Raw genomic sequence first — 57,671 nt, 5'->3', positions numbered from 1 at the left:
CAAGCAGAATAACTGATTTATAACCCAAACCTTTTGCTATTTTATGTCCGTATAAAATAAGTTTAGAACCAATTCCTTTTCCTTGAAATTCGGGCAAAACTGAGACTGGAGCCAATGCTAAAGATTCAAAAGAATTAGAATCATTTAGAACCTTTAATTTGGTAAATAAAATATGTCCAACAATTTTATTATCATTTTCGGCGACTATAGACAATTCTGGAATAAAAGCTTTAGAATTCCGTAGTCTTTCTACCAAAAACTGTTCTTTATGATCGCCGTATTCTTCTTTTTCAAAAGCTTTTTCTATTAGTTGAAAAATACTTTCAAAATCATTTTCATTTTCTTGACGTAATTTAATTTCCATTTTATAAAATTAAAAAAAACAGCCACGAATTCACGAATCTACTCCAAAAAATTCATGAGTTCATGGCTGAAAAAAAAAGGCACATTCATGTAAAATGTTTTTGTGCCTAGGTATCTTTATGGCAAAGATTTCTTAAAAATCAAATTTATAATTTGCACCTCCTAAAATCTGGAATCCTTGTACAGGATAATTCAGCCATTTTTGGTACGCTTGATTTCCAATATTGTTCGCTTTTAAGAAAAACGTTAAACGCTCACTGAATTTATACCCAACGTGAGCATTGGCGTCAAAATAGCTTTTTAAAGTAATCGGTGTAGTATCAATTCCTAAAGAAGTATTTGCCTGCATATCTTTTCTTTCGCCCACGTAAAATACATTCAATCCTGCATACCACTGCTTAGTAATAGTAACGTCTAAAGTTGAACTTAATTTCATTGTTGGCAAATTCCATGCTTCAACAACATTATCAGTATTATAACTATTAAAAGTTCCGTTAATTCCGAAAGTTACATTTTGCGAGAAATCAGCTTTTAATTCTGCATAAAAACGTAACGTTCTAATGTCTTCATAAACCACTCCAAAAGAGTTTCCAAAAGCATAATCTTCATTTGTAACCACTTCTGTATAATCATTAGCCTTAAATAATGCTTTGTCTTTTTCATTTAAGTACGAACCTGTCAAATTATAGTTTACATTGTTTGCCAATTTACCTTTTAAACCAGCAAAAACATTATATTGGGTACTTGACGGACGCATGTTTAAGGTTGGTGATATAAACGGATTTTCGGTTACAAAATCGGCGTAAGAATTCTGCTTTAAACCTCCATCTACCCCTGTATAAAAAATCATTAAATCTCCAACCAGTTTATAAGAAGCGTTTACCTTTGGATACAAATAAAATTTATTTCCACTATTTTCCGTATCTCCACTGTAGAAAACTCCTGCTCCTAATTCTAAAGTCCAATCGTTTTCATGAATCACAAAACTTGGCTCGATTCCTACATTGGTAAAACCATATTTTACAGCTTCTGTATTGTTTTGCAAATAATTATTTTTAAAAGAACCACTTACGTGATCTACAATTACATTGGTTTTAATTTCCTGATCCATTACATCAACTGTAAAAGTTGGCTTTACAAAAAATCTGTTTTCTGATGAAGAATAACTATCTGAAAAATGCGTGAATTTTGCAGCAAGATTACTAAAAATGCTTTCTGTAAATTCGGCATTTCCGCCCAACCAAATCGTATTATAAGAATGATCCGGATTGATGCTGTTTACTAAATCATAACGCTGATCTGGAATTGTCGAACCAAAGTCAGCTGGAAGTCCGTACCAATTGTAAATCTGGTTTTGATATCCTAAATCTACATTCCAGTTGTTATCTCTATTATTCTGACCGTAACCTACATTAATTGCCGTATCGTAAAATTCATCATTCAATTCCACATCTTTAATACCTCCCTGAGAAGAATGATGACGAAACATTCCAGCCACATAATCGTTATTTCCTAAATCCTGATTTACAAATAATTCTGCATTTAAAGTGCTGTAATTTCCAACACCCAAAGTTGCGTAGTTATTAAACAATCTTTCTTTTTTAGCTTTCTCAACCCCTTCCGCTTTTCCTTTTGAAGGAGTAAAAGTCGATGCCACAGGAACAGACAAAATACTGTATTTAATAACTTCTTTCGGCTGATTGCCGCTATCGTCAAGCGAAGGCGTTTCTTTTACTTTAAAAGCATCTGAAATAGTTGGCGAATAAGGTTTTACTACGTTTACAGTTTCCGTTCCTATACTTTCATTTTTCTTCTGTGCAAACGAAAATTGACCTACAAACAATACGAGTAAAACGATAATTTTATACTGGCAATTTAATTTCATATTTATATTATTGTGTAAAATGTTGTTTGTAAAATGTAAAATGTGCTTTCAATCCTTATTCTTTTTTTCACATTTACATCTGTCTTTTCACATCTCACTTTTTACATTATCTAATTTTCTAATTATCTCAATTATCTAATTCTAAGCTTCCCAATCACCTTTAGCCACAAACTGAGCTTTACCTCCTATTCTAATATCAAACAAATCTCCATTTAGTTTTCCGTTAAAATAAATTTCAGATGGACGTCCAATGTAATCTCCTTGATGATTTGTCAATTCAAATTCAGGTTTATGATATTTTAGCAAAAAGGCTTGTAAACAAGTACTGGCACTTCCTGTCGCAGCATCTTCTACCAACTGATTATGCTCTACACACAACATTCGGCTAAACAGTTTTTCTCCTTCTAAATAATAAAAGTATAAACCTCTATGATCTGTTTTGCAGTGCTGTTTCATCCATTCATCCGCTTTATCTTTATCCAGAACCAAATTTTCTAAAGCCCTTTTACTGCTTAATCCAACCATAACAAAAGCGCTTCCAGTTGTAACTTCCTGAATTGGAAATTGATTTTCGAAATCACTCACTTGCAGATTACTGAAAAATGTAAAGTCTATTTTAGAAAAAGTATCCCAAAACTTTGGTTGTGCCGCTTTCAACCAAATCAAATCCTCTGATTTATTGATTGCGATTGGCCCAATCGGAACTTCTAATTTTATTTCATTAGGCGAATTTTCAAAGATCTTATTCATCAGAACCCAAGAAGTTCCAATGATCGGATGACCTGCAAACTGCATTTCGTGCGCAGGAGTAAATATTCTAATTTCTGCTTTATTATTGGTTTTATCCAGTTTGGTTACAAATGTGCTTTCCGCAAAATTAATTTCGCGAGCCATCTGCTGCATTTGTTCTGTGCTTAGATTTTCTGCATCCATAAAAACCGCCAGCTGATTTCCAGCATATTTTTTATCAGCAAAAACATCAACTATATAAAAAGGTAAACTCATTTCTTTCTTTTTTTTTTAGAGAAAAGATCCAAGAAGAAAGATAAAAGACTTTTCAATCTTGCTTCTTGTCTCTTTTCTCTATTTTTCTCTTTCTTACTTATTAATCGACGAATTTGTTTTAGACTCTTCTACTTTTATAGCTCCTAATTCTTTTTTAGCTTCTTCGACAACATCTGGATAATCTGTAAAGTTGTTGATTACGTTATCTAAAATGTATGTCGCTTGATAACTGTCTTTTAATCCGTAGAAGTTTTTTGCCATTAATACTAAACCTTTTGCTCCGTAATATTTATAAGCTGAATAACTTTTTGCTAATTTTTGAACTGCAGTATTAGAAGCATCATATTTTCCTTCTTTTGTTTTAAAGTATGCATCATAATACAAAGCTTCTGCAGCTAATTCCCCTTTTGAAGTAGTCAATAATTTAGCATAAGCTGTTTTTGCTTTATCTTCATTTCCAGTTTGAATCGCTGCACGTGCTACAATAATCTGCGCGTCGGCTTTTACTCCAGCATCAGATTTTGCATTTTCTAAAACTTTTTCAGCTGCAATAACTGAGTTATCATAATCTTTTTTGTCATAATAACATTTCATCAAGTTTGCTTGCGCGAAAGTTTTGTTCTGCGGATAATCTGCTTCGTTTTCTAAACGTTTTAAAACCGGAATAGATTTGTCACAATCTTTTGCTTTCAAATATATCTGAGCCAATCTGTTTAATGCCTGCTCTGTAAATTCATTTCTAGGCTGATCGATTACATATTGATAATTCGATGTCGATTTTGTTTCAGAACCTTCAGCATAGTAAAGTTGCGCTAGATAGAAATTAGCTTCTAAAGCGTGTAATCCTGCTGGAAATTTGTTCACATAACCACCAAAACCTGTAATCGCAGCTTTGCTATTGTTTTGACTGTATTGCTTAAAAGCAGCATCGTAAGTATCATTGTCTAATTCAGCATCCGAAACTTCGACAAAATCTAAAGTACGAACCCAAGTTGCATATTCGTCTACTTTTCCTGAATCTACATAGATTAATCTTGCTGTCGCCACTGCCTCTAAAGCTTCTGGCGTTTTTGGGAATTCTGCAGCAACTTTCTTAAATTTCGTCAAAGCCTGTTGATCACGATCTGAATTATAATAAATCAAACCTTGTTTTAAGATTGCTTTTGAAGTAAAAGACCCGTTTTGAAATTCTGAAATCAGTTGATCATAAGTTTTGATTGCCTGATCGTTTTTCTTTTCTGCAACATAAGTATTTCCTAATTCAAATAACGCATCATCACGGTAAGATGATTTTTTGTACATCTGGATAAAGTTGTTCAATTCGTCTACCTTCTTTGCATTATTTGACATAAATCCATAAGAAAGTGCTTTTTGGAACTGCGCATAATCTGCGTCTACGCCTTTGGCTGCAATTGCTTTTGCATAAGCCTCATTTGCTGCACTATATTTTGAAGTTACAAAACGACAATCTCCCAAACGCAAATAAGAATCATTTAAACGATTTTTATCTGAAGGCGAATTATCAATCTGAGCTTGAAAAGAATTTGCTGCTTGGTCGTATTCTTTTAGTTTAAAATACGTGTAACCAATATTATAGTTGATATTTTTATATTCATCTGTAGATTTAGCCGCGGCCATTCCTGCAAACTGTTTGTAAGTCAGTAAAGCATTTTGCATATCATCATTCAGATATTCTGTTTCTGCTTTCCAGAATGTAGCGCGAGCTGTAAATTCAGGCGTTTTTTGCTCGCTGATGGCACTTTTAAACATTTTGCCTGCTTCTTGATAATTAGATTCATTGTACAATTCTAGTCCGCGGTAAAAAAGCACTTTTTGGTAAGCCGCTTTGTTTTCAGCAGTTCTATTTTTTTCTAATAAAGTCAAAGCTTCTTTGTAGTTTTTAGAAGAAATATAAGAATCAACCAAAAGTTTTTCTACTTCTGCACGGCTTGAATTATTTGGATATTTTTTAAGGAAATCCAACAAAATACCTGGAACAGCTTGATAAGCGTTTCCGATATCATAACTCAATTTAGCATAATTTAAAGCTGCGTCTTCCTGAATTTGAGCATTAAAATCCATTTCAGAAGCATTCTTAAAAGCGTTTAAAGCTTCTTGCTTTTTACCTGTATTTAAATAGCTTAAACCTAAATGATAATAGGCATTCTGGGCCACAAAATCTTTTCCTTCAATAATTTTGTTGAACTGAGAAATCGCTTTTTCGTACTCTTTCTGCTCATAATACGCATAACCTAATTGATAGAAATCGGTATTGTTCCATTTTCCTTTTTTACCCGCATATTGTTCTAAATACGGAATTGCTTTTCCGTATTGCTTCAAGTTGAAATAACTTTCTCCAATAATTTTATTCAGTTCTGATTTTTCAATGTCGTTCGATTTGTTCATGGCTACCAATCCTAAATCAATCGCTTTTTGGAAATTTCCTAACTTGAAATTCATATCAGCTTGATAATACGAAAGCTTTTCTTTGTATTTTTCTTCACCCGAAACCTCATCAAAATACTTCGTTGCTTCTTTGTAATCGTCACCCTCATAAGCCATAAATCCTAAATAATATTTGGCTTGAGAACCATATTCTTTAGAATTTACCACTTTATTAAAATAGTTAGTTGCTTCTTTTTTCTTTTTAGCATTAAAATAGCTGTAACCTTTCATGAAGTTAAACTTATCCGATTCTGTTTTACTCATGTAGCTTTCGTCTACTTTATCAAACCATTGCAAAGCTTTTGGATAATTTCCTTGTTCGAAGAAAAATTGCGCGGCGTCAATATAAGCTTGATTTTGTTTGGTGCTTGTTGGATAATCATTCACAAATTGTTCTACCAGAGCATCGGCATTTGCTTTATTGGTTCTTATGGCAGAATTTGCAATATAGTAAGCACAGTCAGACTGCACTTCTTCATTTGTAGTATTGTTTTTTACTTTTTCAAAAATCAATTGTGCCGAAGCATATTGTTTGTCGTTATATAAAGCCAGTGCTTTGTCAAAATCCTTTAACTCATACGTATAAATCGCCGATTTTTGTGCCGAAGCTATAGTCGAAGCAAGGAAAATTTGGAATAAAAAGAACCTGGAAAGTTTACGCATTTTAATAATATTTAGTATTCAAATGTATCATTTTATAAGGGTTATAACGAAACGTTTTGAGGTTTTATTATGAACAAATTATGAAACTGCTACTATTTTACGCTCTGTAAAACTTCAAATTATTGGTTCTCAAACTTTCTTAAACAAATAATTTTAAACCATATAAGCTCTCTTAAGTTATTATAAGCAGGAACCGTTATATAGATGCTGTTAAAATGCACTTCTATAGCAATTTTATTCAGAATTCAGCGAAATTTATTTTGAATACAACCGTTATCTTATTACTTTTACCATTCAAACCAATTTATTATGTCACAAACCGTACTATCTCTTAAAGAAGTCACTATATATCAAGAAGGAAGAAAAATTATATCTCATATTAACCTAGACGTTAATCATGGTGAGTTCATTTACATTATCGGAAAAACTGGTTCTGGAAAAAGTAGTTTTCTAAAAACTTTATATGCTGATTTACCGTTAGTTGAAGGCGAAGGACATATTGTTGAATTTGATTTGGCAACATTAAAAGAAAACGACATTCCGTATTTAAGACGTAAAATCGGAATCGTGTTTCAAGATTTTAAACTACTTCCAGACCGTTCAATAAAAGACAATATGCTTTTTGTTTTACGAGCTACAGGATGGGTCGAAAAAGAAGCCATGCAACACAAAATTGATGAAGTTTTGGATAAAGTTGGCATGAAAGATTTTGTAAACAAAATGCCTCATCAGCTTTCTGGTGGAGAACAGCAGCGTGTTGCGATTGCAAGAGCGCTTTTAAACGATCCAGAATTTATCTTGGCCGACGAACCAACAGGAAACCTTGACCCTCAGACTAGTTCTGAAGTTTTAGAAGTTTTAAAAGCAATTAATGCTGCAGGCAAAACCATCATTATGGCCACTCATGATTATGCTTTATTGATGAAATTCCCATCTAAAACCCTAAAATGCGAAGATGAAAGAATCTTCGAAGTGGTACAAAGAAGCGTATAATGCTTTCCGTTTTAATTCCGGTTTATAATTACAATGTTTTACCGCTTGCTAGCGAACTCGTAAAGCAGTGCAATTCGTGTGGAATTACTTTTGAGATTATTTTTTTAGACGATGCTTCTCAAAAGTTTGCAATTGAAAACGAAAGAATTAATCTATTTGAAAACGCCTCTTATTCTATTTTAGAAAAAAATATCGGACGAAGTGCCATTAGGAATTTATTGGCTGAAAAAGCAGTTTACGAAAATTTACTTTTTCTAGACGCCGATACTTTTCCTGCCAATGCAGATTTTATTTCTATCTATATTTCTCAAATCAACAATACTGAAAAGATAGTTTATGGAGGAATTTTGTATGAAAGTTCTAAACCTCCAAAAAAGGAACTTTTAAGATGGATTTACGGAAAGGAAAGAGAAGCTTTATCAGTTTCCGAACGTATAAAAAATCCGCATCTTTCTTTTCTGACTTTAAACTTTCTCATAAAAAAAAACATTTTTTCTAAAGTCAGATTTAACAAAAATATTCCAAATCTAAGACACGAAGACACCTTGTTTTCATTTGAGTTAAAGCAAAATCAAATTGAGGTTCTTCATATTGACAATCCTGTTTTTCATCTTGGTTTAGAAGACAGTAAAATATTTTTGCAAAAATCTGAAGAAGCCGTTTTGGGTTTGAAAAATTTAATCGATTCGAATTTAATTTCTCCGGATTACGTTAAACTGGCACATTATTTTCAACTCATTAAAAAATATCATCTTGTCTCTTTAACCGCTTTTGGTTTTAGGATTTTTAAACCTTTATTTAAAAAACAGTTATTAAGCGCAAAACCTTCGCTTTTTCTTTTTGATATTTATAGATTGGGTTATTATTGCATTATAAAATAAACTGAAATGGCTTTTTTTTCCATAATAATTCCGTTGTACAACAAAGAAAATTTTATCGAAAACACGATACAAAGTGTCTTGAGCCAGACCTTTCAGGATTTTGAAATTATTATAGTAAATGACGGATCAACAGATAAAAGTGAAGAAAAAGTTTTACAGTTTAAAGACGATAGAATTCGATATTTGATTAAAAAAAATGAGGGTGTATCAACTGCAAGAAACTACGGCATTGAAAAATCTTCTGCAGATTTTATCACTTTTCTAGATGCAGATGATTATTGGTATCCAACGTTTTTAGAAACCATGTTTACTAACATTTCGAAACTATCTGATCAAAAAGTATTTTCTGCAGCGGTTGAATTTGATACTTCAAAAAAAGTAATCCTGGCGCAGTATTCTATTTTCAAAACAAATGAAGATTTAGAAATTGTAAATTACTTTAAAGCAAGTAAAAAAGAATCCGTACTATGGGCGTCATGTGCCGTTTTTCATAAATCTGTTTTCGAAAAAACAGGAAGCTTTGATACCAAAATCAAAAGCGGTGAAGATACTGACTTATGGATTCGAATTGGACTTATTTATCCAGTTGTATTTTCATGGAAAATCTTGGCACGTTATGTTTACGATTCTAAAAGTCTATCAAAAAATAACAAATTAATTATAGATAATTTAGATCTTTCGAAATTTAAAGAGGCCGAAAAAACAAATCCAGACTTAAAATATTTTTTAGACTTAAATCGTTTTTCGCTTGCTATAAAAAGTAAATTAGTCGGAGAAAAATCGCTTTTTTATAAATACTACAATCCCATTGATTTAAAGAAAATAGGCTGGAAGAAAAGAACTTTGTTGCTTTTTCCAGCATTCGCTTTACGTTTTTTAATTTCTTTTAAAACCTTTTTAGCAAATTTAGGAATAGGATCATCTGTCTTTAAATAATCGGAATTTTTTGTATTCTCGAATATAATCTTCTTCACTAAATTCGCCAGAAGACAAAACCAGACAAACACTTCCCGATGAGAAATTTTTAAGTTCGCGCCAAATGCCAGAAACAATAAGCAAACCAACATTAGGCTTATTTAACGTAATTGTTTTTATGTTTTTACCGTCCTTTAAAACCACATCAAAGCTACCGCTTAAAGCGATTAAAAGTTCCTGCTGTTCAATATGCGCATGCCCTCCTCTTTTGCTTCCGCTGGGTACATCGTACAAGTAATAAATTCTTTTAGAAACAAAAGGAATTATGTCGCCTTCAACAACTGAAAGATTTCCTCTTCGATCCTGAATTTTAGGAATTTCTATCAATTGATTGTCTGAAATATTTGTCATTATTAAGTGTTTAGAAGATTTTTCCATTGATCCGAAATGTGTTCTAAAGATAAATGGTTTACGCTTTTCGTAGCATTCTGTCTGCAAAAATGATACAATTCAGCATCATCTACAAATCGATTCATTGCCAGCGCAAGAGTTTTTATATTATGATTTTCAACCAGCAAACCATTAAACTCATTCTGAATAATTTCTCGAGGGCCAGAATAGCAGTCAACAGCAACAACAGGTGTTCCTAAAGCTAGTGATTCTATAATCGACAACGGAAAACCTTCATAATTACTTGTCAAAATCGTAAACTTTGCTTCTCGAACCTCATTAAAGGGATTTTGTTTAAAGGGAAGAATTTTCACATAATCATTTAAATTCAAATCTTTAATTTTCTGCCAAATAAAATCTTCGTCATCTCCAGATCCCATCAAATGCAAATGATATTCTTTTTCATATATTTTTGATTGTAAAAAAGCCTCTAGCATCAATGTGAAATTTTTCACTTTCTCTTCAAATCGTCCAAAAAACAAGATTACTTTTTGAGGTTCTAAAACTGTTTTTTTCAATTCTTCTTCGGCAATAAAAAAAGGATTATAAATCGTAAGTGTATTTTTAAAATCATACCACTTCCTTACTTTTTCTTCGATCGCTTTTGAAACGCAAACCAAATTTTTTACATCCTTATAAAGTATTCTAGACCAAAATTTTGAAGAAGGAAAATAATCCTTAAAATTAAAGCTGTGAACGATGTAATAGACTTTCGAATTTCGGTAAATAAATTTGGTAATTAATTCGCGTAAGAAGACATTTTTTGGCCTGCTGTCAATAACAATATCAATGTTATTTTCAATCAAATAGCCTCTCAATAATCTTCCTTTTTTTAATTTTTTAAAAACAGAAAACGAGCCAGCACTTTCTTTTTCTAAATTGAATAGGTTTCCTGTATAATCGTAATCTACGTCGTCATTAACAATAATAGAATAAACTTCAAAACCAGAACTTTCTAACATAAAAGTAAGCAAAGCTGCAAAACGTTCTGCGCCTCCTTTTCCTAAGGAAATCGAAACAATAGCAACTTTCTTTTTATTCATGTTTTTTAATCGAAAAAGTAAATATATTTGTCAAATATACATATAAATGAAAGTTTTACTAGTAGGCGAATACAGCCATTTGCACAATTCTTTAAAAGATGGTTTAAAGGCTTTAGGGCATGAAGTTTTTATTATTGGTCACAATGACGGTTTTAAAAATTTTCCTGTTGATTTTACTATCCAAAAAAAATGGGATTCTGGCTTTCTGAAAAAAATAAAAATTGCGGTTTATAAAATTTCTGGATTTGATATTAGTTCATACTTGACTTTTAGGCAATTTTTAAAATTCAAAAAACAATGTTCTGGTTTTGATGTTGTACAATTGATTAACGAAAACAGCTTTTATTGCACTTCTTATTTTGAAAAAAAAATCATTTCAAGTTTTCTAAAAAACAACCAAAAATTTTTCCTTTTAAGCACAGGTTATGATTATTTGAATGTGAAATATTGTTTTGAAAATCCTGACTTTAAATCTATAATTCCGTTATATCTTAACCATAAAATTGATAAAAAATCTTTTGGAAATATTTTAAAATTCCGCGAAAAAGCATTTTTAGAACTGCATCAGTTTATTTATAAAAACATAAACGGAATTATCGCTACAGATTTAGATTACCATATTCCATTACAAGGAAATGAAAAATATTTAGGAATGATTCCGAATCCAATTAATATTGAAAAGCTTTTATTTCAGCCATTAAACATCACTGATAAAATTGTCATTTTTCACGGAATCAATAATGAGAATTATCTAAAAAAAGGAAATGATTATTTTGAAAAAGCATTAGAAATAATCGAGCAAAAATATGCTTCAAAAGTTGAAGTAGTAACGGTTCGCAGTGTTCCTTATGCTCAGTATATTAATTTATACAATAGCTGCCATATTTTACTGGATCAAATTTATGCCTACGATCAGGGCTATAATGCCCTAGAGGCAATGGCAAAAGGAAAAGTGGTTTTTACAGGCGCTGAAAAAGAATTTACTGAGAGATATAATCTCTCGGAAAAAGTATGCATAAACGCCATTCCAGACGTCGATTATCTAGTCAAAGAATTGTCTTTTTTAATTGAAAATCCAGATAAAATTATTGCGATTGGAAAACGTGCGAGAGCTTTTATAGAAAAGCATCATCATTACAAAAAAATTGCAGAAAAGTATATTTTGAAGTGGAATGAAAATTAGAATAGAATTTTTCTAAAATAAACCACCAAAACCAGTAGATAAACCAAATTATCAAAAGCATAAGCGATTACAACACCTTCAATTTGAAAGATTTTTATAAAATACAAACAGACAAAATATAAAACCGAAAACGAAAATAATTCGGTAATGATAAAGGCCGAGGTCATCTTTTTAGCAAAAAACTGAAAACCCAAAATCAGAGCACAAACTTTGAAAACATCGCCTAAAAGCTGCCAAAAAAACAAATTGACTACGGGCAAAAATTCTTCTGAAAAAAGAAGTTTTACTACAAAAAACCTCGCTAAGTAAAGCACAACTAAAACTAAAACAAAAACAGGAAGAATGAATTTGTAATACTGCCAAAAAATGCTTTTGGTTTCCTCATTTGAAGATGCTTTAGATAATTTTGGAAGAAAATAAACACTCAAAATCGTACTAACAAACATTAAATAATAGGTCGAAATTCTAGTCATTGATTCCCAATATCCTGCTTGTTCGATTCCTAAATTATGAATAATATGATTTCGAATTGCAAGAAATACAAAAGGCCCAAAAACAGAAGAAACAAGCGCCATTAAAGAATAAGAAGAAAGGTTTTTTAAAATTTTAATATCGAAAAAACTGAATTTTATCATTTGAAAAAACTGAATTTCCTTCTGAATCATATAAAAGGTAACCAAAAACAATAACGCTGGTGCAATTACAATCGACATCAAAGCTCCAATGGTTTTAAACTGCATAATCAGAAAAACCGAAGTCAACAAACCAATGATATTTCCGATAATATTAATCCAAATTACTTTTTTAAATTTACCCAAACCATTAATTACAGCTATAAAAAAAATGGAAAATCCGTAAGTTGGCAAAACCAATGCTAAGACTTTAAAAACAGCCCAATATTCGGTGTTATTTCCAAAAATACTCTGGTTCCAATAAGAAGCTGTAAAAAATAAAATTCCGCTTAACAGAAGCGCAACAAATAATAAACTGATAAAAACCGTAGAAACTATTTTTTGAAGTTCGCTTTTAGATTTCTCATCTTCAGACGCATATTTTACGATTCCGTTTTGAAAACCTAAAGTAGAAATATTTTCTAATGAAGTTAAAAAATTACGAAGATTTCCAACCAAAGCCATTCCGCTTGGACCAACGAAAATGGCTAATATTTTCGAAGTAATTAATCCGATTCCAATTTTTAAAGCAACGCTCAAGCTGTTTAAAGACGTAATCTTAAACAAATTGGTTTTAATTATTTTTCTATAGAAATTCAAATTAATATTGATTTAGAATTTCTATAATAAAATCAACCTCAACTTCGGTTAAAACTGGACTCATTGGCAGACTCAGAACTTCATTATGAATTTTCTCTGTAATTGGAAATGACAGATTATTCCATTCTGGAAAAACTTTTTGCTGATGTGGCGGAATTGGATAATGAATAACCGTTTGAATATTATTTTGAGTTAAATATTCTTGTAAGTCCTTTCTATTTTCTGTTCGAATAACAAACAAATGAAAAACATGATTATTTGAAAAATCCCAAAACGGCAACGCTATTTTTTTGTTCTTAATTTCGGATAAATATCGTTTTGCAACTGTTCTTCTTTTCTCATTATCTGAATCCAAATGGGGTAATTTTAGATTTAAAAAACCCGCCTGTAATTCATCTAATCGCGAATTCAAACCAATGTATTCGTTATAATATTTTTTCTCTGAACCATAATTTCGAAGCGAAAAAAGCACTTTTGCCAAATCCGAATCATTTGTAGTAATCGCTCCGCCATCGCCCAAACATCCTAAATTTTTTCCTGGATAAAAACTATAAGCAATTGCTGATTTTATATTGTTGCTTTTAGATTTTAGTTTTTCAGCTCCGTGAGATTGTGCTGCATCTTCAACGACAATTAAATTATGTTTTGCTGCAATTTCATTTATTTTCTCCATTTCGGCTATTTGTCCGTATAAATGAACAGCTAAAATAGCTTTGGTTTTTGGAGTTATTTTCTCGTGAATTAAATCTGGATTTATATTGTACGTTTCTAATCTTGGCTCGACCAAAACAGGAACTAAATCGGCTTGTAGAATGGCCAAGATACTGGCAATGTAAGTATTTGCAGGAACTATAACCTCATCTCCTTTTTTAAGTTTTCCGAGTTCGATATACCCCTTAAAAACAAGAACTAAAGCGTCAAAACCATTTCCCACTCCGATACAATATTTTGACTGGCAATTTTCGGCAAAAGCTTTTTCAAATGCTTCCACTTCTTTTCCTAAAATATACCAGCCGTTTTCTAAAACCAATTTCAGTTTTTCCTGAAAGGCAGTTTCATACGGTTCGTTTATTTTTTTTAGGTCTAAAAATGGTATCACTTTATTGCTATTTTATAAAAATCCTGATTGTAAACTGTACAGCCTAATTCTTCTTTCTGTTTTAAAAGCCCAGAATTATAACCTGATTCATTTTCGTCGTCTACAATTCCCATATCAAAAAAATGCTTTCCTTTTCTTTTGTATTTATGAATCAGATTAATGAATAAAAAATCTAGTGCTCTAAATTCTTCTCCAGTTTTTGAAGTCGCACCATATTGCGATTTTACAACATTTTTGGTTTCAAAAATAGTTATTCCGGCAATTATCTCGTCATTCCTGTAAGCAGAATATTGCCTGATATTTTTCGGAAATTTAGATTTTAAAAGCGAGATTTCTTCTTTTGAATGCACTGGTTTTGCGTTAAATTTTTCTGTTAATCTCGGTTCTAGAATTTTTTCCCAAAACGGATCGAAATTCTCTTCTTCAAAAATATCTAAATCTAGATTTTCAATTCTTCTAAAATGCTTCATTTTGCTTTTAGAAATTTTTAGCGGAACCGTCAGATTAATGGCCAGATTCATTTCTTTTCGTTCTAGAACGGCTCCTCTTTTCAATAAAAAAAAATCAATTTCTTTGTTTCCTTCAGAAAAATAAAAATCTGGAACAGGCTTATAATAAAAACTATCAACCTTATTTTCTTTCAAAAAAAGCAAAATTTCATCTAAAATCGATTCTACCTTTTCTGCTTTTAGTTTTGACAAATAAACCAATCCGCCGTAAGTAAGTCCTTGGTGCGAATAAACAGCATTTTCTTTTTTATTGGCAGGAAGAATAGCAAGTAACTTTTTATCTTCAAAAACCAAAAGCGAAAAATCTTCAAAGCGATCTTTGTGGTATTCCATAAAATCGCGATGAAACAAAAAAGTTGCATTTTTAGCCTGAGCGACAAAATCGTTCCAAACCGAATAATCTTTCTGATCGTATTTTTTAATGATAAATTTCTCCATACTGAATTACATGTGATCAAATGCTTTTAAATGCCATTTGTATTTAACTGCCATTAATCGAATCACAATAATCACCAGAGAAGTAACTAAATATAAGATATCGTCATTTAAATTTAATTTTCGCAATCCAAAAAAAACAATTCCACCCAAAATACAGATGGTTGCATAGATTTCTTCTCGAAAAACATTTGGAATTTCGTTACATAAAATATCACGAATTACACCGCCAAAACAGGCAGTCATTGTTCCTAACGCGATACAAATTGCTGGATGAAGTCCCGTTATAAGTCCTCTTTCTAGACCTATTAAAGTAAAAACTCCAAGCCCAATGGTATCAAAGAGAAACAATGAGGTTCGAAGTTTATCAAATCTTTTTCTGAAAATAATGGCTAGAAAAAATCCTAAGATAATCACATACACGTATTGCATGTCACGCATCCATCCAACGGGAGTTCTTCCAATTAAGACATCGCGAAGCGTTCCGCCGCCAACTGCAGTGACAAATGCAATGATAAAAACACCAAACGGATCTAGTTTTTTATGCATTGCTGTTAAGGCACCAGACATAGCAAACGCCATTGTCCCAATAATATCAAGTAAGTGAAACATTTTTTCTGAGTTACAAAGATGCAAAGCGTCAAAGTTACAAAGTTGTAAGGAATAATCTTAGTAAATCTGACTCAGAAAAAAACCTGTCCTTTTTTCTAAGCTACAAAAAAGCAAAGTATCAAAGCTACATAGTTGTAAAGAACGATCTTAGCCAATCCAACTCATAGAAATACTTATCATTTTTTTACATAAATCGGACTTCTTTTTAATAAATACGAAATAGAATCCATCCATCCATCTTTTAATGCTAACAAAGGTTTACGGGTTTGAGAATAGATTTTATCTGTGTTTCTGTACATATCAAAATAAACCGTATAGTAATAATAGGTTTGATTGTTTGCTGTTGTAGTCGAAATATCGCTGGTAGTCACTTTTTTATTGTTGTTGCTCACTTTAGCATTTCCACTATCATAAGTCGTAGCTGTAGTACCAGTTCCTATTGTGTATGAAACTTTTGCAGCAACAATATTATCTACTCCTAATATTTTTTCCAGATCTTCTATTGGCGTTTCGTCAATATTATTATGATCAATTCCAGCTTTGTGCAATAAACTATTTGTGGTTCTTAAATCCTGAACCGTCAACGGAAAAATATTAGCTGATTTATCCAATAACTTGTTATACAAATCGTTTTGAGCAAATTTTGCCATATCCTCAGAACCTTGCTGATTATCTGCATTTACATAAGGAATTGGCAATACAGCAATTGTATTGTGCTGTTTCTCTGCACTTACTATGGGTTGTGATGATGTGCTTTGAGCACTGTTTGTTGTGTTTGGAGAAATGTCAAAAGTTTGAGATCTTCCGCTTGCAAAATCGATTTTCGCAATCTGAGAAACGTCTAGCGAGATTTGAACGGTTTCGCCTGGAAGTGAATATTCTACTGTTTTATCAGACATTTTTAAAACCGTACATTCAATAATCTGATAATCTTTTTTTATAATTTTATCTAATTTTTTTCCGCTTTGAGCAAAACTTACGCAAGCAGATAACAGTACTAATAATACGAGAAAAGGCTTTGTAATTTTCATTTGTTTAGAAATTTATGAATTAATTATCTATATATAAATTTACGAAGAAAAATTAAAAAATAATCAGCAAAAATTAGAAAAATCAAATAATTATTCAAAGAAAAAATTACATGTTTTGGGTATAAAAATTATAATCTTTTAAAATTATTCGAATAAAATCGATGTTGTTTCCAGATTGATTTTTAATGCCTGTTACACTTTCAATTTTTGCTACTAATTTGTAAAGAACTTCGTGATCATTTTTAGCTGCTGCCTTTTGATAGGTTTCTTTAATAATTCTCATATCATTGTCTGAAAGCTTGATAACCAAAGGATAAGTTGGCACATAGGCTTCGCCAATTTCCTCTAAAATAGTGTGGCTAATATTAATTCTATTCTTTAAAGTAATTACTGCTGTTCCTGCCGCCATATCTCCCAATCGTTGCGATTTCTGACTCGTAATAACCGAAATAAGTCCGGGAAGTCCGAAAAAAGTAAAAAAGTCTATTACTCTAAAAAACCATCGAATTAAATAATCTCCAAAACCCGCTTGATAACCGTCAATTTTAACGACTTTAATCTTCAATAATTTTTTACCCAATGATTGTCCTTCAAAAACACTTTCTAAAACCAGCGAGTACACTATAACTGGCGAATAGAGCAGTAAAAAAATCGCACCTCGCGACCAACCATCCAAGTTAACCATCAATCTATCTAGTTGCAACCAATCGAAAAGTATTATTGAAAGCGCTGTGATATAACAGATTATAATAAACAAATCAATAAAAAAAGCTCCTAGTCTTTCACCAACAGAAGCGGCAATAAAATTTATTTTGACATTTTGTGTCGTATTAATAGATAATTCTGACATATTTCATATTTTAGCCTACAATGAGAGAAATCGCCTTTATAAAACAAAACAGAGAAAAATGGCTCGAGTTTGAGCTGGCAATTTTTGGTAAAGCTAAAAAAAATCCTGATGAATTAGCTAATTTGTACATTCAAATGATGAATGATTTATCGTATGCGCAAACGTATTATCCTAAAAGTAAAACGGTTGTATATTTAAATCATCTCGCTTCTCAGATTTATCAAAAGATTTATAAAACCAAACGCACAGACCAGAATCGAGTTATAGATTTCTTTAAAATCGAAGTTCCTTTATTGGTCTACGAATACAGAAGGTATTTGGTATATGCTTTTGTCTTGTTTTTTGTTACCGTTTCAATCGGAGTTCTTTCTGCTCGCTACGATCGTGATTTTGTACGTCTGATTTTAGGCGATGATTACGTCAATATGACTTTAGAAAACATCAAAAAAGGCAATCCGATGGCCGTATATGGTTCGGGCAGTAATTGGGGAAGTTTTATTGGCATTACTGTAAACAACCTATTTGTAGGCGCCAAATGTTATTTCTATGGTATTTTTGCCGGAATCGGAACTTTCAATGTTTTTCTTCAAAACTGTATCATGTTGGGTTCTTTTCAATACTTTTTCTACGAACAGGGCGTTTTCTGGAAAAGCGTTCGAGGAATTTGGATTCATGGTTCTATGGAAATTTTCGCAATTGTAATTGAAACAACCGCTGGATTTATTTTAGGAGCTTCTATCCTTTTCCCTAAAACTTTTTCGAGAATGAATTCTTTTAAAATTGGTTTCAAAAATAGTTTCAAAATATTCTTAAGCACTTTTCCATTTACGATAAGTGCAGGATTTTTAGAAGGTTTTATTACAAGATATTCTATCGATATGCCCAATTGGCTAAGCAGTTTTATTATCTTGTTTACGCTTGCAATAATTTCATTTTATTACTTGATATACCCTTTCATTGTACACAAAAAAATTCATTCTTTAACCGCCGAAAAACTTTAAGACCAAGTAATGACAAGATTATTATTTATTTTATCTTTTCTTTTGTGCTGTGGTATTTCTCAGGCTCAGGATTCTATTCCTATTACTGAAGATCCTCCAAAAATTACTGCAATTAAATATATCGAAAAAGACATTCAAGTAGATTCTGGCACTGTAGAAACCAAACATTTTGAAAAGAATTTCAAGAAAAAATATACCGACAAAGAATTTATTTACGAATACAAAGCGCCCGAAAAAAACTGGTGGGATCACTTTAAGCATTGGCTAGCAAGACTAATTTTTAATTTATTTAATTTCAGCAGCGTAAAAACATCGCTGAATTTTGTCGCTATTTTGTTTAGAATAATTGCTGTTTTGGTGGTAATTATTTTGATTTATTTTATAGCAAGAGCCTTAACTAAACAAGAAGGAAGATGGATTTTTGGAAAAAATGCCAACAAAAAAACCTTATTTTATTCTGATGCCGAGAAAAACATTCATCTTTTAGATTTCGAAAAACTTATTAAAGAAAGCATCGAGGCGGGCGAAAGAAGAATCGCAATTCGATATTATTATTTATGGCTTTTAAAAGTAATGGCGCAGAATAATTATATCGAATGGGATATCGAAAAAACCAATTCTGATTATTTGTACGAATTGCACAACCCTGCTCACAAGGAAGAGTTTACCTATCTTTCTTATTTGTACAATTATATTTGGTACGGCGAATTTGAAATTGACGACGCCATATTCAGAAAAACTGAAAACAGATTTAAAAAAGCATTAAAAACCTTTGGCAATGGATAATAAAGTTAAAATATACATTGCTATTCTGGTTTTAATTTTCGGAATAACATTATTAGTAGACAAAGGACAGCCAAAACCTATTGATTGGACGCCTACATACTCTGTTGATGATAAAATTCCATTTGGTTTATACATTTTTGATCATGAAGCAGACGGCCTTTTTAAACAGAAAGTAGAACGAATTTCGACACAAACTCCTTACGAATACCTAGATTCTCAGTATGATGCAAGAGAGAATGTAGAAACGTATAAAATAAAAGGAACGTTTGTTAACATTTCTGAAGCTAATAATATTGACGAGCAGTCAATGAAAGAAATTTTATATTTTGTTTCTCACGGAAATAATGCTTTTCTAAGCATGAAAGTATTTCCTAAAGTATTGCTGGATTCTTTAAAAATCGAATTAAAAACCGATTTTATGCCCGTTGACAGCGTTTCTGTTTGGATGGCAAATAAAAAAGTAAATTCTAAAAAATATACTCTTAATACAGGGTTAAGTGATTATTTTTCAAAAATAGACACTTTAAACACCAAAGTTTTAGGCTATCAAAACAGTACTAGAAACAAAAGACAAGTCAATTTTATTGAAGTGCCTTATAAAAATGGTTATCTCTATCTGCACACGCAACCAGTAGCTTTTACCAATTATAATCTGCTGAAAAAAAATTATTATCAGTACACCGAAAATCTAGTCTCTTATATTCCGAAAGGAAATATTTTTTGGTACAATAAAAGCTTTAACGACCAACGAATTTCAAGTTCTCCGTTGCGATATATCTGGAGTCAGCCCGCTTTAAAATCGGCTTGGTATTTAGGTTTAATCGGAATTCTTATTTTTATGATTTTCAATGCAAAACGAAAACAGCGCATTGTTCCTATTATAAAACCGTTACAGAATTTAACCGTTGACTTTACCAAAACAGTTGGAAATTTATATTATCAGGAAGGTGATCACACCAATATTATTGATAAAAAGATTATTTACTTTTTAGAAAAAATAAGAACCGATTATTTGCTGGATACAACCAAACTCGATGACGATTTTATAACCAAATTACATTATAAAACAGGAAAAGACGAAAAAGACATTCGAGACTTGGTGCAATTAATTAATGATCACCGAAATAGTTATCACGGAAGTCTGGAAGAAGACCTTCTTAGATTAAATAAAGCGATAGAAAAGATTTTACATTAACTAAATATTTGCCACTCCCGATAGCTATCGGGATAAAAAGAGGAACATCGATTAACTAAAAAAATCCTTTTTAATCCCTTAAATCAGTGGTTAAAAAAAATAAAAACAGACCAAATTATGGACGACATCAATACAACATCAGGCGAAATCACAAACGAAAATGTGAATTTTGAAACGAGAATTAACTTAGCGCCTCTTTTAGAACACGTAAACACGATTAAGAAAGAAATAGAAACTGTAATTGTTGGTCAGCACAAAATGGTTGATCAGCTTTTGGTAGCTATTTTATCAAACGGTCACGTTCTTTTAGAAGGTGTCCCTGGAGTTGCCAAAACAATTACGGCAAAATTATTGGCTAAAACTTTAAATATTGGTTTCAGTAGAATCCAGTTTACTCCCGATTTAATGCCTTCTGATATTTTAGGAACATCAATTTTTAATCTGAAAAACTCAGAATTTGAATTCAAAAAAGGGCCAATTTTTTCTAATTTGATTTTAATTGACGAGATCAATCGTGCTCCTGCAAAAACACAGGCTGCACTTTTTGAAGTTATGGAAGAACGCCAAATTACAATTGACGGATCTGCTTATCAATTAGAAGCTCCGTTTTTGGTAATTGCAACTCAGAATCCAGTAGAACAAGAAGGAACATATCGTTTGCCTGAAGCGCAATTGGACCGTTTTCTTTTTAAAATTACGATTGATTATCCAAAATTGAATGAGGAGATTTTAATTATCCAAAGAGAACATTCTTTACAAGATCACGGAAAACTAGATGCCATCAAAACAATTCTTTCTGGAGAGGAAATCAAAGGATATCAAGCTTTGGTAAAACAAATTAGAGTAGAACAAAATTTACTGGAATACATTGCCCGAATTGTAGTAAATACGCGCGAAAATGCCTTTTTATATTTAGGAGCGTCGCCTCGTGCTTCAATTGCTATTTTGAATGCCTCAAAAGGTTTTGCTGCAATCCGCGGACGCGATTTTGTTACGCCTGAAGACATTAAAGAAGCGGCAATTCCAGTTTTACAACACCGTGTAATTGTTGCGCCAGAACGTGAAATGGAAGGAATTACAAGCTCTGAAATCATTAAACAGATTATCGAAACAGTAGAAATTCCGAGATAATTATCAATTGTCAATTATTAATTATTCGTCTCCCTGAGCAAAGTCAAAGGGCGCACAAGGCTTCGACTTCGCTCAGCCTGACAAAGCGAAACTTGAAACTTGAAACCTGAAACAACAAAAAGATGAAATTCATAAAAAGCCTATATCTAAATAATTTCTTTTTCTATGTGCTAATAGGCATTATAGGATTGTTTATCTGTGCCTTTATTTTTCCAAATATGTACAATGCAGTTTGGTTGTTGGTTTTAGGTTTGGTTACTTTTTTAGGGCTTGATATTTTACTTTTATATTTATCCCGAACAGGACTTGAAGCAGAAAGAATTACACCCGAAAAATTATCAAACGGAGATTTAAATCCAATTACAATAAATCTTAAAAATCATTATACTTTTCCTATTTCGGTGAAGATTATTGATGAAATTCCGTTTCAATTTCAGATTCGCGACTTCAAAATAAAAAAAACAATAAAAGCGGCCACACAAAAAGAAATTGGTTACGATCTTCGTCCAACAGAACGCGGAGAATACCATTTCGGTTCTTTAAACATTTACGTTTCTTCGCCTTTAAGACTTATTTCTAGAAGATTTTCTTTTGATAATAATCAAATGGTTCCGACCTATCCTTCTTATATTCAATTAAGAAAATACGATCTGATTGCTTTTTCAAACAATTTATTTCAATACGGAATCAAAAAAATACGCCGAATTGGCCACACAATGGAGTTTGAGCAGATTAAAGAATATGTTCAAGGCGACGATTTAAGAACCCTGAACTGGAAAGCGACTGCAAAAAGAAATTCGCTGATGGTCAATCAGTTTCAAGATGAAAAATCGCAATCGGTTTATATGGCAATCGATAAAGGCCGCGTCATGCAAATGCCTTTTGACGGATTAAGTTTATTGGATTACGCAATTAATTCTTCCTTGGTTTTATCGAATGTGATTCTGAAAAAACAAGATAAAGCAGGTCTTTTTTCTTTTTCTAAAAAAGTAGAAAATCGAGTTTTTGCTGAAAGAAGAGGCTCGCAAATGCAGAAAATTCTTGAAACGCTATACAATGTAAAAACGGATTTCTTTGAAAGCGATTACAGCCGATTGTATGTAGACATTAAAAAAAACATCAATCAGAGAAGTTTAATTATTCTGTATACCAACTTTGAAACAATGGATGGTTTAAATCGTCAATTGCCTTATTTAAAAGGAATTGCTAAAAGCCATTTACTGGTTGTGGTTTTCTTTCAAAATACAGAATTGAATTCCATCATCAATAAAAAGACAGCAACAATTCAGGAAGTTTACGACAAAGTTATCGCGGAAAAATTCATGTTCGAAAAACGACTGATCGTAAATGAATTGAAGAAATACGGAATCCATTCGGTATTGACACAGCCAGAAAATCTTACGCTTGACGCAATAAATAAGTATTTAGAGATTAAGTCGAGAGGAATTTTATAAAAGTGTGAAATGTTTTTTGTGAAATGTAAAATGATTCTTGAATTAAAAATTGAATTTTTATGAATAAATCCGAAATTTATATTTTTACATATATTGTTCAATTCAGAGAAGGAACCTACTGCACTCAGGTCAGTGCCACAAATGTTGAAGAATCAATGAAAAAATGGGTAGAAAAGATAAATGATGAAAAAAAAGAAATAAAATATTTAGGCAAAAAAACACTTGAAGATTTAGAGCATCAAATTAATCTTAACGAATTCCCTCCTACTCAATTAAGAGGATTAAAAAATATTTGGTTTTTATATTTTACCACTAAATCTGGCTCTTTTTCTATAAATATTGTAAAAACTTCTAATCTTTAAAAAATTAAACTATGAAAAAGATAATTGTAGCAGTATTCGTTTTCATCAGTATTGTGTTGCAAGCCCAAAAAACAGAAAACATCATTATTATCACTACAGATGGTTTTAGGTGGCAGGAAGTTTTTAAAGGAATTGATCCTGCGATTGCCAATAACAAAAAATTCAATCAAGGGGACAGCGCTTACATTTATAAAAAATATAGTGATGCTGACGTCAAAGAAGCTCGTAAAAAGCTAATGCCTTTTTTCTGGTCTGAAATCGCTTCGAAAGGTCAGATTTATGGAAATAGAGATTTAGGAAATAAAGTTGATGTAGCCAATCCGTACTGGTTTAGTTATCCTGGTTATAGCGAAATTATGACTGGTAATGTAGATTTAAAAGTCAATTCAAACAGCTATAAAGCCAATCCTAATGTGAATGTTTTGGAATTTTTAAATCAGCAGTCTAAACTGAAAGGAAAAGTTGCCGCTTTTGGCGCGTGGGATGCTTTTGACCGAATTTTAAATGAAGAAAGAAGCGGATTTCCGGTAATTTCAGCCTTTGACAAAGTGGGCGGAAACAAACCAACAGCAGCTCAGCATTTGTTAAATGAAATGCGTGACAATTCATATAAACCATTTCACATGGATGAATGCCTAGATGTCTTTACGCATTATCAAGCTTTAGATGAATTGAAAACTAAAAAACCAAAAGTACTTTATATTGCATACGGCGAAACCGATGAATGGGCACATCACGCACAATATAGTTCGTATCTGGATGCTGCCAATCAAGTCGATAAATGGATTCAGGAAATCTGGAATTTTGTTCAAAATGATCCGCAATACAAAAACAAAACAACTCTTTTCATAACAGTCGATCACGGACGCGGTGACAAAGTAAAAGCGCAATGGACAGATCACGGTTCTGATGTTCCAGGTGCTTCAGAAATTTGGTTTGCCGCAATGGGACCCGAAATTGCTCCAAAAGGCGAAATCAAGACAAATTCTCAACTTTATCAAAAACAATTTGCTCAAACCATCGCAAAACTTCTAGGTTATACTTTCAAAACAGATCATCCTGTTGATGAAGAAGTAAAAGAAGTTTTTGAGAAATAATTTTTTTCTGCCACGAAAGAAACTTTATTGCTATACCTACAAGGTTTTAAAAACCTTGCAGGAAGAAAAAAACTCTGTACCTTTGCCCCTCTGCAACTTTGAGCCTTAAAAAAATGAAACAAATCACTTCAATTCAAAATCCGTTTATCAAATCTTTGGTTTTACTTCAAGAAAAATCCAAAGCCAGAAAACAAACCGGAACATTTTTAATTGAAGGGCAACGCGAAATTTCATTAGCCATAAAAGGCGGTTACGAAATCGAAACGGTTTTGTTTTTACCAGAATTAGTTTCTGAATCGGAAATCAATAAACTAATTCAAAATTCTTTTCAAATTATAGAAATCAATAAAGAGGTTTACCAAAAATTGGCGTATCGTGATACTACAGAAGGAATTTTAGCTGTTGCGAGAACCAAATCATTAAAATTATCAGATTTAAAATTATCAGATAATCCATTGATTTTAGTGGTAGAATCTTTAGAAAAACCAGGAAATATTGGTGCCGTTTTACGAACTGCAGATGCAGCCAATTTAGACGCTGTTTTAATCGCCAATCCGAAAAGCGATTTATACAATCCGAATATTGTACGTTCGAGCGTTGGATGTCTTTTTACCAACCAAATCGCAACAGGAACATCTGAGGAAATTATTGCTTTTTTGAAAGAAAAAAAGATTAATTTCTACAGCGCAACTTTACAAAATTCGACTTCTTATCATACTCAAAACTACACTACACCAACCGCTTTGGTCGTTGGTACAGAAGCAACTGGTTTAACTCAGCAATGGCGTGACGAAGCAACTCAAAACATTATTATCCCAATGCAAGGAGAAATCGACAGCATGAATGTTTCTGTCGCAGCTGCAATCTTAATTTTCGAAGCTAAAAGACAAAGAGGGTTTTGATTTTAGATTTTAGATTTTAGATTTTAGATTTTAGATTTTAGATTTTAGATTTTAGATTTTCTAAAAGTCGCTTCGCTCTTTTTTGGAATTTGGGATTTAAAAAATTTGGAATTTTACCTAAAATCGTCACTCTAAAATCTACAATTTGCAAAGCCTTGCGTATGTTCAAACTAATTCTTATTTTTAGTACTTGAACTATGCCGTTATGACAGAAATAGATATTGAAAAAGAAAACAAAGCTATTGCGCAGGAATACAAAGAATTACTCCGAATAAGTTACCAAACTTTAAGCCCAACAGACAAAAAATTAATTCGAAAAGCTTTTGATGTTGCCGTTGATGCCCACAAAGAACAGAGACGTAAATCGGGCGAAGCGTATATCTTTCATCCTATTGCAGTTGCAAAAATTGTTGCCTCAGAAATTGGTCTGGGAGCGACCTCTATCGCCGCGGCCTTATTGCACGATGTTGTTGAAGACACTCCTGTAACTGTTGATGAAATAGAACGCCTATTTAATCCGAAAGTAGCACAGCTTGTTGAAGGTTTAACAAAGATTTCATTAGTCCAAAAAGATTTGAATGCTTCAATGCAGGCTGAGAATTTCAGAAAAATGATTCTGACCTTAAACGATGATGTTCGTGTAATTTTGATCAAATTGGCCGATCGTTTGCATAATATGCAAACCATGGATTCGATGGCGGAATACAAACAAACCAAAATTGCTTCTGAAACTCTATATATTTATGCTCCTCTAGCCCACCGTTTGGGACTTTACAACATTAAAACCAAACTCGAAGATTTAGGATTAAAATACACAGAACCGGCAGTTTACAATGACATTGTAAGCAAAATTCGTGAAACAAAAGAAGAACAAGATGCTTATATCAAAGATATTTCAGATGTTTTAAAGAAATCTTTAGATAGCGAAGGTGTAGACTATATCATCAAAGGAAGACCAAAATCTATTTATTCTATTCGTCGAAAAATGCGTGCGCAAAACGTAACTTTTGACGAAGTTTATGACAAATTCGCCCTTAGAATTGTATACAAAGCCGATCCGCATGAAGAAAAATTCATTGCCTGGAAAATATATTCTATCGTAACAGATCATTATCGCCCTAGCCCTAGCCGTTTGCGCGACTGGATTTCATCGCCAAAATCAACTGGTTATGAAGCGCTTCACATTACTGTAATGGGGCCAAAAGGACGCTGGGTTGAAGTTCAAGTTCGAAGCGAACGTATGGACGAAATCGCCGAAAAAGGTTACGCAGCACATTACAAATATAAAAACGGCGCAACAGAAGAAAGCGGTCTGGACGTGTGGTTAAATTTACTTCGTGAAGCTTTAGAAAATCCGGAAACTAATGCAGTAGATTTTGTGGAAGATTTTAAAATGAATTTATATTCAAAAGAAATCTTCATCTTTACTCCAAAAGGAGAAATCAAATCGTTGCCAAAAGGCGCGACTTCTCTTGATTTTGCTTTCAGCATTCACTCTGAAATCGGAATTAAAACTCGCGGAACTCGTGTAAACGGACGACTAGTTCCATTAAACTACGAATTAAAAAGTGGTGACCAGGTTGAAGTAATTACTTCTCCAAACCAAAAACCAACCGTAAACTGGCTAGAATATGTAACGACTTCAAGAGCTAAAAATAAAATTAAAAACGTTCTTAACGAGAACACTAAAAAGATTGCAGAAGAAGGAAAAGAATTACTTGTTAGAAAACTAAAACATCTAAAAGTTACATTTAACGAACAGGTAACAAACGAGTTAGTTAACTTCTTTAAACTAAAAACAAGTTTAGATTTATTTTATAGAGTTGGAATTGGCGCAATCGAAAATCAGCAATTAAAAGATTTTGCGGCGCAGAAAAGCAATTCGTTTATCAATTTCTTTAAAAATAAAATTAAACGAACAAAAGATACCGCAGATGAGGATATTCACAAACCAGTCATTAGCAGTAACTATGACATGCTGGTTTTTGGAACCGAACATGATAAATTAGACTATAAACTTTCGCAATGCTGTAATCCAATTCCTGGTGATGATGTTTTTGGTTTTGTTACCATTAACGAGGGAATAAAAGTGCATAAAAAAGACTGTCCGAATGCGATTGGAATGCAGTCGAATTACGCTTACAGAATTATGAGTGCCAAGTGGATTGATTCTTCGCAAGAGGAATTCAAAGCCATTATCAATATTACAGGAATGGATGTTTTAGGACTTACCAACCAATTGACAAAAGTAATTTCGAACAATATGAGCGTAAATATTCAAAGTATTTCGCTTAGTACCGATGCTGGAATTTTCCACGGACAAGTTGCCGTAATTGTTAAAAACAATACGATTTTGAAAAAAATGATTAGCGCCATCAAGAAAATTGATGGAGTTGATAAGGTTACTAGAGAGTATAGAACTTAAACTAATGAATATTAATCATGGAAAATCAATCCTTAGAAATTCCTAAAATAGAATTTGATGAAAATGGAGAGCTTTTAATTACGGCATCTGAATCTTCATCAAAAAACGATTTTGATTTTTTTCAAGGAAAATCTATTATTCGAAACAGAAAATTAAAATCCAGATTGACGAATTGCGATGAGTGGATTGAATTTCCTTCAACACAGGAGATGTACAAGATTTTAAATGGAATTGGAAACATTGATAATTTTCTAGCCACTTTTGATGGAGAGCCTTTTGAAGGTATGACAGTAAGATTATTTAATCCGATAACAAAATTGTGGAGCATATACTGGTCAGATTCTACTACGGGAACATTAGACAAACCTGTAGTTGGTTCTTTTGAAAATAAAGTTGGGCATTTTTTTTCTAAAGATGTTTTTGATGAAAAACCAGTTATTCAAGTATTCCGATGGGATGCTCGAGACGAAAAGAATCCTGTCTGGAGCCAAGCAATGTCTGATGATAAAAAACTTGGGAATGGAACTGGTATATGTATATGTCGAAATCAAGTTAACCATTGTTAGTTTTTTCATAAATTAAAAAAATTATGTTAATTAAGCTAAATTAACCTTTGAAAATATTTTTAACGTAAAAGCCTGTATTTAGTGCATTATAACTAATCAAAAACAAGTTTAAACGTTAAACTTTAAACCCGAAACTTTTATTCATTAAAAATAAAAAATTATCTTTGCCGGATATGACACTTATTTCAACTGACAACACTAAGAATCAAGAAATTGTAAAAAATGTTTTTACACTATATCTTGAACAAAAAGGGCATCGCAAAACTCCTGAGCGTTATGCTATACTTCAGGAAATTTACGATAGCGAGGAGCATTTTGATATAGAGAACCTTTACATCAAAATGAAAAACAAAAACTATCGTGTAAGTAGAGCTACTTTATACAACACGATCGAGTTATTGTTGGACTGCGCTTTGGTTAGAAAACATCAATTTGGACAAAATCAGGCTTACTACGAAAAATCATATTTTGATAAACAGCACGATCATATCATTATGACAGATTCTGGTGAGGTAATCGAATTTTGTGATCCAAGAATTCAAACCATCAAAAAAACTATCGAAGAAATTTTTGATATTGAAATTACAAATCACTCGCTTTATTTCTACGGAAACAAAAAGCAAAACTCAAATTCATAGTCTTTTCAAATTAGACTTTTCGAAAAAAAATAAAAAAAAATAAAATTAACTACATAATCAGTAGGGCAACTTAGATTGTCTCAACGCAAATTAAAACAGAATGACCGTAGATTTATTACTAGGATTACAATGGGGAGATGAAGGTAAAGGAAAAATTGTTGATGTACTTACCTCAAATTACGATATTATTGCACGTTTCCAAGGAGGACCAAATGCAGGACATACTCTAGAATTTGACGGAATTAAACACGTACTAAGAACAATTCCTTCTGGAATTTTTCATAAAAACTCGGTAAATATCATCGGAAATGGTGTTGTAATTGATCCAGTAGTTTTTCAAAAAGAAATTGAAGGTTTAGAAAAATTCAACCTTGACATCAAGAAGAAATTAATCATTTCTAGAAAAGCACACTTAATTTTACCAACTCACCGTTTGCTTGACGCTGCTTCTGAAGCTTCTAAAGGAAAGGCTAAAATTGGTTCTACTCTTAAAGGAATTGGACCAACTTATATGGACAAGACTGGTAGAAATGGTTTACGTGTTGGAGATATTGAATTAGAAGATTTCAAAGAGCGTTACAGAGCTTTGGCTGATAAACATGAAGCAATGATTGCTTTTTATGATGTTGCTATTCAATATAATTTAGCTGAATTAGAAAAAGAATTCTTTGAAGCTATTGAAGAATTAAAAAAATTAGATTTCATTGATAGTGAAGAATACATGCACCAAGCTCAAAAAGCTGGAAAATCTATTCTTTGCGAAGGTGCTCAAGGATCTTTATTAGATGTTGATTTCGGAACTTATCCTTTCGTAACTTCATCAAATACTACTGCAGCTGGAGCTTGTACTGGTTTAGGAATTGCCCCTAACAAAATCAAAGAAGTATACGGAATTTTTAAAGCTTATGTTACACGTGTAGGTAGCGGACCTTTCCCAACTGAACTTTTTGACGAAGTTGGTGCTACGATGGCAAAAGTGGGTAACGAATTTGGTTCTGTAACAGGAAGACAGAGACGTTGCGGATGGTTAGACCTTGTTGCTTTAAAATATGCCGTTCAAGTTAACGGAGTTACTCAGTTAATGATGATGAAAGGTGATGTACTTTCTGGTTTCGAAACTTTAAAAGTTTGTACGGAATACAACTACAAAGGACAAAACATTTCTCACTTTCCTTACAACATTGAGCCAGAAAATGTTACTCCGGTTTACAAAGAGTTTAAAGGATGGAAACAAGATTTAACTGGATTGACAACTTATGATCAATTGCCAATTGAGCTAAAAGAATATATTGAGTTTATTGAGAAAGAAATCGAAGTGCCAATCAAAATTGTATCGGTTGGTCCAGATAGAAAGCAAACAATAACAAAATAATACATCTAAACGCTCTGATAATCAGGGCGTTTTTTTTTTATGAAATAATTTTCCAAATGAGAAAGAATCCAGAAATCGAAATAACAGACACCAAATTATTATCAGATAATTGGTATATATTGAACAAAGTAACTTTTAACTACAAAAAGGAAAACGAAAAAACAGAATCACATATTCGTGAAGTTTATGATCGCGGAAATGGTGCTGGGATATTATTATACAATACCGCAAAAAAAACAGTCATCTTAACGAGACAATTTCGTCTTCCGACTTATCTTAACGGAAACAAAACTGGAATGATGATTGAGGTTTGCGCAGGACTTTTAGACAAAGACAATGCTGAACAAGCTATTATTCGCGAAACAGAAGAAGAAACTGGCTATCGTTTAAGCAAAGTCCAAAAAGTAATCGAAACGTATATGTCTCCAGGTTCTGTAACCGAAATTTTATATCTTTTTGTGGGCGAATACAACGAAAACATGAAAGTAAGCGAAGGCGGCGGATTGGATGCCGAACAGGAAAACATAGAAGTTTTAGAATTTACTTTTGATGAAGCTTATGCCATGATCGAATCTGGGGAAATTTCAGATGCTAAAACGATTATGCTTTTGCAACACGCTAAAATAAAAGGATTAATTTAATTTTTTTTGAGTATTTTAGATTAACCAAACAGTCTAAAATGCTCAAATTTAAAATAGTATTCTTTTTCTGCTTTCCGATTTTATTATTCTCTCAAAAAGAAAAATTATCGGCTGAAAAACTAAAACAAGATCTTACCGTTTTTAGAGAAATAAGGGAAAAAGTCAATTCAGGACTTTATAAATACAGAACAAAGCAACAGATTGACAGTATTTATACTTGGGCTTTTTCAACAGTAAAACAACCGCAGACACTGCTGGATTTTTATAAGATCATTTTAAAAATCAGCGATTTTGAAGGCAGTGTACACAACAATACTTCTCTTCCTGATGCCTTTAAAAAACGTACATTAGGAAAAGTATTTTTTCCGTTTCCGGTAAAATTAATCAACAATAAAATTGTCATTAATTTAAAAAATGCTGAAATCCCTCTTGGTTCCGAAATTTTAAGTATTAACGGAATTAAAAGCGATAAAATACTGCTTGATTTATCTAAATATTACACCACAGACGGCTTTAATAAGTCTGGAAAATCTATTGGAATTAATAGCTCTTTTTCAAGATATTTAGAAATGGAATATGGAAGTAAAGAAACGTATTTTGTGGAATATTCCCTTCCAAACGAAAATCAAAAACAATCCAAAAGCATAGTTGGAGTTTCGGCCGAAGAACGAAAAGAAAACTTTAAAAATCGTCATTCTTTTCCTAGCGACAGCTTGCAATACGGCAAAAGCAAGAACAAATATTCCTTTAAAACGATTTCTCCAAATACGGCATTACTTGCCGTTCATTCTTTTAACATTGGAGGAAATGCAAAAGCCAAAGAACATCAGGTTTATAAAAAATACCTTGACAGTTGCTTTCAAATGCTTTCAGCACATCCAGAAATCAAAAATTTAATTGTAGACATTCGAAATAATGGCGGAGGAACGGATCCGAATGATCTTTTGACCTTTTCTTATTTGACTCAAAAAACGTTTCGTGAAAATTCAGATGCCTACATCAATTTTCAGAAAATTCCATTTCTTGAGTATTTTGTTTACGAAGAAACAGATCCAGCAAAAAAATTGGAAGAGAAAAAAGATTTTGAAGACGAGCTTAAAGAAGAATATCCAACATTAAAAGGCAAAATATACTCTCAGGATCAAAAATTCAATCCAGTACTACAGCCTGATAAAAACAATTTCAAAGGTCAGATTTATCTACTTATAAGTCCGCGTGTCGCTTCTGCTGGATCATTATTTGCCGCTTTAGTAGCTGGAAACACAAATGCCATAACAATTGGCGAAGAAACCATGGGCGGTTATTACGGACATAACGGCCACACTCCTATCGAATATGAATTACCGAATACAAAAATCAAAACGCAGTTTTCTATTGTAAATCTAGAACAAGATGTTCCTAAAAAAGCAAATCAAATTTTTGGAAGAGGAATAATTCCGGATCATGAAATTTTACAGACTTTTGATGATTTTATGAAAAATAGAGATACTCAATTGGAATATACTTTGAAACAAATCGAACAAAAATAACTTAACCTAAAACCTAAATCATGGGATTATTTGACCTATTCAAGAAAAAAGAAACTCCGCAGAAAAAAGAAACTCCTCAAAAAGATGAAAAAGGGGTATTACTTGCAATGCCTTTGTTTAATAACAACGAAAGTTACAGTATAGACCGCGTAATCGATAACCTGAAAAATTTCTGGGGATTATCTATTGTCAATTTTTCAGGAAATGATACTTCTGCTGTTTTTAAATTGGATAATGAATTAGTAGCTATAGCTTACGTGCCCGCACAAATTCCTGGCGAAGAACTTTCGACAACCATTCAATATGCATACAATTGGCATACTGCAGGAGAAGATTTAAAAAACTATACGGGACATGCAATCGTTTCTGTTATGTCTTCGCAGGGAAGTCAAGTAGAACGATATAGCCTTTTAAGCAAATTATTATGCTCTATTCTTGCCACTTCAAATTCAATAGGCGTTTATCAAGGAAAACAAACCCTTTTGATACCTAGAGATCAATATTTAGAAAACATTCCTGATTTACAACAAGGAAAATCTCCTGTCCAAGTATGGATTTATATTGGCATCAAAACCTCTGAGCAAGGAAACTACATATATACTTATGGATTGCCTGAATTTGAAAAACAAGAAATGGAAGTCTTACAATCGCCTTTGGAGCTGCCAGAACTCTTTAATTTCTTTACTAGCATTATTTCATATGTTATTAATAGTGATGTTACATTGAGAAACGGAGAAACTTTAGGATATACTGAAGACCAGAAAATAAAAATTACAGCCTCGAAAGGATTTTTTGTGGAAGGGCAAACTTTAAGATTAGAAGTATAATCTCTTCAATAACAGAATCTAAAAAACAATTTTGTTTTATACGAGTTCTTTTCTTTCATCAATTTAAAATGAAAATCCCGAAACCTATTCCAAAAATTATGTAACCCTTTTCAGCTATCATAATCATAACTTTATATTCATAAAAATACGACCTATGAAAAAGTTATATTACACAGCAAACGCCCTACTTTTATTAATGTTAGTCTTATTAGGTTCTTGCAAAAAAACCGATACGATAACATTGACTGAAAACAAAAAAGAGAAAAAGAAAGTAATTGAATATAAAAAACCAGAAACCGTTTCTTACCAAGTTGAAAAAACAAAAGAATGGCTGAAACTCAATGAAGCTGATAGCTCAAAAATGGATATTGTTTATGCTTTAAACCGAACTGATAAGGCTAATTTCAAAAAACTGGATTCTGTTGTTATTCCAGCAGATTTTAGCGGGGATTTGGTTTATTATCTTCCGTTCCCAATTCATGTTTCGGCTTTAGAGGAGGTTTCAAAAATTATTCTTTTTTCTTATCCAACCCAAACTTTTGCGGCTTATGAAAATGGTGAATTAGTTAGAACAGGGCCAACAAATATGGGAAGAAAAAAAGATCCGACTCCAACAGGATTATTTTTCACGAATTGGAAAGCAGAAAAAACAACCAGTACTTTTAATGACGAATGGGATTTAAAATGGAATTTTAATATCGAAAATAAATTAGGGGTTGGCTTTCACGAATATGATTTGCCTGGATATCCTGCTTCTCATTCTTGTTTGAGATTATTAGAAAAAGATGCTAAATACCTTTACAAATTTGCCGACGAATGGATTCTGAAGGACAAAGAAAATGTAAAAGTAAAAGGTACGCCTGTAATCGTTTTTGGAAGCTATAATTTTGATGGACCAAAACCGTGGCTTCAATTGGCTTCAGATCCAGAAGTTTTAAATATCTCTCAAAGCGATATTGAAAATACTGTAAAACCCTATTTAAAAGAAATCTTAGAAAATCAAAACCTAAGAGAAGCCGATCCCACAAAAACTTTATAAAATATACTATAAATAAAAGAATCAGCTGAAATGATATACTATCGTTTCAGCTTTTTTTTGTTTGCTTTTAAACCTAAAATTTGGCTAAAGCCCTTCTCTTTGTCCTTTCTTAAACCTCCAACTTTAGCTGGAGGCAATTCACACTTTCAAGTCTTTAGCCTCTGCCTCTTTGCACCTTTGAACCTAAATAAAAAAACTCAGAACCTCAGCACCTTAAAACTTTAGCATCTCAAAAAAAGTCATAAATAAGCGATCGTTCATTTATTATTTATATCTTTGCATCATAATTAGTTAGAATTATGAGAACTAGAGATACAAATAAAGAAGAAATTGTAAAGCAAAAAGCAATAGAAATGATCGTTGCACAAGGTGTAGAAGGCTTTGGAATGAATCGTCTGGCTAAAGAATGCGGCGTTTCTGTAGCAACACTTTACATTTATTATTCGGATAAAGAAGATTTGATTCGCAAAATTGGAATTGAAATCGGTCAAAATTTCTTTGAAAAGATGTTTGATGGTTTCGCTACAAATATGTCTTTTAGAGAAGGATTACGAAATCAATGGGAAAATCGTATTTATTTCAATCTAAATTTTCCACTACAAACTACCTGTTTTGAACTTTTAAGACATTCTACTCACGGCGATGCAATCCTACAAGAAGCAACAGGAAAGTACAAGCAAATGATGACTGAATTTATGGTTTTGGCAATTGAGCGAAAAGAGCTCATTTCTGTCCCTTATGAAGTATTTTGGAGTATTGCTTACGGCTCACTTTATTCTCTTTTAGAATTTCATAGAGATGGAAAATCAATGTCTGGAAAATCTTTCGTTCTTAATGACAAGATTAAAAATGAAGCTTTTAACCTTGTTTTAAAAGCATTAACTCCCTGATTAAAATTCAACAGCAATAGCAATTTCAATAACAATAGCAATTTCAATAGCAATTTCAATAGCAATAGCAATAGCAATTTCAATAGCAATATCAATAACAGATTTAAATACAATATAATTTCAATAAAATGGAAACTTCAATTATAGAAAATAAAAAAATTGCCATTATTGGCGGTGGGCCTGTTGGACTAACCACTGCAAGAATTTTACAAATTAATGGTGCAGATGTTACGGTTTATGAAAGAGACATTAATGCACAAGCGCGAACATCTGGAGGAACTTTGGACATTCATTCTGATTCTGGTCAATTTGCGATTCAGAAAGCGGGTTTAATGGAGGAATTTAAAAAATACGCACGACCAACTGGAGAGAAAATGGCTGATATGAACGGAAATATTACTTCTGACGAAATGCCTGATGAGACTAATGCTTTTTCACGCCCAGAAATTGACCGTAACGATCTTCGAAAAATTATGCTGGAGAATCTAACCGAAAATACAGTAGTTTGGGATAGCCAACTAATTAATATTGAAAAACTTGAAGACCAATATGTTTTAGAATTCAAAAATGGCACAACAGCAACTGCCGATTTTGTAATCGTTGCAAATGGCGGAAGATCGAATGCTAGAAAATTTGTGAGCGATCAAGAACCTCAGCTTTCTGGAACTTATATTATTCAAGGAGAAATTGTGAATCCTGATCAAGATTATCCAGAATTTAAACCAAAATACGGAAACGGAAATGTGATGGCAATGGGAGAACACAAAATGTTTTACACCCATACCATGCGCGACGGTTCTGTTCATTTTGGAGTTTCTTTTAAAGCCGGTGAAGATTGGGTTTCGAACCACGGAATCAATTTTGAAGATGATCAATCTGTTATTTCTTTTTTGAATGAAACTTTTGAAAACTGGGGAGAGGATTACAAAAAATTCTTTGCCGCTTCTACGGAGTTTTCTGGTTTGCCTTTAAGATTGTTTTCTTTGGAAGAATCTTGGAAAGAACATTCAAATCTTACACTTGTTGGCGACGCAGCCCATTTAATGCCTCCATTTGCAGGCGAAGGTGTAAATATGGGCTTGTTTGATGCTTTCCATTTAACCCAAAATTTAACCAACGGAAAATTTAAAACAATTGATGAAGCAATCGCTGATTACGAGAAAAAAATGTTCGGTTATGCATTAGAAGCACAGCGTATGACAAAGAAAATGGAAGATTTACTTCATTCAGATATTGTGGCTGAAGATATTTTGAATAGTAGGTTTTAAAAAAAATGAGTTTTTTCAATATCTTTAAAAAATTAAAACTACAAATAAGATTATGGAGTCAAAACAATCGCTTGATATTTTTGGAGAATTTTTAGTTAAAAATCTAAGAGATAAAGGAATTGGAAATGCTGAAACTCTTTTAAGCAATAAATCTAAATCACCATCAAACTTAAAAATACAAACTGAAATTGGTCAATTTAATGAACCACAAAAAGATTTAATCAAAGAAATCGTAATTAAAAGCATAGATGTAGCAATTCATGATTTTCTTTTTTCATTACAAGAATTGGCTGATTTTGAAAACAATATTCAAATATCCGTAAATGGCAAAAATATTGTTGAACTTAGCGATGGTATTCATGGAGAATCTTATTCAGAAAATGGATGGAATGCTAAATTTAGTGAGTACAGAGCAAAAGAATAAAATGATAAGTTGTTTTAAATTCTTACTTTCGTTTTAGACAAGTGGAAAATCCACATTAAAAACAATTATGAAACAACTATTCTTCCTTCTTTTTATTTGCACAACGACTTTAAGCTATGGTCAATCTAATCAAATTTTAGATTTTAAAGCTGGGTATGCTCCGGAAACCAACTATCTTCAAACCACGATTAATTCATCCGATTATGAAGTTTTGTATTCCGGTAGCGAAACGTTTTTAGAGACATTAAAGAACAATAAAGTACAAAACCCTTCCAAAATAAAGACTGTCTTTAATTTAGAAACGGTTTCTAAAACTGGTAAAAGTGATAAAAGTGGCAATTTCCCAATAACAATCGAGTACCTGAAATCGGTAGATTTAGATGGAAAAACTATAATTCCAAACGGCACCCTCATTTACGGAAAAGCTTCATTGTCTACCATGCCAGAAATAGATTCTATTGTTTCAAAAGACATGGAAGAGGATTTTAAAAATACTGTTTTTCAAATGGTTAAAAATACTTTTTCACAATTGGCTCTTCCGCATAAAAAACTAAAAATAGGCGAATCTTTTACTCAAGAAAGCCCATTAAGATTGCCTATCGCAGGGATAAATATTGAAATGCAAATTACTACGGTGTACAATTTAAAAAGCATAAATTCTAAAAATGCTTTCTTTGATATTACGCAGACTTACACAATGAAAATGTCTGACAACAGATTTGAAACCAACGGATCTGGGATTGGAAATGGCAATTTGATTTATGATATACCCAATCATTTTATAAGTGAGAACAATTTGGAAATGGATTTTACTCTCGACTTAAAACACACTGATTTTGCCTTAGATTTAAAATCTAAAAGTGATTTCAAACAAACATCAACCATATCAAAAGGCAAATAAAAAAAGGCGTAAGAAAAAAATCTTACGCCTTTTGTTTTATATCAAAACTTAAAATTATCTAGAATAATTTGGAGCTTCTTTTGTAATCGTCACGTTATGTGGATGGCTTTCAGTGATTCCGCTAGAAGTGATTCTAACAAAACGTCCAGATTCTTGTAAAGTTGGAATATCTTTTGAACCACAGTATCCCATACCTGCACGAAGACCTCCAATAAACTGAAGCATGCTTTCGTTTAATTCTCCTTTGTAAGGAACACGTCCTACAATTCCTTCTGGAACTAATTTTTTAACGTCGTCTTCAACATCTTGGAAATAACGATCTTTAGATCCTGTTTGCATTGCTTCAACAGAACCCATTCCGCGGTAAGATTTGAATTTTCTTCCTTCAAAAATGATAGTTTCTCCTGGAGATTCTTTTGTTCCTGCAAGTAATGAACCCAACATTACACAGTCGGCACCCGCAGCGATTGCTTTAGGAATATCTCCTGTATAACGAATTCCACCATCAGCAATAACTGGAACTCCAGTTCCTTTAATTGCCGCAGCTACTTCTAAAACTGCTGAGAATTGAGGAAAACCAACACCTGCAACGATACGAGTTGTACAGATAGAACCAGGTCCGATTCCAACTTTTACTCCATCAGCACCATTTTCTACTAAATATTTAGCAGCTTCTGGCGTTGCAATGTTTCCAACAATTACATCTATTTGAGGGAATTTTGATTTTACTTCTTTCAGTACATTCACCACACCTTCTGTATGTCCGTGAGCTGTATCGATAATGATTGCATCTACACCTGCAGCAACCAAAGCTTCTGCTCTTAAAACAGCATCTCCAGTAACTCCAATTGCAGCAGCAACTCTTAAACGACCAAAGCTATCTTTATTAGCAATTGGTTTTTGAGTCAGTTTTGTAATATCTCTAAAAGTGATTAAACCAACTAATTCGTTTTGAGCATTTACAACTGGTAATTTTTCGATTTTATGGCCTTGCAAAACTACTTCAGCTTGCTCAAGTGAAGTTCCTTCTGCTACAGTTACTAAGTTTTGGCTTGTCATAACCTCAGCGATTGGTCTCGCACCGTTTTTCTCAAAACGTAAATCACGATTTGTAACAATACCTTTTAAGATTCTGTTTTCGTCAACGATTGGAATACCACCGATTCCGAATTCTTTCATGGCATTTTTTGCATCAGCAATTGTAGAGTTTGTTGGTAATGTTACCGGATCGATAATCATACCTGCTTCTGCACGTTTTACTTTTCGAACTTTTCCTGCTTGTTGTTCGATAGTCATATTTTTATGTAAAACACCTATTCCGCCTTCTTGTGCCATAGCAATTGCCATTGCGCTTTCAGTTACTGTATCCATAGCAGCAGATACAATTGGAACGTTTAATGTAATGTTTCTTGAGAATTTTGATTTAATGCTCACTTCGCGAGGAAGCACATTCGAGTAGTTAGGTACTAATAATACATCGTCGTAAGTTAAACCTTCGCCGATAATCTTGGAGTTGTGTGCTATCATGTTGCAATTTCTAGTTGAATTGCGTGCAAATATAGTGAATAAATTGGAAACTTGAATACTAACTTATTCATAAAATTGACTTTACACGAAAAACCTTACGGTTTTAAAATTTCAATAATTAAATTCCAAATTCCAAAACTTAACCTAAATTCTAATACTCCATAGTTTGTATATTGGAATTTAAAAAATTGAAAATTTCTATTCTTTGTCTTGAAAAACAAAATTGATTCCGAGTTGGAAGGCGGCACTGCTGGCTTTGGAAATGTCTTTATATTCTAAAACATTATTGACCAGAGCATAAATATTTACAGGGCCAATTGTTCCTGCAAGTCCTAATCCGACGTTTTTATTTGAAAAAGTATCTAGGGTGTAGGTTGCTTTAAAATCTAATTTTTTAAAAATATTTCTTCTATAAAAAGCGGTTATCGCAAACAAAGGTGTTCGAGGGGCAGACATTGCAAAAACTTGTATACCTGTCGCATTTTTATAATATTTATTGACTTTTCCATGACAATTGCATTCGTCATCTGGACGCGCTTCTCCAAATGAATATTCGATTGAAGAATAAAGTTTTGTCGGACGCCAAGTGGTGTATTTATTATAAAGTGTGTCTCTAGGAATTGCTTTGTCAAATTCGTCAAAAACATTTTCAGGGTCATCTGTACCCATAAAATCTGGATTTGCACCATTGTAACGGTAAATTCCTTTATAGGTAAGTGTTTCGATATCTTTGGTCTGTCTCACAAAACCCAAATCTATAACACTTGCGGTAAATTGTAAATTGTCTTTTATATAATAGGTAATTCCGGCATCTATTCCAAAACCTAGACTTCCGTTAAAAAAGGTATTATTAGCAATATCACGAACTACATTTCCTTCGTATTCATCTTTTGTAAAACGAGAAAGACCAGATGTTTTTAATTCTAAATTGGAAGAAATAACCTGACTGTATAAATTTGGTGTTCCTGGCTCCTCGCCTGTATAAATGTAACCTGAGTTTTTTGTAGAAGTTGCATTTGCACCGCTTGAATAGATTTTAGCGCGACCTCCGTAAACAAATTTGTCATTGAGTTTTTTATGAAAACCAACATGAAAAACAGAAAGAACTTCGGCTTTCATGCTTAAATCGCCTAGATTAAACGATTTTCCGATATAATCTCGATTTCCATTTAAAGCCAGTAAAGCAAGATCTTTGGGAACAAACATAAAAAAATCGAATTCCTGATACAATCCGAACGAAATATAAGAACGGCTTTCTCTGCCTCCAATTCTAAATCCGCCAGAAAATATTTCCAATTGCTGATTGGTTACTACTTTATCTCTGCTGGAAGATTTATTTACAACATTTCTAACCTTTTGATTAAAATCGACTCCATCGTCTGAAAACAGATCATAGGCTGAGAAACTGCTAGATCCAATATTGGCTGAAATTCCAGACAAAACGGGAAATCCAAAATAATATTTATACGAAACATCTGCTCCTGGATTTACAAGCGAAGACTGCGGAATTGAAGTAAAATTATACAACAATTCTCTGTTTTGGGCAAAACAGAAAATAGGAAAAAACAAGCAAAGTAGTATCGCCTTTCTCATTCGATTACTAAATAAGCCGTTGCACTTGATCTTAATTTTAAATTTCCTTCACTCTGGCTATTTAATGGAGGCCCTGAGGCAATTACTACTACAAAACCAATTTTTTGAGTTTGTTTTAAAAGATCCAATCGAGCATTTTCAAAAACTTCTGTCGGATATTTTATAACATTTGGCGTTCCTTTATAAGATGGAACGGTAAAAGATATGGTTTGCAAAACCTCATTTTGATCGTTAAGCAAAAGCATATTTAGAACGAAAGCACGATTGATGTTGTTTTCGACTTCAAAATCAAACTCTGCTTTTTTAAGACGTTCGGTAAAGAATTTCTCTTTAAAAACATCAAAATCTCGTACATCTGGATATACATTAGTTCCTCCATCGTCTATAAGTCTATTGGCTGGAATATTAAAATACGCTAGGTTGGCTACAAAAACAGGCTCTATCTTAAAATCGTTTACCTGATCAAAATTCAAATCGCTTGAACAGGAAAATAATAAAAAGACACAAAATAGTAGGCTTGAAATTTTATTTATCGGGCTTGACCTCATGACAATAGTTATAGCTATAATAAATGTAACGCATTATGCAAACAATCATTATCTAAGGTAAGAAAAATAACTATTTTTTAATGAAACTTTCCAAACAATTTTGAAGCTTCATTGTATGCGCTTTCAAAACTAAGAGAATTAAGTCCGGTTATTTTTTTATTGGCAGTAAAATAGGAAACGAGTTTTTCTGTTGGCATATTTCCTGTTAGTTTATCGGTTGCCATAGGGCAGCCTCCGAAACCTTGAATAGCTCCGTCAAAACGAATACAGCCTGCTTTTGCCGCAGCATCGATTTTTTCGAACCAGCTTTCTGGTGTGGTATGAAGATGGGCTCCAAACTCAATTTCAGGATATTTCGGAATTAAATCTGAAAACAAATACGTAATTACTTCTGGCGTAGAAGTTCCAACGGTATCAGAAAGTGATAAAATTTTCACACCCATTGCTGCCAGTTTTTCGGTCCATTCTGCTACAATTTCAACATTCCACGGATCTCCATATGGATTTCCGAAGCCCATGGAAAGATAGGTCACTACTTCTTTATTTTTCTTATCGGCAACTTCCAGAATTTCTTCTAAGGTAACTAAAGATTCTGCAATAGTTTTATGCGTATTACGCATCTGAAAGTTCTCAGAAATAGAAAAAGGAAAGCCCAAATATTGAATCTGCTCATAATTGGCAGCTGTTATAGCGCCTTGTGTATTGGCAATAATAGAAAGCAATTTACTTGTTGTTTGAGACAAATCTAACTGCTCTAGAACCTCAGCAGTATCTTGCATTTGCGGAATAGCTTTTGGAGAAACAAAACTCCCAAAATCGATTGTATCAAAGCCAACTCGTAACAAAGCTTGTATGTAAGTAACTTTATTTTTTGTCGGAATAAAAGCCTTAATGCCTTGCATGGCATCTCTAGGGCATTCGATAATTTTGATTTCTTTACTCAAAGCGTATTCTTTTGTAAAGGCTAAGTTAGTTTCTTTTTTGATGATATAAAAGAGATTTTTACTTGAAGTCTATTATTACAAAATAGCATCATATTATAAAATATTACCAAAAAGAGTAATAATTTAAATTATTACCAAAAAACGTAATAATAAATCTTATTACGTATATTTGTAATAGAAAATTTATAATTTTTTACTTATATTTGAGTTATGACTAGTGTAATTACAGGGGACATAATTGGTTCAAGACAACAAGAATCTCAGCATTGGGTTGAGGATTTAAAGAAGATCTTGGCTCCATTTGGCAAAACTCCAAATCAGTGGGAAGTATATCGAGGCGACGAATTTCAAATTGAAGTCAGTAATCCCGAAGACTCTTTGTTAACTGCTATTTTGGTAAAAGCGCATTTAAGAGCCATAAAATCTGATGCCCGAATGAGTATTGGTTTTGGAGATAAAACACACAATGCCGAAAGAATATCAGAAAGCAACGGTTCTGCGTTTATTAATTCTGGAGAACTTTTTGAAACCTTAAAAAAACAGAAAGTAAATCTAGCCCTGCGAACAGGAGATTTAGATTTTGATGAAAAACTGAATTTAATGCTGCAACTGGCTTTGACTTTTATGGACAGCTGGCTGGTACAATCTGCAGAATTTGTTGCCGCTGCTATTGAAAACCCAACTTTATCACAAGAAGAATTAGGACAAAAATTAAGCATCAACCAAGCTGCTGTGAGCCGTAGACAAAAAAGAGCTCAGTTTGATTTGGTTATGAATTTAGATCGCTATTTTAGAAAACAAATAAAACAAATTTCAGCCTCATGATTTTATTTATAAAACTGTTTCTTGCTCATTTATTAGGAGATTTTATTTGGCAGCCCAATTCTTGGGTAGGCGACAAAGAAATAAAAAAACATAAAAGTGTTTATTTATACCTTCATATTTTACTGCACGGAGTTTTAGCAGCGGTTTTAGTGGGCGAAATCAGTTTTATACCTTATGCTGTTTTAATTGCTGTGACGCACGGGATTGTAGATTTAATCAAATTAAATTTTCAGAAAAAGAAAACCAAACGAACTTGGTTTGTGGTTGATCAAATTGCGCATATTCTCATTTTAATTGGTGTTACGCTTTTGTATGAAAACAAAACGATAATCCATTTTTGGCAGAATAATGAATTCTGGATTCTGCTTACAGGAATTTTATTGCTAACCAAACCCTCCTCTATTTTTATAAAAACTATAATTTCAATATGGGCTCCAGAAAGCAGAAACAGCCATCAGGATAATTCTCTGATAGCTGCCGGAAATTATATTGGTATTTTAGAACGCTTATTTGTTTTCGGATTTATCTTAACCGGACATTTTGAAGCGATCGGTTTTCTGCTTGCTGCTAAATCTATTTTTAGATTCGGTGATTTAAAAGAAGCCAAAGACCGAAAACTTACAGAATACGTAATGATCGGAACTTTAATCAGTTTTGGTATTGCAATAATAGCTGGTCTTTTAGTCCAAGCGCTACTTTTACAACTGCCCTAAAATCTTTTTGTTGATTGCTTTTATCAAAGCTGGACCTTCATAAATAAAGCCAGTGTACAATTGCACTAAACTTGCACCTGCATTTAGTTTTTCGATTGCATCATCTGCAGAATGAATTCCTCCTACTCCAATAATTGGGAACGCTTTATTGCTTTTTTCAGATAGAAAACGAATCACTTCTGTAGAACGTTTCGTTAATGGTTTTCCAGATAAACCTCCCGTTTCTGTTTGGTTTCCAGATTGTAAACCTTCTCTAGAAATTGTTGTGTTTGTTGCAATAACACCATCAATTTGAGTTGTTTTTACAATATCAATAATATCTAATAATTGCTCATCTGTTAAGTCTGGAGCAATTTTTAAAAGAATTGGCTTTACTTTTTGAGTACTTGTTTTTTGTTTTTCGACATTTCTATTTTGTAAAGTCTGCAATAAAGCTGTCAAAGGCTCTTTGTCTTGTAAAGCTCTTAGGTTTGGTGTGTTTGGAGAACTTACATTCACTACAAAATAATCTACGTGATTAAAAAGCGCATCAAAACAAATGATATAATCTTTAACGGCATCTTCGTTATCGGTTACTTTATTCTTTCCAATATTTCCACCAATTAAAACACCAGTATTCTTTTTCAAGCGTTCTACCGCTTCTAGAACACCGCCATTGTTAAATCCCATTCGGTTAATAATCGCTTGGTCTTCTTTTAAACGGAACAAACGTTTCTTCGGATTTCCTTCTTGTCCAACTGGCGTTACAGTACCGATTTCGATAAAACCAAAACCAAAATCACCAAGTTCTTTGTACAGTTTTGCGTCTTTATCAAAACCAGCCGCAAGTCCAACTGGATTTTTGAATTTAATTCCGAAAACTTCTCTTTCTAATCGAGCATCTTTTACCTCATAAATTGATCTTATAATCGCCGAAACTCCAGGGATTTTTGAAATGAATTTTACAAAAGAAAAAGTAAAATAATGCACTTTTTCAGGATCAAAACAAAAAAGTATCGGACGAATTATCAATTTATACATAAGAGTTGTGTTGTTGTTATTTTGGCTGCAAATTTAGATATTATAGTTTAAAAAGGTGTCTTTTTATAAAAACAAATAATTTCCTTTTTGTTTCAATTCTTCTATTTACAAATTAATCGTTCTGCTTTTTCATGTTGCAAGTTATAATTTGAAACCAGTTCAAGCTTATCAACAACCAACTCTCGTTCATTTATTATTTAATTTTGAAACACTTAACAAAATCTTTTATACAAACCATCACACTTATGTATAAAGAAAAAATCGTAAATCTAAAATTTAAAAACGTCCTTTTAGCTCTGCTATTAGCAATTAGCTATAAAGGACTTTCGCAACAAGAAAAAGATACTACAAAGCTGATGAATGTTCGGTATGGCAGTAAAGGAATTGAATTGGAAACCCGTGACAAAAAGTTCCTTTTTCAACTACAAAGCCGATTCCAATTTCGTTTCTCCACTCCTTACGATACAGATCCTTTAACTTATGACGATTACAGTCAAGATGCTAAAACGACTTTTAAAATAAATCGTGCGAGACTAAAAATTGGCGGCCATGCTTTTGAACCATGGCTTAAATATTATTGGGAATATGAATTGAGTCAGTCCAACTTACTTGATTTCAGAATTATGATTGAAAAGTGGGATTGGCTGAGTTTTAAAGTTGGACAATGGAAAACGGAGTTTACGCGCGAACGTTTCATAAGCAGTGGCGAACAGCAAATGGTTGAGCGATCTCTTATTAACCGTCCTTTTACCGTAGACCGACAATTAGGAGTTGAAGTTTACGGGCATTTAAAAGGAGCTGGAATTGCCGATTTTAATTATTGGGCGGCGGCCTTAACAGGAACAGGACGCGGAAGCACATCTAATGACGATAATCATTTAATGTATTTTGGAAGAGCACAATGGAATTTTCTAGGAAGATTTCTTGATTTTGAAGGCTGTGATTTAGAATTTCACGAAAAACTCACTCCGATTATAGCCTTTTCAGCCATAACCAACCGAAGCCCTTATACCCGTTTCTCTCAAGCGGGAGGAGGTTCTCTAGACGGATTTGAAAATGGTCTACCGGGACAATACAGAGTCAATCAATGGAATTTTGAAACTGCTTTTATGTATCGTGGTTTTTCTTGGCAAAGCGAATTACATACCAAAGAAATTATTGATAAAATAAACAATGATGACACAACCATAATGAAAGGATATTACGTTCAGGCAGGATATTTTTTTCATAATGTTTTCGAATGGTGGCCAAAACACTTAGAAATGGCTGGTCGTCATGCCGCTTACAGACCCGATAATTCGATAAGAGAAAATAGACAAGACGAATCTACATTGGCTTTTAACTGGTTTTTTAAAGGACACAAAAACAAACTGACCTCAGAGGTGAGTTATTTTACTTTTCAAGACAAAACGCTTTCCTTACAGCAAGGATGGCGATTTAGAATACAATGGGATATCTCATTATAAATCAAACTTTTAATCTATTAATTCAAAACGGACATTTTTTTTTCATAACTTTAAATCACATAAATTACTGAATATGAAAAGTATATCGAAAACAGTAAAAAAACTGGCACTTGTAATGTGTTTGACCGGAGCTTTTTTGTTTATTTCTGTTGACAGTTTAGCACAACGCCATCGTGGCGGCGGTGGCGGTGGCGGACTCAATAGAGGCGGCGGTGCAATACAAAGCCGTCCGGCAAGACCTGCTACGCAGTCTAGGCCAAATGTGACAAGACCTAGCACAACAAGGCCAGCGACAACAACTAGACCAGCAACGGTTAGACCTGGAGCAAACAATTCTGGAACTAAAATAAACAGACCTACAAACAATTCCAACAGAAACAACACTGTAAACAGAAATAATACTGTAAACAGAAATAATGTCGGTAACAGAAACACCAACATAAGCGGCAATACGGTTAATAGAAACAGAAATAATGTCAATATTAATGTTAACAATAGCGTTCATGTTCGCAATAATCGAAATACAGTAGTTCGTCCAGGATATAGACCATATACACGCCCACCTTATGTGTATGGCGGTTACAGATACAACTGTTATCATCCGTATTATCCGCGTCCCTATGTGCCTTTTTATTGGGGACCAGTTTGGCATCCTTGGGGATTTTTTGTTGCAACTCTGGCAACTACTGCTATTATTGTCAGTGTTGAAAACAATAAATACCATTACGATCAAGGAGTTTGGTACACCTCGACCAACGGTGGCTACACTGCCGTACCTGCACCAGTTGGAGGAACTGTAAACAACATTCCAAGCGGAGCAGAAACGGTTAATACCGGAACGGTAAATAATTATTATTACGGCGGAACGTATTATGAAAAAGATGGAGAAAAATATACTGTCGTTGCTCCTACAGCAGGAACAATAGTAGAAAAACTGCCCGAAGGTGGAGAAGAAGTCACTATAGGTGATGTAAAATATGTAAAATTTGGAGAAACCTACTATCAACCCGTACAAGTTGATGGTAAAGACAAATATGAAGTGGTTCAAGTTGAAAAAGATAGTTAATTTTATTAATTCTATAAAATTAATATACTATAAAAGTAATTTTACCTAATTTTATGCCCACTATTGATAACCATTATAAGCTCAAACACATAAACCATGAAAAACAAAACCTTTTGGATTTTTGCGTTACTAACATTATCCATTATTTCAATCGCTTACAGTTATACCAGATTTACAACTAAAGTTGAAACAACAGCAGCAGAATGTCATGAAATTCCAAGTAATGTTGAATCTGAATTTAAACCAACTGTCGAAAATAAATTTAAACCTGCAGAAAAAGCACCAAAAGGTATGGTTTGGATTCCTGGTGGCGAATTTTCTATGGGAACTAATGTTGAAGACGAAAGTCTGTGCAGTATTAAAGGCGTAACGAAAGATGCAGCTCCAATTCATAGAGTGTATCTTGATGGCTATTATATGGATGAAACTGAAGTAACCAATGAAGAATTCGAAAAATTTGTAAAAGCCACAGGATATGTAACTGTTGCCGAACAAAAACCAACAAAAGAAGAATTTCCATCAGCAAGCGAAGAAGATTTAGTGACAGGTTCTGTGGTCTTCACTCCTACACCATCTGCGGTTAATTTGAATAATTTCTTGCAATGGTGGCGTTATGAACCAGGTGCAGATTGGAGACATCCTGAAGGCCCGCAAAGCAACATTATAGGAAAAGAAAAATATCCTGTTGTTCACGTCGTTTATGAAGATGCTCAAGCTTACGCAAAATGGGCTGGAAAAAGACTTCCAACAGAAGCAGAATGGGAATTTGCAGCAAGAGGCGGTAAAACTGGAAATCTATATGCTTGGGGAAATGATTTAAAACCTAAAGGAAAATTTCAAGCTAATATTTACCAAGGACATTTTCCAATAAAAGATGGCGATACAGGAGAAGATGGTTTCAAAGGAATTGCTCCAACAAAACAATACGCTCCAAATGCATATGGCTTGTATGATATTGCTGGAAATGTTTGGGAATGGGTACACGATTGGTATAGTGTAGATTATTACAAATCATTAGCAGAAAGCGGGAAAGTAACAAAAAATCCGCAAGGTCCAGAGGCTTATTATGATCCCAACGATCCTACTGAAATAAAACGCGTTCACCGTGGCGGTTCGTTCTTATGTACAGATCAATATTGCACGCGATACATGGTTGGAACAAGAGGAAAAGGAGAAATCAGATCTGCTGCAAACCACGTTGGTTTTAGATGCGTAAAAAGCAAATAACAAACTCAAAATACCAAAAAGGGATTCAATTTAGAATCCCTTTTTTATTAATTCAGATATTGAAAGCTAAATTTCTTAGCAGAAAAATTTTTCTATATTTGCTAAAAATTCAAAAAAATGCAACATATCATAGATCGCTTTATCAGTTATGTAACGATTGATACGGAATCGGATCCAAATTCACAAACAACACCAAGTACACAAAAACAATGGAATCTTGCCAATAAATTAGTTGACGAATTAAAAGCAATTGGCCTTGAAGATGTAACGATTGATGACAAAGCTTATATCATGGCGACGCTGCCAAGTAATGTTGATCATGAAGTACCAACTATTGGTTTTGTTTCTCATTTTGACACTTCTCCAGATTTTAGCGGAGCAAATGTAAAACCTCAGATTGTTGAAAATTACGACGGAAAAGATATCGTATTAAATGCTGAGAAAAACATTATTTTATCTCCAGACTACTTTAAAGATCTATTATTATATAAAGGACAAACGATCATTACGACTGACGGAACAACTTTATTAGGAGCTGATGATAAAGCTGGAATTACAGAAATCGTTTCGGCAATGGAATATCTTATTCAGCATCCAGAAATTAAACACGGAAAAATCAGAATTGGTTTTACTCCTGATGAAGAAATCGGTCGCGGCGCGCATCATTTTGATGTAGAAAAATTCGGAGCACAATGGGCTTACACAATGGACGGAAGTCAGATTGGCGAATTAGAATACGAAAATTTCAATGCTGCTGGAGCTAAAATCACTTTTAAAGGAAAAAGCGTTCACCCAGGTTATGCTAAAGGGAAAATGATCAATTCTATGCTTCTGGCAAATGATTTCATTAACGAACTTCCGAAAGGTGAAACGCCGCAGGAAACTAGAGGTTATGAAGGCTTTTTCCACGTTCATCACATCAAAGGAAACATTGAAGAGACAGTTTTAGAATTGATTATTCGTGATCACAACAGAAAGAAATTCGAAAAAAGAAAAGAATTGATTCATAAATTGGCGAAACAATTCAATAAAAAATTCGCGAAGAAATTTGGCGAAGATATTGTAATTGCCGAAGTAAAAGATCAATATTACAATATGAAAGAAAAGGTGCTTCCTGTAAAACATATTGTAGATATTGCTGAAAAGGCAATGAGAGAATTAAACATCAAGCCGATCATTAAACCAATTCGTGGCGGAACAGACGGTTCTCAATTGTCTTTTATGGGACTACCTTGTCCGAACATTTTTGCTGGTGGGCATAATTTCCACGGAAAATACGAATATGTTCCAGCAGAAAGCATTCAGAAAGCAACTGATGTTATTGTAAAAATTGCTGAATTAACAGCTATTCCAGGTATTTTTGATGCGACAGAAAAATCTAAAAAAAGAAAATAATCCACAAAATGCCTGACAAAAAACACGTTTGGGACAAAATGAATCAGTGGGAAGAAGAAATTCTTATTCTCAAATCAATTATTGATAAAACTGAACTGATTGAAACTGTAAAATGGGGAGCGCCTGTTTATGTTTTCAATAAAAAAAACATTGTTGGCCTAGGCGGTTTTAAAGATTATTTTACCATTTGGTTTTATAATGGCGTTTTCCTGAAAGACGAAAAGAAGAAATTAATCAACGCTCAGGAAGAAGTAACAAAGTCATTACGTCAATGGCGTTTTAAATCAAAAGAAGAAATAAACGAGAAGGATATTTTAGAATATATACACGAAGCCATTGAAAACGAAAAACAGGGAAAAGTAATAAAACCTTCTAAAAAAGAAGCCATTATTTCTGAGCTTTTAAACGAAGAAATGGCGAAAAACCCAGCTTTAAAAGAAGCTTTTGAAAAATTTGCTCCTTACAAACAATATGAGTTTTTAGAATATATTGAAACTGCAAAACAGGAAAAAACAAAGCTTTCGAGAATAGAAAAAGTGGTTCCGATGATTTTAGCAAATGTTGGATTGAATGATAAATACAGATAGTTTAAATTCCAATATTTAAAATCCAAATTCCAAAACTATACAAGAAAAACCTTTGTCAAAGTTTAAAACTTTGACAAAGGTTTTTCTTTTTTTTGTCATCCTGACGAAGGAAGGATCACACTAGAAACTCCGCAAAGTATAGAGGACAATCTTTGTCGATTCTCGCGTGTGATCCTTCCTTCGTCAGGATGACAAAAATCAATGTAACAGAAGAATTTCTCACTTCGTTGGAAATAAAAAAAAGTGGGCGAAAAAAAAATCCCAAACTCCTTATTTGGAATTTGGGATTTTAAATATTGTAATTTTTAAAAAAATTATGCTTTCTTATTCAAAGCAGCGCTCAATTCAAGAGAAATTGCAGAACGCTCTAATTTTAATTTTCCTGACATAGTTTCGATTACAACAGTAGTTTCTGCTAATTCAGCGATCTTACCGTGGAAACCACTTTTTGTTACTATTTTGTCACCTACTTTTAGGCTGCTTTCAAATTCTTTTTCGTTTTTAGCTCTTTTTTGTTGTGGTCTAATCATGAAGAAATAGATTACCACGAACATCAAAAGAAATGGCGCAAATTGAGTTAATTGTCCCATAATTTAAATTTGTTTTTGATTTATATTTAATATTTTTTTTAGCTCTTCGACTTCGCTCAGAGAGACAAAGCAGTTGGAATTTGCAATTTAAAAAATTGATTATTTTAAATCTTACATTAATCCTCTTCCCGCTTTTACCATTTTTTTATTGGCAGTAAGTTCTTTTACAAGGTTATCTAAAATTCCGTTGATAAAAATACTACTTTTTGGTGTAGAATACTCTTTCGCAATTTCTAAATATTCGTTAAGAGTTACTTTTACTGGAATTGAAGGGAATTTAATAAACTCGCAAATTGCCATTTTCAAGATAATAGTATCAATTTCTGCAATACGATCACTGTCCCAATTTGGTGTTTTATCTTCATATTCTTTTGCAAATGCCGTTTCGTTTAGAATTGTTCTTCTAAATAAATCTTTTGCAAAATCCTTATCTTCAACATCTTTATACAATTTTGGCACTCTAAAATCGTCTGGATCTTCTGTTTTAATTGCTTTCAATTGTTTCACAATATGAGTATTTACAACAGGAATATCATCAACCCAAGTCAATTTATCGTCTTCTAAGTACTCGTATAATTTTTCATTTGGAACAATAACATTTTCAAACAAATCAATAATAAATTGTCTGTCTTCTTCAAACGTATTTACGTTATTGCTCATATATTTTTGGTAGATATCGCTTGCTTTAACATCATTTAAAAGCAAAATAATATAATCATCGTTTAATGACCAGTTATTGATTTTACGATTTTCTAAAGCGATACTAAGAGAATTGCTTTCAGCAAGAAGTTGAAAAATTTTATTCTTTACAAATTTTTCATTCGGATTACGTTCTGCGGCAGTTGCAAGGTGTTTTTTGCTTGACAGATGCAAATAGACAGCTTCTTTTTTGCAAATTTCTATCAATGAAGAAAGCATTATAAGATATAAGTCCTGAATATTGTCAATGCTGTAGAAAAGAAATTTCTCTTCTTTTTCCATGTTATCAGAACCGCTTTGGTGCATTGCATAAATGGATTGCATTACTTTAACGCGTATGTGTCTTCTATTTACCACCTTGTAAGAACATTTAAAAATTAGTCTGCAAAAGTATAACTTTTGATACGTATTTTAAAATTAATTCGTAAAAAAGTAGTTGTTTTAGTGGTTAGTTTTCAGAATTTAGCGGTTAGTCTCTATTTATAGTGGTCAGTGAGCAGTTTTTAGTGGGCAGTACCAAACATACACAAAAAAAATCTCAGTTACAGATTAAACTGTAAACTGAGACTTTAAGACTGAACACTTAAAAAAGTGAACACTGAACACTTAATTACTTCTTAGCGTTCTCGATTCTTCTTTGATCGATACGATTTTGAGCAATAGTAAGAGCCGCTTTATGTGTTGTGATTCCGTTTTTAGCAGCGAAATCAATAATTTCTAAAGTTGTATTGTAGATATTCTCTGTTTTAGTCATGATTTCAGCTTTACCATAGTTAGCTAATTCAGCATAAACATTGATAATTCCACCCGCATTGATTAAGAAATCTGGAGCATATAAAATTCCTCTTTCTTGTAATCTTGCACCGTGAACATTCTCATCAGCTAATTGGTTGTTGGCTGCACCAGCAATCACTTTTGCTTTAATTTTATCTACTGTATTATCATTGATTGTAGCTCCCATCGCACACGGCGCGTAGATATCAACATCGGCAGTATATAAATCTTCACCAGTATAAATTGTTGCATTGTATTTTGAAGCAACTTGGAATAATTTCTCTTCGTTAATATCAGAAATAGTTACCTGCGCTCCTTCTTTAGTTAAATACTCAACCAAAGTTTCACCAACGTGTCCAATTCCTTGTACCAAAACTTTTTTACCCTCTAAAACATCAGTTCCAAACTGGCTTTTAGCGGCCGCTTTCATACCCAAATAGACACCGTAAGCTGTAATTGGAGAAGGATTTCCAGAACCACCTCTTTCTTCAGAAATACCAGTAACGTAAGGCGTTACATCTCTTACAGTATCCATGTCTTTAGTTTCCATTCCGACATCTTCTGCTGTAATATATCTTCCGCTTAATGAGTGAACAAACTCTCCAAACTTACGCATTAACTCAGGAGTTTTTTGCGTTTTAGCATCACCAATAATAACCGCTTTACCTCCACCAATATTCAGTCCAGTAATAGCCGATTTAAAAGTCATACCTCTCGAAAGGCGTAAAACGTCATTTAAAGCTTCCCATTCTGTGTTGTAATTCCACATTCTGGTTCCTCCTAAAGCTGGTCCCATAACCGAATTATGAATACCAATAATTGCTTTTAATCCTGTATCTTTGTCATTGCAAAATACAATTTGTTCGTGATCGTCAAAAGATAACTGTCCAAAAACAGGATCCATTTTTTGAAGTTCCTTTCCAGTTGCGAAAGTTGCATCCATAGCGCTAGTATAAATTAGTTAAAATTATGAATTCGTCAAAAAGACTTCTCAAACATAATTAAAAAATACACATGTGCTAATTTTTTATCTTTAAAATAACAATATTACAATATAATTGTTTTGATTAAATCGCAAATTATTATAATTTTCTTTAATAATAATTCTTAAAAACAAATCAATTCAATATTAGATTTCTTAAAAAAATGAAAGAATTAAGCTATTTAAATAAATATTTCATTAAATATAAATACAGTTTCTCTGCAGGTATTTTAATAACCATAATCGCACAAATATTTTCTTTATTTACACCAAAACTTATTAGTAAGTCTTTAAATGCTATTGAAAATTTTGATAAACTTTCTGTTGCAGAGCAAAACTCCGAAGCTGTTATCGCCAGTTTTCGTCAGGATCTCATTCATAATGTGCTACTTATCATCGGAACTACGATTGTCGCAGGTTTTCTGACGTTTCTAATGCGCCAGACTTTGATCGTAATGTCACGTCATATTGAATTTGATTTAAAAAATGAAGTTTTCAGACAATACGAGAATCTTTCTCAGAATTTCTACAAACAAAATAGAACGGGAGATTTAATGAACCGTATTAGCGAAGACGTTTCCAAAGTTCGTATGTATGTTGGGCCCGCAGTAATGTATACTATTAATACATTTATTCGTTTTGCGATCGTTATAATATATATGTATAATGTATCGCCACTTCTTACTTTATATACTATTTTGCCTTTGCCAATTCTTTCATATTGCATTTTCAAGTTAAGTTCTGAAATCAATAAAAGAAGTACCACTTTCCAACAATACCTTTCTAAAGTTTCCAGTTTTACTCAGGAAATTTTTTCAGGAATTCGCGTAATAAAAGCCTATTCGTTAGAAAATCAACATCAGAACAATATGGTTGATTTGGCTGAAGAAAGCAAACGTAAGAGTTTAAGCCTAGCAAGAGTTCAATCTTTATTTGGACCTTTAATGATTGCGCTTATCGGAATCAGTAATTTGGTTGTAATCTATTTTGGAGGTGTAATGTACATTAATGGAACCATTCCTAATATCGGAACCATCGCAGAATTTATTTTATACGTAAATATGCTGACGTGGCCAGTTGCTTCTTTAGGATGGGTTTCTTCTATGGTTCAGGAAGCAGAAGCCTCTCAAAAACGTTTGAATGAATTTTTGAAAATCGAACCAGAAATCAAAAACAAGAACGAAAACTCATCTGATATCCAAGGAAATATCTCTTTCGAAAATGTTTCTTTTACTTATGATGACACCAACATTGAAGCTTTAAAAAATGTTTCTTTTACAGTAAAAAAAGGAGAAACATTGGCAATCCTCGGAAAAACAGGTTCTGGAAAATCGACTATTCTTTCTTTGATTTCGAGACTATATGATGTAACCGAAGGCGAAGTTAAAATTGACGGAAACGAAATCAGTACTTTAAACCTAAACGATCTTCGCAACAACATCGGAATCGTTCCTCAAGATGCTTTCTTGTTTTCTGATACGATTAAAAACAATATCAAATTCGGAAACCAAAATGCAACTGATGATGAAGTAATCGAAGCTGCTAAAAACGCGGTGGTTCATGATAACATTATCGCTTTTAATAAACAGTATGACACCGTTTTAGGAGAAAGAGGAATTACGCTTTCGGGCGGACAAAAACAGCGTGTTTCTATTGCTAGAGCGATTATTAAAAACCCTGCAATCTTACTTTTTGACGATTGTTTGTCGGCTGTTGATACCGAAACCGAAGAAATGATTTTGAACAATTTATTTGAGATTTCTAAAGACAAAACAACCATAATTGTAAGTCATCGAGTTTCATCTGCAAAGAATGCAGACAAAATTATCATATTAGAAGATGGTAAGATAATTCAACAAGGCTCTCATAATCAATTAATAAATCAAGAAGGATATTATTCGGCGTTATATTTAAAACAACTTTCGGAAAAAGAATTACTTTAATTGTTGCGTAATAGATAATTTTTTATGATTTTTGAGTACTATTAATTCCAAAAATGATAGAACGTATTATGAGAGAAAATGACATGTTAGAAAAAGAAGAGATTTTTTCTAAAGTATTACGAGCAGGAAGAAGAACTTATTTCTTTGATGTGAGAGCTACCAAAGCTGATGATTATTACATTACTATTACCGAAAGCAAAAAATTTACTGAGGAAGATGGTTCTTTTCACTTCAAAAAACACAAAATTTACTTATACAAAGAAGATTTTAGTGCTTTTGCCGAAATATTAGAGGAAATGACTTCTTATGTTTTGAACCACAAAGGCGAAGAAGTAATTTCTGAAAGACACCAAAAAGACTTTAAAAAAGAATACAGTTCTGAAAAAACTGAAAGTCAAAGATCTAGTTTTACAGATATCGATTTTGACGATATTTAATCAAAATCATCTACATAAAGTAGAAGTCCAATTTGTTCTGCATTTTGGACTTTTTTTATATATTTAGTTTTCGTATAAAGTTAAAAGTTATTAGGTTAAGAGTTAAACGTCATAACTTACACCTCATAACTCATAACATTCAACTTCCATAAAAATGAAAAAATTAATTCTTCTTTTAAGTTTCATCTTCTTCGGAATTTCACTTTCTGCGCAGAATACAGAATATGAAACGAAAAATAATATTCAATATTATAATGCATCCGTAAATAAATCAGATAAATACATTAACGAAAGATGTGTGTTGGATATTTATTATCCAAAAAATAAAACCGGATTTGCTACAATCGTTTGGTTTCACGGCGGCGGATTAACTGGCGGAAACAAAGAAATTCCTGAAGCTTTAAAAAATAAAGGTTTTGCTATTATTGGTGTAAACTATAGATTGTCACCAAAAGCAAAAGCTGAAAAAGCGATAGAAGATGCAGCAGCAGCTGTTGCATGGACTTTTAACAACATTGCAAATTATGGAGGTGATAAATCTCAGATTTTTGTTTCTGGACATTCGGCTGGAGGATATTTAGGAATGATGATTGGTCTGGATAAAAAATATCTCCAAAAAGAAAACATTGATGCCAATCAAATTGCTGGACTTATTCCGTTTAGCGGACAATGTATTACACATTTTGAAATTAGAAGAGAAAACGGAATTCCTGAAAAACAGCCTACAATTGACCAATTTGCTCCTTTATACCACGTTCGCGCCGATGCTCCGCCATTATTATTAATTACTGGAGATCGTGAATTAGAAATGTTGGGACGCTATGAAGAAAACGCATACATGGCCAGAATGATGAAATTGGTTGGCCACACACAAACTAAATTGTATGAATTGGACGGTTACGACCACGGAATGACCGAACCTGGTTTTCCTCTTTTGGTAAAAGAAGTAAACCGAATTTTAAAAGAACGCAAAAAATAATCACTAAATAAAATTCCACGGCAATGGAGACACAACTATTAATTATACCAGGACTTGGAGATTCTGGAGAAAAACATTGGCAAACCTTTTGGCACGAAAAATTCCAAAACTCGATTCGTGTTGTACAAGATAATTGGGATGAACCTATTCTAGAAGAATGGCTTGACCGATTAAACGAGAATATCTCTAAACTTAATAAACCAACTATTTTAGTAGCACATAGTTTAGCCGTATCATTGGTTTTGCATTGGGCAGAAAAATACAATAATCCGAAT

At 32.9% G+C, this 57,671-nt stretch carries 55 protein-coding genes (2 of these 55 cut by a window edge); 35 read left to right on the top strand and 20 right to left on the bottom strand.

What is annotated here, in order from left to right:
* The 4 genes from BSF41_RS20860 to BSF41_RS20845 all read right to left on the bottom strand — a co-directional run.
* Positions 1-364: the 5' portion of a GNAT family N-acetyltransferase gene (locus tag BSF41_RS20860; RefSeq protein WP_095931431.1), read on the bottom strand. Its footprint begins 167 nt before the window's first position; 364 of the gene's 531 nt are visible here — the first part of the coding sequence; its start codon is at positions 362-364; the stop codon falls past the left edge of the window.
* Positions 365-496: 132 nt separating this feature from the next.
* Complete coding sequence (locus BSF41_RS20855; protein WP_095931430.1) at positions 497-2,248, bottom strand: TonB-dependent receptor; 1,752 nt, start codon at positions 2,246-2,248, stop codon at positions 497-499.
* A 141-nt stretch (positions 2,249-2,389) separates the two neighbouring features.
* Positions 2,390-3,253, bottom strand: coding sequence for a PhzF family phenazine biosynthesis protein (locus tag BSF41_RS20850; RefSeq protein WP_095931429.1), 864 nt, complete (start codon positions 3,251-3,253; stop codon positions 2,390-2,392).
* A 93-nt stretch (positions 3,254-3,346) separates the two neighbouring features.
* Entirely contained in the window at positions 3,347-6,361 is a 3,015-nt protein-coding gene (locus tag BSF41_RS20845) for a tetratricopeptide repeat protein (RefSeq protein WP_095931428.1), read from the bottom strand.
* Positions 6,362-6,670: 309 nt separating this feature from the next.
* On the opposite strand from BSF41_RS20845, the gene BSF41_RS20840 reads away from it, so the two are divergent.
* Genes BSF41_RS20840 through BSF41_RS20830 form a run of 3 tightly spaced genes read left to right on the top strand, consistent with a single transcriptional unit; the run spans position 6,671 to position 9,171 of the window.
* The gene (locus BSF41_RS20840; protein WP_095931427.1) at positions 6,671-7,354 is read left to right on the top strand and encodes a cell division ATP-binding protein FtsE; all 684 of its coding nucleotides are present in this window, start codon (positions 6,671-6,673) and stop codon (positions 7,352-7,354) included.
* Positions 7,354-8,235: a glycosyltransferase gene (locus BSF41_RS20835; RefSeq protein ID WP_095931426.1), complete on the top strand. Its 882-nt coding sequence runs from the start codon at positions 7,354-7,356 to the stop codon at positions 8,233-8,235. Before BSF41_RS20840 ends, BSF41_RS20835 begins: the two co-directional genes overlap by 1 nt.
* Positions 8,236-8,241: 6 nt before the next feature.
* Complete coding sequence (locus tag BSF41_RS20830; protein ID WP_095931425.1) at positions 8,242-9,171, top strand: glycosyltransferase family 2 protein; 930 nt, start codon at positions 8,242-8,244, stop codon at positions 9,169-9,171.
* Here the strand turns inward: BSF41_RS20830 and BSF41_RS20825 are convergent.
* Positions 9,154-9,561 carry an FdtA/QdtA family cupin domain-containing protein gene (locus BSF41_RS20825; RefSeq protein WP_253251869.1) on the bottom strand — a complete coding sequence of 136 codons (408 nt, stop codon included), beginning with the start codon at positions 9,559-9,561 and terminating at the stop codon, positions 9,154-9,156. The two genes, BSF41_RS20830 and BSF41_RS20825, sit on opposite strands and share 18 nt — an antisense overlap.
* A gap of 2 nt (positions 9,562-9,563) precedes the next feature.
* A complete protein-coding gene (locus BSF41_RS20820; protein ID WP_095931423.1) occupies positions 9,564-10,643 on the bottom strand; it encodes a glycosyltransferase in 1,080 nt (359 codons plus the stop codon).
* A 46-nt stretch (positions 10,644-10,689) separates the two neighbouring features.
* Here BSF41_RS20820 and BSF41_RS20815 point away from each other — a divergent pair, with 46 nt between their 5' ends.
* A complete protein-coding gene (locus BSF41_RS20815) occupies positions 10,690-11,826 on the top strand; it encodes a glycosyltransferase (protein ID WP_095931422.1) in 1,137 nt (378 codons plus the stop codon).
* Here the strand turns inward: BSF41_RS20815 and BSF41_RS20810 are convergent.
* From BSF41_RS20810 to BSF41_RS20785, 6 genes are all read right to left on the bottom strand, one after another.
* Positions 11,823-13,097: an O-antigen translocase gene (locus BSF41_RS20810; protein ID WP_253251868.1), complete on the bottom strand. Its 1,275-nt coding sequence runs from the start codon at positions 13,095-13,097 to the stop codon at positions 11,823-11,825. The genes BSF41_RS20815 and BSF41_RS20810 overlap by 4 nt on opposite strands.
* A 1-nt stretch (position 13,098) precedes the next feature.
* Entirely contained in the window at positions 13,099-14,196 is a 1,098-nt protein-coding gene (locus BSF41_RS20805; protein WP_095931421.1) for a DegT/DnrJ/EryC1/StrS aminotransferase family protein, read from the bottom strand.
* Positions 14,193-15,143, bottom strand: a complete 951-nt coding sequence (locus tag BSF41_RS20800) for a GNAT family N-acetyltransferase (RefSeq protein ID WP_095931420.1) — start codon at positions 15,141-15,143, stop codon at positions 14,193-14,195. The genes BSF41_RS20805 and BSF41_RS20800 overlap by 4 nt, the downstream gene beginning before the upstream one ends.
* A gap of 6 nt (positions 15,144-15,149) precedes the next feature.
* A complete protein-coding gene (locus tag BSF41_RS20795; protein WP_095931419.1) occupies positions 15,150-15,752 on the bottom strand; it encodes a trimeric intracellular cation channel family protein in 603 nt (200 codons plus the stop codon).
* Between the two features lie 176 nt (positions 15,753-15,928).
* The gene (locus BSF41_RS20790) at positions 15,929-16,783 is read right to left on the bottom strand and encodes a hypothetical protein (RefSeq protein ID WP_095931418.1); all 855 of its coding nucleotides are present in this window, start codon (positions 16,781-16,783) and stop codon (positions 15,929-15,931) included.
* Positions 16,784-16,889: 106 nt separating this feature from the next.
* The gene (locus BSF41_RS20785; RefSeq protein WP_095931417.1) at positions 16,890-17,633 is read right to left on the bottom strand and encodes an RDD family protein; all 744 of its coding nucleotides are present in this window, start codon (positions 17,631-17,633) and stop codon (positions 16,890-16,892) included.
* A gap of 20 nt (positions 17,634-17,653) precedes the next feature.
* Between BSF41_RS20785 and BSF41_RS20780 the strand changes: the two genes are divergently transcribed.
* The 20 genes from BSF41_RS20780 to BSF41_RS20685 all read left to right on the top strand — a co-directional run bounded on the left by BSF41_RS20780 (position 17,654) and on the right by BSF41_RS20685 (position 38,081).
* Entirely contained in the window at positions 17,654-18,634 is a 981-nt protein-coding gene (locus BSF41_RS20780; protein ID WP_095931416.1) for a stage II sporulation protein M, read from the top strand.
* A 9-nt stretch (positions 18,635-18,643) separates the two neighbouring features.
* A complete protein-coding gene (locus BSF41_RS20775; protein ID WP_095931415.1) occupies positions 18,644-19,420 on the top strand; it encodes a DUF4129 domain-containing protein in 777 nt (258 codons plus the stop codon).
* A complete protein-coding gene (locus BSF41_RS20770) occupies positions 19,413-20,615 on the top strand; it encodes a DUF4350 domain-containing protein (protein ID WP_095931414.1) in 1,203 nt (400 codons plus the stop codon). Before BSF41_RS20775 ends, BSF41_RS20770 begins: the two co-directional genes overlap by 8 nt.
* Before the next feature lie 117 nt (positions 20,616-20,732).
* Positions 20,733-21,746 (top strand): MoxR family ATPase, encoded by a 1,014-nt coding sequence (locus BSF41_RS20765; protein WP_095931413.1) that lies wholly within the window; start codon positions 20,733-20,735, stop codon positions 21,744-21,746.
* Positions 21,747-21,868: 122 nt separating this feature from the next.
* Positions 21,869-23,200, top strand: a complete 1,332-nt coding sequence (locus BSF41_RS20760) for a DUF58 domain-containing protein (protein ID WP_095931412.1) — start codon at positions 21,869-21,871, stop codon at positions 23,198-23,200.
* Between the two features lie 59 nt (positions 23,201-23,259).
* Entirely contained in the window at positions 23,260-23,562 is a 303-nt protein-coding gene (locus BSF41_RS20755) for a hypothetical protein (protein ID WP_095931411.1), read from the top strand.
* Between the two features lie 11 nt (positions 23,563-23,573).
* On the top strand, positions 23,574-24,659 hold the full coding sequence (locus BSF41_RS20750; protein WP_095931410.1) for a phosphoglyceromutase: 1,086 nt from the start codon (positions 23,574-23,576) through the stop codon (positions 24,657-24,659).
* A gap of 113 nt (positions 24,660-24,772) precedes the next feature.
* Complete coding sequence (locus tag BSF41_RS20745; RefSeq protein ID WP_095931409.1) at positions 24,773-25,561, top strand: RNA methyltransferase; 789 nt, start codon at positions 24,773-24,775, stop codon at positions 25,559-25,561.
* 205 nt (positions 25,562-25,766) lie between these two features.
* Positions 25,767-27,986, top strand: coding sequence for a bifunctional (p)ppGpp synthetase/guanosine-3',5'-bis(diphosphate) 3'-pyrophosphohydrolase (locus BSF41_RS20740; protein ID WP_095931408.1), 2,220 nt, complete (start codon positions 25,767-25,769; stop codon positions 27,984-27,986).
* Between the two features lie 17 nt (positions 27,987-28,003).
* Positions 28,004-28,552, top strand: a complete 549-nt coding sequence (locus tag BSF41_RS20735) for a hypothetical protein (protein WP_253251867.1) — start codon at positions 28,004-28,006, stop codon at positions 28,550-28,552.
* Between the two features lie 173 nt (positions 28,553-28,725).
* On the top strand, positions 28,726-29,190 hold the full coding sequence (locus BSF41_RS20730; protein WP_008462215.1) for a Fur family transcriptional regulator: 465 nt from the start codon (positions 28,726-28,728) through the stop codon (positions 29,188-29,190).
* A gap of 100 nt (positions 29,191-29,290) precedes the next feature.
* Positions 29,291-30,562, top strand: coding sequence for an adenylosuccinate synthase (locus BSF41_RS20725; RefSeq protein WP_095931407.1), 1,272 nt, complete (start codon positions 29,291-29,293; stop codon positions 30,560-30,562).
* A 56-nt stretch (positions 30,563-30,618) separates the two neighbouring features.
* Positions 30,619-31,203: an NUDIX domain-containing protein gene (locus BSF41_RS20720; RefSeq protein WP_095931406.1), complete on the top strand. Its 585-nt coding sequence runs from the start codon at positions 30,619-30,621 to the stop codon at positions 31,201-31,203.
* Positions 31,204-31,241: 38 nt separating this feature from the next.
* Positions 31,242-32,732 carry a S41 family peptidase gene (locus BSF41_RS20715; RefSeq protein ID WP_095931405.1) on the top strand — a complete coding sequence of 497 codons (1,491 nt, stop codon included), beginning with the start codon at positions 31,242-31,244 and terminating at the stop codon, positions 32,730-32,732.
* Positions 32,733-32,752: 20 nt separating this feature from the next.
* The gene (locus tag BSF41_RS20710) at positions 32,753-33,559 is read left to right on the top strand and encodes a DUF4261 domain-containing protein (RefSeq protein WP_095931404.1); all 807 of its coding nucleotides are present in this window, start codon (positions 32,753-32,755) and stop codon (positions 33,557-33,559) included.
* Between the two features lie 154 nt (positions 33,560-33,713).
* Positions 33,714-34,598 carry a L,D-transpeptidase gene (locus tag BSF41_RS20705; protein ID WP_095931403.1) on the top strand — a complete coding sequence of 295 codons (885 nt, stop codon included), beginning with the start codon at positions 33,714-33,716 and terminating at the stop codon, positions 34,596-34,598.
* A gap of 299 nt (positions 34,599-34,897) precedes the next feature.
* Positions 34,898-35,488 carry a TetR/AcrR family transcriptional regulator gene (locus tag BSF41_RS20700; RefSeq protein ID WP_095931402.1) on the top strand — a complete coding sequence of 197 codons (591 nt, stop codon included), beginning with the start codon at positions 34,898-34,900 and terminating at the stop codon, positions 35,486-35,488.
* Positions 35,489-35,616: 128 nt separating this feature from the next.
* Positions 35,617-36,756, top strand: a complete 1,140-nt coding sequence (locus tag BSF41_RS20695) for an NAD(P)/FAD-dependent oxidoreductase (RefSeq protein WP_095931401.1) — start codon at positions 35,617-35,619, stop codon at positions 36,754-36,756.
* A gap of 52 nt (positions 36,757-36,808) precedes the next feature.
* Positions 36,809-37,180, top strand: coding sequence for a hypothetical protein (locus BSF41_RS20690; protein ID WP_095931400.1), 372 nt, complete (start codon positions 36,809-36,811; stop codon positions 37,178-37,180).
* Positions 37,181-37,247: 67 nt separating this feature from the next.
* Positions 37,248-38,081, top strand: coding sequence for a hypothetical protein (locus tag BSF41_RS20685; protein ID WP_095931399.1), 834 nt, complete (start codon positions 37,248-37,250; stop codon positions 38,079-38,081).
* Between the two features lie 54 nt (positions 38,082-38,135).
* On the opposite strand, the gene guaB is transcribed toward BSF41_RS20685, so the two are convergent.
* From guaB to BSF41_RS20665, 4 genes are all read right to left on the bottom strand, one after another.
* Complete coding sequence (guaB, locus tag BSF41_RS20680; protein ID WP_095931398.1) at positions 38,136-39,608, bottom strand: IMP dehydrogenase; 1,473 nt, start codon at positions 39,606-39,608, stop codon at positions 38,136-38,138.
* A gap of 198 nt (positions 39,609-39,806) precedes the next feature.
* Positions 39,807-41,201, bottom strand: a complete 1,395-nt coding sequence (locus BSF41_RS20675; RefSeq protein ID WP_095931397.1) for a DUF5723 family protein — start codon at positions 41,199-41,201, stop codon at positions 39,807-39,809.
* Positions 41,198-41,749: a hypothetical protein gene (locus tag BSF41_RS20670; protein WP_095931396.1), complete on the bottom strand. Its 552-nt coding sequence runs from the start codon at positions 41,747-41,749 to the stop codon at positions 41,198-41,200. The genes BSF41_RS20675 and BSF41_RS20670 overlap by 4 nt, the downstream gene beginning before the upstream one ends.
* Before the next feature lie 77 nt (positions 41,750-41,826).
* Positions 41,827-42,693: a hydroxymethylglutaryl-CoA lyase gene (locus tag BSF41_RS20665; protein WP_095931395.1), complete on the bottom strand. Its 867-nt coding sequence runs from the start codon at positions 42,691-42,693 to the stop codon at positions 41,827-41,829.
* 210 nt (positions 42,694-42,903) lie between these two features.
* On the opposite strand from BSF41_RS20665, the gene BSF41_RS20660 reads away from it, so the two are divergent.
* Positions 42,904-43,518 carry a hypothetical protein gene (locus BSF41_RS20660; RefSeq protein WP_095931394.1) on the top strand — a complete coding sequence of 205 codons (615 nt, stop codon included), beginning with the start codon at positions 42,904-42,906 and terminating at the stop codon, positions 43,516-43,518.
* Complete coding sequence (locus BSF41_RS20655) at positions 43,515-44,231, top strand: DUF3307 domain-containing protein (protein WP_095931393.1); 717 nt, start codon at positions 43,515-43,517, stop codon at positions 44,229-44,231. Before BSF41_RS20660 ends, BSF41_RS20655 begins: the two co-directional genes overlap by 4 nt.
* Here BSF41_RS20655 and BSF41_RS20650 read toward each other — a convergent pair.
* Positions 44,217-45,251: a quinone-dependent dihydroorotate dehydrogenase gene (locus BSF41_RS20650; protein ID WP_095931392.1), complete on the bottom strand. Its 1,035-nt coding sequence runs from the start codon at positions 45,249-45,251 to the stop codon at positions 44,217-44,219. The genes BSF41_RS20655 and BSF41_RS20650 overlap by 15 nt on opposite strands.
* 245 nt (positions 45,252-45,496) lie before the next feature.
* Between BSF41_RS20650 and BSF41_RS20645 the strand changes: the two genes are divergently transcribed.
* The 5 genes from BSF41_RS20645 (at position 45,497) to BSF41_RS20625 (ending at position 50,992) form a co-directional block, all read left to right on the top strand.
* Positions 45,497-46,717, top strand: coding sequence for an OprO/OprP family phosphate-selective porin (locus tag BSF41_RS20645; RefSeq protein WP_095931391.1), 1,221 nt, complete (start codon positions 45,497-45,499; stop codon positions 46,715-46,717).
* 73 nt (positions 46,718-46,790) lie between these two features.
* On the top strand, positions 46,791-47,783 hold the full coding sequence (locus BSF41_RS20640) for a DUF6515 family protein (protein WP_095931390.1): 993 nt from the start codon (positions 46,791-46,793) through the stop codon (positions 47,781-47,783).
* A gap of 96 nt (positions 47,784-47,879) precedes the next feature.
* The gene (locus BSF41_RS20635; RefSeq protein WP_095931389.1) at positions 47,880-49,010 is read left to right on the top strand and encodes a formylglycine-generating enzyme family protein; all 1,131 of its coding nucleotides are present in this window, start codon (positions 47,880-47,882) and stop codon (positions 49,008-49,010) included.
* 117 nt (positions 49,011-49,127) lie between these two features.
* Complete coding sequence (gene pepT, locus BSF41_RS20630) at positions 49,128-50,405, top strand: peptidase T (RefSeq protein WP_095931388.1); 1,278 nt, start codon at positions 49,128-49,130, stop codon at positions 50,403-50,405.
* 8 nt (positions 50,406-50,413) lie between these two features.
* Positions 50,414-50,992 carry a YdeI family protein gene (locus tag BSF41_RS20625; protein ID WP_095931387.1) on the top strand — a complete coding sequence of 193 codons (579 nt, stop codon included), beginning with the start codon at positions 50,414-50,416 and terminating at the stop codon, positions 50,990-50,992.
* Positions 50,993-51,306: 314 nt separating this feature from the next.
* Here BSF41_RS20625 and yajC read toward each other — a convergent pair whose 3' ends face one another.
* The 3 genes from yajC to BSF41_RS20610 form a co-directional block, all read right to left on the bottom strand.
* A complete protein-coding gene (gene yajC, locus BSF41_RS20620; RefSeq protein ID WP_053471036.1) occupies positions 51,307-51,582 on the bottom strand; it encodes a preprotein translocase subunit YajC in 276 nt (91 codons plus the stop codon).
* 111 nt (positions 51,583-51,693) lie between these two features.
* Positions 51,694-52,605, bottom strand: a complete 912-nt coding sequence (nusB, locus tag BSF41_RS20615; RefSeq protein WP_095931444.1) for a transcription antitermination factor NusB — start codon at positions 52,603-52,605, stop codon at positions 51,694-51,696.
* 286 nt (positions 52,606-52,891) lie between these two features.
* Positions 52,892-53,998: a Glu/Leu/Phe/Val dehydrogenase gene (locus BSF41_RS20610; protein ID WP_095931386.1), complete on the bottom strand. Its 1,107-nt coding sequence runs from the start codon at positions 53,996-53,998 to the stop codon at positions 52,892-52,894.
* A gap of 203 nt (positions 53,999-54,201) precedes the next feature.
* Here BSF41_RS20610 and BSF41_RS20605 point away from each other — a divergent pair, with 203 nt between their 5' ends.
* The 4 genes from BSF41_RS20605 to BSF41_RS20590 form a co-directional block, all read left to right on the top strand.
* The gene (locus BSF41_RS20605; protein ID WP_095931385.1) at positions 54,202-55,980 is read left to right on the top strand and encodes an ABC transporter ATP-binding protein; all 1,779 of its coding nucleotides are present in this window, start codon (positions 54,202-54,204) and stop codon (positions 55,978-55,980) included.
* A 68-nt stretch (positions 55,981-56,048) separates the two neighbouring features.
* A complete protein-coding gene (locus tag BSF41_RS20600) occupies positions 56,049-56,417 on the top strand; it encodes a PUR family DNA/RNA-binding protein (RefSeq protein ID WP_095931384.1) in 369 nt (122 codons plus the stop codon).
* A gap of 154 nt (positions 56,418-56,571) precedes the next feature.
* The gene (locus tag BSF41_RS20595; RefSeq protein ID WP_095931383.1) at positions 56,572-57,396 is read left to right on the top strand and encodes an alpha/beta hydrolase; all 825 of its coding nucleotides are present in this window, start codon (positions 56,572-56,574) and stop codon (positions 57,394-57,396) included.
* A gap of 23 nt (positions 57,397-57,419) precedes the next feature.
* A protein-coding gene (locus BSF41_RS20590) for an alpha/beta hydrolase (protein ID WP_095931382.1) crosses the window boundary here: on the top strand, positions 57,420-57,671 show its start. The gene runs 294 nt beyond the window's last position; only the first 252 of its 546 coding nucleotides appear in the window; the start codon lies at positions 57,420-57,422; its stop codon lies off the right edge, out of view.

It is taken from the genome of Flavobacterium sp. ACN2 (assembly GCF_002303885.1).
GTDB lineage: Bacteria > Bacteroidota > Bacteroidia > Flavobacteriales > Flavobacteriaceae > Flavobacterium.
This window is presented reverse-complemented; position numbering and strand designations above follow the sequence as displayed.

Coding starts and splice junctions, on each gene's coding strand:
- BSF41_RS20855 (WP_095931430.1), bottom strand. CDS start 2,248: ATGAAATTAAATTGCCAGTATAAAATTATCGTTTTACTCGTATTGTTT.
- BSF41_RS20850 (WP_095931429.1), bottom strand. CDS start 3,253: ATGAGTTTACCTTTTTATATAGTTGATGTTTTTGCTGATAAAAAATAT.
- BSF41_RS20845 (WP_095931428.1), bottom strand. CDS start 6,361: ATGCGTAAACTTTCCAGGTTCTTTTTATTCCAAATTTTCCTTGCTTCG.
- BSF41_RS20840 (WP_095931427.1), top strand. CDS start 6,671: ATGTCACAAACCGTACTATCTCTTAAAGAAGTCACTATATATCAAGAA.
- BSF41_RS20835 (WP_095931426.1), top strand. CDS start 7,354: ATGCTTTCCGTTTTAATTCCGGTTTATAATTACAATGTTTTACCGCTT.
- BSF41_RS20830 (WP_095931425.1), top strand. CDS start 8,242: ATGGCTTTTTTTTCCATAATAATTCCGTTGTACAACAAAGAAAATTTT.
- BSF41_RS20825 (WP_253251869.1), bottom strand. CDS start 9,561: ATGACAAATATTTCAGACAATCAATTGATAGAAATTCCTAAAATTCAG.
- BSF41_RS20820 (WP_095931423.1), bottom strand. CDS start 10,643: ATGAATAAAAAGAAAGTTGCTATTGTTTCGATTTCCTTAGGAAAAGGA.
- BSF41_RS20815 (WP_095931422.1), top strand. CDS start 10,690: ATGAAAGTTTTACTAGTAGGCGAATACAGCCATTTGCACAATTCTTTA.
- BSF41_RS20800 (WP_095931420.1), bottom strand. CDS start 15,143: ATGGAGAAATTTATCATTAAAAAATACGATCAGAAAGATTATTCGGTT.
- BSF41_RS20795 (WP_095931419.1), bottom strand. CDS start 15,752: ATGTTTCACTTACTTGATATTATTGGGACAATGGCGTTTGCTATGTCT.
- BSF41_RS20790 (WP_095931418.1), bottom strand. CDS start 16,783: ATGAAAATTACAAAGCCTTTTCTCGTATTATTAGTACTGTTATCTGCT.
- BSF41_RS20785 (WP_095931417.1), bottom strand. CDS start 17,633: ATGTCAGAATTATCTATTAATACGACACAAAATGTCAAAATAAATTTT.
- BSF41_RS20780 (WP_095931416.1), top strand. CDS start 17,654: ATGAGAGAAATCGCCTTTATAAAACAAAACAGAGAAAAATGGCTCGAG.
- BSF41_RS20775 (WP_095931415.1), top strand. CDS start 18,644: ATGACAAGATTATTATTTATTTTATCTTTTCTTTTGTGCTGTGGTATT.
- BSF41_RS20770 (WP_095931414.1), top strand. CDS start 19,413: ATGGATAATAAAGTTAAAATATACATTGCTATTCTGGTTTTAATTTTC.
- BSF41_RS20765 (WP_095931413.1), top strand. CDS start 20,733: ATGGACGACATCAATACAACATCAGGCGAAATCACAAACGAAAATGTG.
- BSF41_RS20760 (WP_095931412.1), top strand. CDS start 21,869: ATGAAATTCATAAAAAGCCTATATCTAAATAATTTCTTTTTCTATGTG.
- BSF41_RS20755 (WP_095931411.1), top strand. CDS start 23,260: ATGAATAAATCCGAAATTTATATTTTTACATATATTGTTCAATTCAGA.
- BSF41_RS20750 (WP_095931410.1), top strand. CDS start 23,574: ATGAAAAAGATAATTGTAGCAGTATTCGTTTTCATCAGTATTGTGTTG.
- BSF41_RS20745 (WP_095931409.1), top strand. CDS start 24,773: ATGAAACAAATCACTTCAATTCAAAATCCGTTTATCAAATCTTTGGTT.
- BSF41_RS20740 (WP_095931408.1), top strand. CDS start 25,767: ATGACAGAAATAGATATTGAAAAAGAAAACAAAGCTATTGCGCAGGAA.
- BSF41_RS20735 (WP_253251867.1), top strand. CDS start 28,004: ATGGAAAATCAATCCTTAGAAATTCCTAAAATAGAATTTGATGAAAAT.
- BSF41_RS20730 (WP_008462215.1), top strand. CDS start 28,726: ATGACACTTATTTCAACTGACAACACTAAGAATCAAGAAATTGTAAAA.
- BSF41_RS20725 (WP_095931407.1), top strand. CDS start 29,291: ATGACCGTAGATTTATTACTAGGATTACAATGGGGAGATGAAGGTAAA.
- BSF41_RS20720 (WP_095931406.1), top strand. CDS start 30,619: ATGAGAAAGAATCCAGAAATCGAAATAACAGACACCAAATTATTATCA.
- BSF41_RS20715 (WP_095931405.1), top strand. CDS start 31,242: ATGCTCAAATTTAAAATAGTATTCTTTTTCTGCTTTCCGATTTTATTA.
- BSF41_RS20710 (WP_095931404.1), top strand. CDS start 32,753: ATGGGATTATTTGACCTATTCAAGAAAAAAGAAACTCCGCAGAAAAAA.
- BSF41_RS20705 (WP_095931403.1), top strand. CDS start 33,714: ATGAAAAAGTTATATTACACAGCAAACGCCCTACTTTTATTAATGTTA.
- BSF41_RS20700 (WP_095931402.1), top strand. CDS start 34,898: ATGAGAACTAGAGATACAAATAAAGAAGAAATTGTAAAGCAAAAAGCA.
- BSF41_RS20695 (WP_095931401.1), top strand. CDS start 35,617: ATGGAAACTTCAATTATAGAAAATAAAAAAATTGCCATTATTGGCGGT.
- BSF41_RS20690 (WP_095931400.1), top strand. CDS start 36,809: ATGGAGTCAAAACAATCGCTTGATATTTTTGGAGAATTTTTAGTTAAA.
- BSF41_RS20685 (WP_095931399.1), top strand. CDS start 37,248: ATGAAACAACTATTCTTCCTTCTTTTTATTTGCACAACGACTTTAAGC.
- guaB (WP_095931398.1), bottom strand. CDS start 39,608: ATGATAGCACACAACTCCAAGATTATCGGCGAAGGTTTAACTTACGAC.
- BSF41_RS20675 (WP_095931397.1), bottom strand. CDS start 41,201: ATGAGAAAGGCGATACTACTTTGCTTGTTTTTTCCTATTTTCTGTTTT.
- BSF41_RS20670 (WP_095931396.1), bottom strand. CDS start 41,749: ATGAGGTCAAGCCCGATAAATAAAATTTCAAGCCTACTATTTTGTGTC.
- BSF41_RS20660 (WP_095931394.1), top strand. CDS start 42,904: ATGACTAGTGTAATTACAGGGGACATAATTGGTTCAAGACAACAAGAA.
- BSF41_RS20655 (WP_095931393.1), top strand. CDS start 43,515: ATGATTTTATTTATAAAACTGTTTCTTGCTCATTTATTAGGAGATTTT.
- BSF41_RS20650 (WP_095931392.1), bottom strand. CDS start 45,251: ATGTATAAATTGATAATTCGTCCGATACTTTTTTGTTTTGATCCTGAA.
- BSF41_RS20645 (WP_095931391.1), top strand. CDS start 45,497: ATGTATAAAGAAAAAATCGTAAATCTAAAATTTAAAAACGTCCTTTTA.
- BSF41_RS20640 (WP_095931390.1), top strand. CDS start 46,791: ATGAAAAGTATATCGAAAACAGTAAAAAAACTGGCACTTGTAATGTGT.
- BSF41_RS20635 (WP_095931389.1), top strand. CDS start 47,880: ATGAAAAACAAAACCTTTTGGATTTTTGCGTTACTAACATTATCCATT.
- pepT (WP_095931388.1), top strand. CDS start 49,128: ATGCAACATATCATAGATCGCTTTATCAGTTATGTAACGATTGATACG.
- BSF41_RS20625 (WP_095931387.1), top strand. CDS start 50,414: ATGCCTGACAAAAAACACGTTTGGGACAAAATGAATCAGTGGGAAGAA.
- yajC (WP_053471036.1), bottom strand. CDS start 51,582: ATGGGACAATTAACTCAATTTGCGCCATTTCTTTTGATGTTCGTGGTA.
- nusB (WP_095931444.1), bottom strand. CDS start 52,605: ATGCAATCCATTTATGCAATGCACCAAAGCGGTTCTGATAACATGGAA.
- BSF41_RS20610 (WP_095931386.1), bottom strand. CDS start 53,998: ATGGATGCAACTTTCGCAACTGGAAAGGAACTTCAAAAAATGGATCCT.
- BSF41_RS20605 (WP_095931385.1), top strand. CDS start 54,202: ATGAAAGAATTAAGCTATTTAAATAAATATTTCATTAAATATAAATAC.
- BSF41_RS20600 (WP_095931384.1), top strand. CDS start 56,049: ATGAGAGAAAATGACATGTTAGAAAAAGAAGAGATTTTTTCTAAAGTA.
- BSF41_RS20595 (WP_095931383.1), top strand. CDS start 56,572: ATGAAAAAATTAATTCTTCTTTTAAGTTTCATCTTCTTCGGAATTTCA.